Here is a 57,671-nt window from a genome sequence, read left to right on the forward strand (position 1 = left end):
TTAGAAGGTGAAGCAGATTCACGCTACCGCACTTTGCGTAGCCAAAAAAATCGCTTTGGGGCAGTGAATGAACTTGGCGTATTTGCTATGACCGAGCAAGGTCTGCGCGAGGTTAAAAATCCATCCGCTATCTTTTTAAGCCGTGGTGAAGAGCAAACGCCAGGCAGTTCCGTAATGGTGATTTGGGAAGGGACCCGCCCCTTATTAGTGGAAATTCAAGCATTGGTTGATCATTCTATGCTCGCCAATCCTCGGCGTGTTGCAGTGGGGCTTGAACACAATCGCTTGGCGTTATTATTAGCGGTATTACATCGCCATGGCGGTTTGCAAATGTCGGATCAAGATGTCTTTGTTAATGTGGTGGGCGGGGTAAAAGTGACCGAAACAGGGGCTGATTTAGCACTACTTTTAGCACTGATTTCCAGTTTCCGCAATCGTCCCTTGCCACAGGATTTGGTGGTGTTTGGCGAAGTTGGGCTTGCGGGAGAAATTCGCCCCGTAGCAAGCGGGCAAGAGCGAATTAGCGAAGCGGCAAAGCACGGTTTTCGTCGTGCGATAGTCCCTTTTGCGAATAAACCGAAAAGTGCGGTTGCCAATATGCAGGTTTTTACCGTGAAAAAATTAAGTGATGCCATTGACGTGTTGGATAATTTTTAAGGAACAGCATGGCAGATCATTATAAAACTCAGCTTGACCGCACTTTTAGCCCTGATGGCATACTTGCTCAGCATATTCAAGGTTTTCAACCTCGCGTTGAGCAAACCACAATGGCAAGTGCGGTTGGTGAGGCGATCGTGGCGCAATCGCAGTTAGTGATTGAAGCGGGTACTGGCACAGGAAAAACATTTGCCTATTTAGTGCCAGCCATGTTATCGGGTAAAAAAACAATCATTTCCACGGGATCAAAAAACTTACAAGATCAGCTCTATAAACGTGATTTACCGACTATTCAAAAGGCATTGCAATACAGTGGTAAATTAGCCTTATTAAAAGGGCGCAGTAATTATCTTTGTCTTGAACGCTTAGATAAATTAATCGCCGAAGGTGTGCTAGGTGATCGCAGCGTATTGACCGATTTACATCGTGTGCGTAAATGGCAAGCAGAAAGCCATAGTGGTGATTTGAGCGAGTGCAGAGCCCTTGCGGAAGATAGTCCATTATTACCACAATTAACGAGCACTGCAGAAAGTTGCCTTGGCTCAGACTGCCCACAATATAAAGAGTGCTATGTCGTTAAAGCACGCAAAAAAGCACTTGAGGCTGATTTAGTGGTAGTTAATCACCACCTTTTTTGTGCAGACATGGCGGTGAAAGAGGGTGGTTTTGGGGAGTTAATTCCCAATGCAGATATTGTCATTTTCGATGAAGCTCATCAATTACCCGATATTGCCAGTCACTATTTTGGACAGTCGATCAGTTCGCGGCAATTATTTGATTTATGTCGTGATACAACCCTGTGCTATCGCACTGAATTGAAAGATGCAAAGCAGCTTGCTACGGCCTCGGATCATATGCAAAAAATGGTGCAGGATTTTCGCTTATTGTTGGGGGAAGGCAATGTGCGAGGCAATTTGCGTGAATTTTTACACGCAAGCGAGGCGCAAAGTGCGGTTGCGACATTGTCAGATAATCTGGTATTTCTGCGTGATGTTGTTAAAACCCATTTAGGGCGAAGCCCGACAATAGACAGTATTTATGAGCGTATCAATGAGATTATTATTACGCTAGAACGGATATGCCACACTGAACAAACAGGGTATTGCTATTGGTTTGAAACATTTAATCGCCATTTCACATTACATATCACACCGTTAACCGTCGCGGAAAAATTTGGACAGCAACTTCAGGAGCACGCTGCGGCATGGATTTTTACATCGGCCACCTTAGAGGTAGGAGGGCGATTTGACTTTTTCTGTCAACGAATGGGCATTACTCACGCCACTGAAATTGTATTGAGCTCACCTTTTGATTATCAAAAACAGGCAATGCTCTGTGTGCCCCGATTTTTGCCTGCCAGTAATCAACGCAATACGGCTAACAGACTCGGCGAAATGCTACAAGATGTTATTGAAAGCAATCAGGGAAGGTGTTTTTTGCTTTGCACCTCATATCAAATGATGCGTGATTTAGCCGATTTTTTGCGTGAAAATAGCCAATTAAATGTATTATGCCAAGGGCAAATGAGTAAAATTGAGTTATTACGTCAATTTTCATGCCAATCCAACAGCGTATTGGTGGCAACCGCCAGTTTTTGGGAGGGGATTGATGTGCGAGGTGACAGCCTATCGCTGGTCATCATCGACAAATTGCCGTTTACGGCACCCGATGAACCTCTACTCAAAGCACGCATTGAAGATTGCCGTTTGCGTGGAGGTGACCCGTTTTATGATATACAATTACCAAGTGCGGTTATCACCTTAAAGCAAGGCGTTGGGCGGTTAATTCGAGATATGAATGATCGTGGCGTGATTATTATTTGTGATAGCCGCTTGGTGATGCGACCTTACGGGCAAACCTTTATTAAAAGTTTGCCGAATGCAAAGCGCACACGCGATTTGGCGAAAGCAAAACAGTTTTTAATGCAGACAAGAGAATAATATGACAACATTACTGGCACTGGATACGGCAACAGAAGCATGCTCGGTTGCACTGCTATATCGTGGCGACATCATTAGCCTTGATGAGCTGAGTCCCAAAGCACATACTCAGCGCATTTTGCCTATGGTGGATGCGATTTTGGCACAAGCGGGCATCGGGCTAAATTCAGTAGATGGTTTAGTTTATGGACGTGGACCAGGAAGTTTCACTGGGGTACGCATTGGATGTGGTATTGCACAAGGGTTGGCATTAGGTGCGGATCTGCCTGTGATTGGCGTGTCTAATCTTACTGTAATGGCACAAGCAGCGTATCAAAAGTGCGGTGCGAAAACCGCACTTTGTGCCATTGATGCACGCATGGGGGAGGTGTATTTCTCCGTTTTGCAACATCAAGCACTCGAGATTGCGGGTCAGCGATATGCTCATTGGCATCCGATTGTGAATGAATGTGTATTACCGCCAGAGCAAGTGATTGCTCAATGTGAAGCATTGGATTTGGGATCGGCAAACTGTGTGGGTACAGGTTGGGAGGCGTATCCTAGATTATCGCAACTCTGCCAAAGTGCGGTTGAAATCACACTTCCATCTGCACAATATATGTTGCCGTTGGCACAAGCGGCGTGGGCGAAAAAGCACACACACACAGCACTGGATATTGAACCTGTGTATATCCGCAATCAAGTAACATGGAAAAAATTACCAGGTAGGGAGTAGGGAGACATTATGAAATGGAAAATGGCAGTTATTGCATTATCAACGGTTGTACTTAACGCATGCCAACTTGCACCGCAAGGACTGGAGCGTGGCGAGCATACATTAATTAGTTTTGAGACGCTAGCTGACGCAAACAGTCAATGTCAATGTGTCAACGTACGTTTAGGGGGGAAGGTAATTAGTGCAAAAGCCCTTGCAAATGGGCGAAGTGAGCTTGAAGTGTTGAGTTTACCCGTAGATAAATTCAGTGCTAAGCCAATTCCACAAGCCCATAGTAATGGCCGATTTATTGCACAGATACCGCACTTTATCGATCCATTAAGCATTAAAGATCACTATATTACAGTCAAAGGCGTATATAGTGGGCAACGCAAAGGCAAAATTGATGAAGCAGATTATGCGTATCCTGTTATCGTGGCGGATAAGTTTCATCAATGGCAGACCTATGTTGAATATTATAATGATGAAGATCCTTGGTATGGCGTGCGTTCACCGTTTTTCTTATCTGGCGGATTTTTAGATTTACCCGTGATAAAAACGCGGATTGCATTGCAATAATACGATTAACTTGTTATAAAACCTAAAAAAGAATGGATAACAATTATGGAAAAAATTTGGTTTGATAATTACCCACCAGATGCGGAACGTGAGATTAAAACGGATAAATACCGCACTTTGCTTGATATGTTTGATACCGCTGTGCGTGAACGCCCTGATCAAGCCGCTTACATCAACATGGGAAAGGTCTTAACGTGGCGCAAGCTTGAAGAACGCTCTCGTGCGTTTGCAGCGTATTTGCAAAATGAGCTGAAATTACAACAAGGTGACCGCGTGGCATTGATGATGCCCAACTTATTGCAATACCCCATTTCCCTGTTTGGCGTGTTACGAGCAGGTCTCATTGTAGTGAATGTCAATCCGCTTTATACACCGCGTGAATTAGCACATCAATTACAAGATAGCGGAGCGAAAGCGATTGTTGTCGTGTCCACTTTTGCCGCAACACTTGAAAGTGTTGTAAAAGAGACCGAGGTCAAACATGTTATTTTAACGCGCATGGGCGATCAACTGTCGTTTGGTAAACGTAATTTGGTAAACTTTGTTGTTAAATACATCAAAAAATTAGTACCAAAATATAAATTACCTGGTGCGGTTACGTTTCGCGAAGTGTTGCGCATAGGCAAATTTCGTCAATATGTACAACCAGTGGTTCAGCCTGATGATCTGGCATTTTTACAATATACGGGTGGTACAACGGGCGTGGCTAAAGGTGCGATGCTTAGCCATAAAAATATTTTAACAAATATTTTCCAAGCCAAATGGGTTGCAGAGCCATTTTTGCGTAATTCGCCGCACCGAGAAGCCATTATCGCGTTGCCACTTTACCACGTATTTGCCCTTACCGTGAATTGTCTGCTGTTTGTAGAGCTCGGCTTAACAGGCATTTTGATCACCAATCCGCGCGATATTAATGGTTTTGTGCGTGAATTAAAACGCCATCCATTTGTGGCGATAACTGGTGTGAATACGCTTTATAATGCTTTATTAAATAACGAAAACTTCCGAGAATTGGATTTTTCTTCTCTATTATTAACCGTAGCGGGCGGTATGTCGGTCAATCAATCGGTGGCACAACGTTGGCACAAACTGACAGGTACTAATATCATAGAAGGTTATGGTATGACCGAATGCTCTCCGCTAATTGCGGCTTGCCCACCGCACTCGAAAGAGCATAACGGGAATATTGGCGTGCCTGTGCCAAATACAGACATCAAGATCGTTGATGAAAATGGTCATGAAGTGGGTATCGGTGTACGGGGTGAACTGTGGGTCAAAGGTGACCAAGTGATGAAAGGCTATTGGCAACGCCCAGAAGCTACGGCAGAGGTGCTACAAGATGGCTGGATGGCAACGGGCGATATTGTCGTGATGGGAGAAGATCACAATCTCAAAATCGTCGATCGCAAGAAAGATATGATCAATGTATCAGGCTTTAATGTGTTTCCCAATGAAATTGAAGATGTGGTGATGCTCAATTATAAAGTCGCTGAAGTGGTGGCTATTGGTGTGCCTGATGCGCACAGTGGTGAAAAAGTGAAAATTTTCGTGGTTAAACGTGATGACAGTCTAACGCAAGATGAATTGCGCGCACACTGCCGTCAACATTTAACAGGCTATAAAGTGCCACGAGAAATAGAATTCCGTCTCGAATTGCCAAAGAGCAATGTTGGCAAAATTCTTCGCCGTGTTGTGCGTGATGAAGAGCTCGCAAAATTTGCACAGACTGAAGCTCAACATGATTAAACTTGCACCACAGCCTGATGTTATATGGGTGGACAGTAATGAGACGCTGCTAGAAATCTGCCAAAGTGCGGTTAAACACAGCGTGATTGCGCTTGATACAGAGTTTATCCGCACGCGTACGTTTTATCCGCAGTTGGGCTTGATCCAACTCTATGATGGTGAAACGCTCGCACTGATTGATCCGTTGGCGATCAGTGATTTTTCACCATTCACCTCATTGCTGAAAAATCCTCAGGTGCTTAAAGTGTTGCATGCGTGCAGTGAAGATTTAGAGGTGTTTGCACATTATTTCAAGCAACAACCACACCCCATGATTGATACGCAAATTGTGGCGGATTTTATGGGATTTGGTGGCTCAACAGGCTTTGCCAAATTAATTGAACACTATTTTTCCATTACCTTAGATAAAGGGGCATCACGCACGGACTGGCTAGCACGTCCACTTAGTGCTGAACAGCTGCGTTATGCTGGTGCGGATGTCTATTATCTTTTGCCTCTCTTTGTGCAAATGCGGGAAACACTGCCTGCAAAATGGAAAAGTGCGGTATTTGAAGAGAGTTCGTACTTAATAGAGAAATCCATGCAGGCGGTGAATCCAGAGCAGGCCTATCTTAGCATTGGTAATGCGTGGCGTTTAAAGAATGAACAATTACTAGCATTAAAATTGCTAGCACAATGGCGTTTTAACTTGGCAATGCGCAATGATATTGCGCTGAATTTTATCATCAAAGAAACCGCACTTTTTCAGGCTGCACAAGCGATGATTAAACAGCCATCGGCATTGGCGGCGTTTGATGTCCATCCGCAAACCATTCGTCGCTATGGCAAAAAAATTGTGCAGTTGATCGCACAAGCACAAAAAGCATCTGCAGAAAGTTATCCGCCAGCCATCGTACAAATTGCAACGCAAGCAAGTTATAAAAAACGCATGAAATTTATGCAGCAACAACTTGCAGCTATTACACCAGAGAATATTACCAAAGAACGTCTTGGCAGTCGCAAGTTATTGCACCAACTGATTAAGTGGCGTTGGTATAATCCTGATCAAACCTTACCGCAACCACGTTTATTGCAGGGGTGGCGGCAGCCGTTTGGGGAGGCATTGCTTGTGAGCTACGATATTGCTGAGGCAGCAGGGGCTATTTAACGGGCGCACCTTTAAGTAATTTACGTACCCAAGTGCGGTTGGGATTTAGGGCTAACAGCAATGACTGTGCTAATGGCATCGGTTCATTGGCGATTAGCGAGGCTAAACATTCCCCTAATAGTGGTGCACTGGTCAATCCGCGTGAGCCGAGTGCACCTAACAAATATAGATGAGGATAATGCGCAGCAGTTTCAATCGGTTGTTTGCGGCGACGCAGATTAAACAGATTGGCATAGTCGGATACCAGACGTTCGAAGTGCGGTACATTGCCCATAATCGGCAGCCGCTCACGCGTGCCACAGCGCACGCCTACATTACCTTGCATGGTTGATATATCAATTGCGTGCGCCCATGGCTGGGGGATATTGTTGACCAAGCGCGCTTTATTTTCCAACTGCTCTTGTATCGAAAAATAACACTCTGTATTGTCACGCACATGGCTTGCGCCAAGGCAGTGTTGCCCCGCCTGATTGCGGGGAGTTAGATAGCCGTCAAAGCAGAGAACAGCCTTTAAATTATCCAGTGCGGAATGTGTAGAGATGTAGCTGACTTGCCCACGAACAGGGTAAAGAGGAAGTTTTGCTGTCTGGGGAAATTGCGTGATGTTATGTCCACCAGCGAGGATTACGCACTCGTGTGTAAATGTGTGGTCGCCAGCGGATAATTGCCAGCAATTATGTTGTTTACTCTCTATATGGGTAATGTGTGTATTGGTAATGATCTTGACACCGCACTTTTTAAGATAACGCTCACCTTGCTGCATTAATTGACGTGGTGAAAGCCAACCTGCTTCGGGGATAAATCCCCCGTCGTGTGGAATATCAACTCCACAAAGTGCGGTTAACTCCTGTGCGGTTTTGAGTTCAAAAAAGGGAGGATGCCAATGTGCGGCAATATTAGCCAACTTGCGTTTTACCTTACAGTTGTAAGCACAAAGTGCCACGCCATGCCAACCTTGTTCAATTTCACCCAGTTGTTCGGTTAAGTCTGGCAAGATTGCTTTAGCATAGAGAAAACTGTGCGCATAAATCTCACAATTACGGCGATCATCATCGCTTAATTGCGGATAAAGAGCCCCTTGTTCATTGCTTGACGCACTTTGACCCAATGCCTCGTCTTGGCAATATAAGGTTACATTCATCCCGCGCTTTATACAGGCAAGAGCGGTAAATAAACTCGCTACACCACCGCCAATGATGGCAATATCCGTGATGTGGTTTGCAGGTGAATATGCGAACCATGGATATGCAACAGAAGCGGTATTCTCTGTGTGTTTCCAGCCGATCAGCATTTCACGTTTATGAGCGAAGCCTTTACGTTTGCTAACGTTAAACCCCACATTTTCTAACCCTAACCGCACTTTGCTCGCTGCAGTAAAGGTGGAAAATGTCGTGTCTTTGTGGCTAAGGCGTGCCATGTGTTGATAAAGCGACTCGCTCCACATTTCAGGATTTTTACTGGGTGCAAAACCGTCTAAAAACCAGGCATCAATGCGTCCTTGCTGATAATCGCCGAGTTCTGGCAGATGGGTATGAATATCACCAAGCCACAGATCCAGTGTGATTGCATTACCAAAATGACGACGATGACAGCCAGCAATGGGCGTTTTAATCCAGCGTTGTTGTAGCATAGTAGCCAATGCGTTAAGCTCGGGAAAATGTGCTAGCGCGTGTGTGAGCATGGTCTGCGAAAGGGGATATTTCTCAAATGATATAAAAAATAACCGTTGTAGAACTGCACTTGGGTATTGTGTGCGGAACTGTTCGAATAATTGCCAACAAGCAAGAAAATTAAGACCTGTTCCGAAACCTGTTTCAGCAATCACAAAGTGCGGTTTATCCCACGTTTTCCAACGTTCAAATAAATTGTTGCCTTCTAAAAATACATAGCGTGACTCAGCAAGCCCTTGTGAGGGCATAAAATAAATATCGTCAAATTGTTCTGAATACGGGGTATTTTGCGCATCAAGGGTAATGCGTGCAAATTCAATGTTATCTGCCATGGCATGATTTTCCTTTTTCTTTTATTGTAGTCATAGTTAAGGTGAAAATGCGACCGCTAAATGTACTTTTTTGTTTAAAAAATAAGCATAAAAAGAATTCGTTTTTCTGAAAAGCGTGATAATACTTGCAATGTTTTTATTTTATAGTAATTTATTCAGTCAACAGTTGTACTCTGAAATAATTCAACCATACGTTAAAATAGAAAGGGTTAAACATGAAAAGAGCAGTGATTACAGGTTTTGGCATTATTTCGAGCATTGGCAATAATGCACAAGAGGTGCTTGATTCTCTTCAACAGGGCAGATCAGGTATTCGTGCGATGCCAGAATTCGCCGAAATTGGTATGCGTAGCCAAATCGCCGGTACGTTAAAAATTGAGCCAAAAGATCTGATTGACCGTAAAATTATGCGCTTTATGGGAGATGCGGCAGCATATGCTTACCTTTCTATGCAAGAAGCGATTAATAGCGCGGGTCTAAATGAAGCACAAGTATCCAATGAGCGAACTGGACTTGTCGTCGGGGCAGGGGCAGGATCGCCACACAATCAAATTGTTGCCGCCGATGCTATGCGCGGACCACGGGGTGTTAAAGCAATAGGACCTTACGCAGTGACGAAAACCATGGCATCCAGTGTTTCAGCATGCCTTGCAACCCCATTTAAAATTAAAGGTGTGAATTATTCTATTAGCTCAGCGTGTGCGACATCAGCGCACTGTATAGGTCATGCGGTTGAATTGATCCAACTTGGCAAACAAGATGTGGTGTTTGCAGGTGGCGCAGAAGAGTTAGCTTGGGAATGCGCGTGCGAGTTTGATGCAATGGGGGCATTGTCAACAAAATATAACGATACGCCAGAGCTTGCTTCACGAACCTATGATGCCGATCGTGATGGATTTGTTATTTCTGGTGGCGGCGGTATTGTTGTGGTAGAAGAGCTTGAGCATGCACTCGCTCGTGGTGCTACAATTTATGCAGAAATTGTTGGCTATGGCGCATCATCAGATGGTTATGATATGGTTGCGCCAAGCGGTGAGGGGGCTGTACGTTGTATGCGTCAGGCGATGGCAAATTTAGATACGCCTGTGGATTATTTAAATGTACATGGTACATCAACCCCAGTGGGCGATGTGAAAGAGCTCGAAGCCGTGCGTGAGCTTTTTGGGGAAAATACGCCAGCGATTTCTGCGACCAAAGCCATGACGGGGCATGCGCTGGGTGCCGCTGGTGTGCATGAGGCAATTTATTCCTTGCTTATGCTCAATCATGATTTTATTGCACCAAGTATTAATATCAACACCCTAGATGAGAAAGCTCAGGGAATGAACATTATCACTGAGCCTAAAACAGGCGTAAAACTGAATACGGTAATGTCGAATAGTTTTGGATTCGGCGGCACGAATGCAACGTTAGTGTTTAAACGGTTTGAGTAAGTTTTTTTAATAGATTTGCCCGCCAATGTGCGGGCTTTTTGTTTTAAATGGAACAAAAATCAAGTAAACTGATACCGCACTTTTGTGATGGGAAATACTATGTCTAAGAAAAATAATAAAGCGTTAGATGCCACCGACATTAAAATTTTGCAAGAGTTACAGCAAAATGGCAAAATTTCGAATATTGACCTCTCGAAAAAAGTTGGGCTTTCACCAACGCCGTGCCTAGAACGCGTACGTCGCTTAGAGAAGCAAGGCATTATTATGGGGTATCGTGCACTGCTCAATCCCGATTTGCTGGATTCACCGCTATTGGTGATCGTGGAAATTACCCTCGTGCGTGGCAAGCCAGACGTGTTTGAAGAATTTAATCAAGCTGTTCAAAAATTAGATGAGATCCAAGAATGTTTTCTTGTATCGGGTGATTTTGATTATCTCCTAAAAACACGCGTACCCGATATGGCGGCTTATCGTCAACTACTCGGTACAACGCTTCTGCGTCTACCTGGGGTGAATGATACTCGCACCTATGTGGTCATGGAAGAAGTGAAAAAAAGTAATCTGATTCAAATTAAAGCAAAGGCAAAAGCAGAGTAGATTATGATTCAAGGATTCAAACCGTCATACAGTGCAAAGCATTATGTTGTCGAACTCATTTTAGGACTCTGCGTACTGTTTGGTGTTTATTTAATTATTGCGTGGTCAAGTTATAGTGCATTCGATAACGCATGGACTGTCGCGAGCCCGCAGCAAGATACATTGAATAAAGCCGGTCATTTTGGTGCGTTGTGCATTGATATTCTATTTGCCTTATTTGGCACATTGGCGAATTTTCTTCCGTTTGTATTCGTTATTTCAGCTATATTATTGCTACGTAATCGCTGGAAAAATAATTTCAGTAAAAGCCGAATAGCGGTGCGAATGTTGGGGTTTGCACTATTAATGTGTGGCTTAACCGCACTTTCCGCGTTACTGTTCTCGAACAGTGAAATTCACCTTGCCGGTGGCGTATTAGGTGCTGTTTTAGTCAAGACTCTTTACCCAAGTTTAGGCATGTTTGGCACCTTTATGTTGGCATTTTGTGTCGCAGTGGTTGGGTTTATCTTGAGTGCAGGAATGTCATTGGTGATGTTGTTGGTGAGCGGTTATCATTGGCTCACAGCAAAATACGATGATGAAAAAACACCTGAACGTGAGCTTGACCCGCTATTTATGCCATCTGAACCTATCATGATAAATACTCCCGAAGAAAATGTGCAGGATAGAGAGGATCACGATTGCACTACGACACAAAGTGCGGTTGAACTCACACCGTTACCGCCTATTACACAAACGCCTATTGTGCAAAAACCGGATGTGATAGATTTTTCACAAGAGGAGGTTACCGCAGAAGAGATCGTGTTACCGACGGTATCGATGCCACCCTCTATTCGTCCAATGAGCGAAATTGCGCAAAATGTGGTAGAACCTGATGTGAAAAACGATCTATTTGATCTGGATTTACCAGATGAAATAGCACAAAGTGCGGTTGAAGATGAGCTATTTGACCCAACCACCGCCGATCTTGCTAAAGCGTTTGCTGAGCAAGAACAACAAAAAGCGCAAGAGTTGCGTGAACGAGCTAAAGCCATAGGTGCAGAAGCTGAATTGGCGAAAATTCAAGCCCATGAGCAAGCCTTACAGCCGCCACAATATAAAGATTATGCGGCGCACGGCACGCTAATCCATCCGTTATTGCAAAATTCCATGCCAAGCAAAAAAGCCAAACCAAGCACTGCATTGCCAACATTGGATTTGCTTGAGCCGACTAAAGTACAAAATTTATCCGTTGATAAAAGTGATATTCACGCCACCTCCGCACGCATTGAGCAGCAGTTGGCGAATTTCCGCGTGAAAGCGCAAGTGAAAGACGTACTGGTTGGGCCTGTGGTTACGCGCTATGAAATTGAGCTTGAGCCAGGTGTGAAAGCGGCTAAAGTGTCAGGCTTAGACAGTGACTTAGCACGCGCCTTGATGTTCCCTGCAATTCGTATTGCCGAGGTCATTCCAGGCAAGCCATATATCGGAATTGAAACACCAAATAAACACCGTCAAACCGTAGGCTTAAGAGAGGTGTTTGATAGCACACAATTTAGAGAAAGTAACGCTATTTTGCCTATGGCACTGGGCAAAGACATTAGCGGCGAGCCTGTGGTGGTAGATTTGGCGAAAATGCCGCACTTGCTGGTGGCAGGTGCCACGGGGTCGGGTAAATCAGTTGGTGTGAACAGCATGATTTTAAGCCTACTGTATAAACGCAAGCCAGAAGACGTGCGAATGATTATGATTGACCCGAAAGTGGTGGAGCTTTCCATTTATCAAGATATACCGCACTTATTAACCCCGGTTGTAACGGATATGAAAAAAGCGGCGAATGCACTGCGTTGGTGTGTGGACGAAATGGAGCGACGCTATCAACTTCTTTCTGCGCTGTATGTGCGGAATATCGAAGGCTTTAATGACAAAATTAAACAAGCTGAACAGATGCAAATGCCAATTCCAAATCCAATTTGGAAGCCGCGTGATAGCATGGACAGCGCACCACCGCCATTAGAAAAAATGAGTTATATTGTGGTGGTGGTTGATGAGTTTGCTGATTTGATGATGGTGGCGGGCAAACAGGTGGAAGAGCAGATTGCACGCTTGGCACAAAAAGCCCGTGCGGTAGGTATTCACTTAATTTTAGCAACCCAACGCCCATCCGTTGATGTGATTACAGGTCTGATTAAAGCCAACGTCCCAAGTCGGATAGCCTTTACAGTGGCGAGTAAAATCGACTCTCGTACCATCTTAGATTGTGGCGGTGCAGAAGCCTTGTTAGGACGTGGGGATATGCTTTACGCAGGGCCAGGCACATCGGAGCTGGTGCGGATTCACGGCGCATTTATGACCGACAGCGATGTGCAAAATGTGGCAGATGACTGGCGAGCACGCGGAAAACCGCAATATCTTGATGAGATTACGGTTTCACAAGAAGATGAGGAAACACAAAGTGCGGTCGGTGGCAGTGATGAAGAGCTTGATGAACTGTTTGATAGTGTAGTGGAATTTGTGCTGAACACAGGTACCATTTCAATCTCATCCATTCAGCGGAATTTCAAGCTTGGTTTTAACCGTGCTGCGCGGATTGTGGATCAAATGGAAGCGCAGGGGATTGTTTCTGCCCCCTCTAACGGGAAACGTGAAATTTTAGCCCCACGTCATGAAACATAAGAAACTTAAAAGCCAAAGTGCGGTCTAAAGGGTACGCATTTAACGAGAGGACAGTTATGAGATTATTCAACAAAGCCGTGTTAATGTTGGCTATTGGTGCGATTTCAAGCACCGCATTGGCAGATGCCGCAGGGGATTTACAACAACGCCTATCACAAGTGTCATCGTATAAAGCCGATTTCACCCAACGTGTCAGCACGGCACAAGGAAAATTGGTGCAAGAAGGTAGCGGCAAATTTCAAGTCAAACGCCCAAATTTGTTCCGTTTAGACACCAAAACACCACAAGAAACGCAGATCGTGGCAGATGGAAAAACGCTATGGTACTACGATCCTTTTGTGCAACAGGTTACTGCGAAAAAAGCAGCTGATGCCATTGTGAATACGCCTTTTATTTTGCTGACCACTAATGACCCAGCAAAATGGCAGCAGTACCAAGTCAGCCAACAGGGGGATAATTTTACATTGGTACCGAAAGCGAAAAATAGCAATATCAAACAATTCCAAATTCGTATTGATAGTAATGGATTATTAAAAAATTTCAGCACCATTGAGCAAGATGGGCAGACAAATTTGTATCAATTACGAAATATCAATAACTTACCGATTGAGGCGAGTGTATTTAGTTTTAAAGTACCAAAAGGAGTTGAGTTAGACGATCAACGCTAACCTAAGTGCGGTGATGAGTAATTTAACGTTTGATTTTGCTTCTGATTTTCGCCCATTAGCGGCGAGAATGCGCCCTGAAACGCTAGATCATTACTATGGGCAAGAACATTTACTTGCCCAAGGAAAACCCTTACGTCGAGCTATTGAGGCGGGGCATATTCACTCTATGATTTTGTGGGGACCGCCAGGTACAGGTAAAACCACGTTGGCAGAGATTATGGCGCAACGCATTAATGCGGAAGTGGAGCGTATTTCGGCTGTTACATCAGGTGTGAAAGAGATTCGTGCTGCAATTGAAAAAGCACAACAAAACCACACTTATGATAAACGCACGATTTTATTTGTTGATGAGGTTCACCGCTTTAATAAAAGCCAGCAAGACGCTTTTTTACCTTATATTGAAGATGGCACCATCATCTTTATTGGAGCAACAACTGAAAACCCGTCATTTGAGCTTAATAGTGCGATTTTATCCCGTGCACGTGTGTATCGCCTGAAGGGATTAGATCGTCAAGCCATTATTCATATACTTGAACACGCTCTCGCCGATGAAAAGTGCGGTTATGGAAGGCGGAGTATTGCATTAGACGAAAATCTACTTGGGATGCTGGCAGACTACGTTAATGGGGATGCTCGTCTTGCACTTAATTGTTTAGAATTAATGTTGGATATGGCAGATGAGTGTAATGGCGCAACACCGTTGACGGTCCAGTTATTGAGCGATGTACTCGGTGAACGTCAAGCACGCTTTGATAAGCAAGGGGATCGCTATTATGATCTCATTTCTGCATTGCATAAATCTGTGCGAGGTTCTGCGCCCGATGCCGCACTTTATTGGTATGCCCGCATTATCACAGCAGGCGGTGATCCGCTTTATGTTGCACGTCGCCTACTTGCGATCGCATCAGAGGATGTGGGCAATGCGGATCCGCGGGCAATGCAGGTAGCACTTGCTGCGTGGGATTGCTTTACGCGTGTCGGTGCATATGAAGGGGAGCGTGCGATTGCACAAGCAATAGTCTATCTTGCGGTCGCACCGAAGAGTAATGCTGTGCATACCGCATTTAATGCAGCAAAACAGTACGCCATAGATAACCCTGATTTTGATGTGCCTGAACATTTACGCAATGCGCCAACCAAATTGATGAAAGAACTGGGTTTTGGGGCAGAATACCGCTATGCGCATCATGAAGAAAATGCCTATGCCGCAGGCGAAAACTATTTCCCACCCGAGTTGGCAGATACACAATATTACTTTCCAACGGAACGCGGTATGGAAGCTAAAATCAAGCAAAAGCTGGATTGGCTCAAATCCCTCGATCATAACAGCGAAATAAAACGCTACTCAAAATAAAACCGCACGTTAAAGTGCGGTTTTTCCGTTGATAATTACTTCACTTGGCTACCAATGACACCGCCAAGAGCGGCACCGCCGAGCGTTGCACCTGTGCTATTCCCAATGACATTGCCAGCTACGCCACCGATTGCGGCACCTACAGCGGTATTTTTTTGTTGCTGGTTCATGTTAGAACAGGCTGTTAAAAATACAAATGCAGCAACCATAGTTATTGTTTTTAATATGCTTTTTTTCATAGAGCCTCCTTTTTTGTGTTAATCCAATCCTACACAACTCGTAATAAAAAAGCAAATAGGCGAAAAAAACCGCACATGAATGTGCGGTTTTCTCGTGGTTATTTTATTTCACAATGACTTTGGCAAAGCGGCGTTTGCCCACTTGATAAATCGCCGTCGAGGTGCTGATGATAAGTTTGCTATCATCAACTTTTTTACCATCAATTTTCACGCCACCTTGTTTTACCATACGAATTGCCTCGGAAGTGGACTCGACTAGACCAGCATCTTTTAATAAATTTGCTAGTGGTAGTTCACCTTCAAAGGTGAATTCAGGCATTTCATCAGGCATTGCACCTTTTTGGAAGCGGTTGATAAAGTTTTGTTCCGCTTGAGTGGCGGCAGCTTCGTCGTGAAAGCGCGCAACAATCTCTTTGGCGAGTAGCACTTTCACATCGCGTGGATTTTTGCCGTTTTCAACCGCACTTTTGAGTTCCGCGATCTCTTGTAATGGGCGGAAAGAGAGCAAGTCATACCAACGCCACATTAACGTATCGGAAATTGACATCACTTTGCCGAACATCTCATCGGGGGCTTCACTTACGCCAATGTAATTGCCCAGCGATTTAGACATTTTTTTCTCGCCGTCCAATCCTTCTAACAGGGGTAATGTGATCGCCACTTGTGGCTTGTGCCCAGCGGATTTCTGTAGTTCACGCCCCACAAGCAGGTTGAATTTTTGGTCTGTTCCCCCCAGTTCCACATCCGCTTCAAGGGCGACGGAGTCATAGCCTTGCAACAGCGGATAGATAAATTCATGGATTGCGATAGGTTGTTGATTAGAAAAACGTTTTTTGAAGTCATCACGTTCAAGCATACGTGCTACGGTGTAACTTGAAGCAAGACGAATCATCCCTTCGGTGCCAAGTTCCGCCAGCCAGTGTGAGTTGAATACCACTTTGGTTTTTGCAGGGTCAAGAATTTTGAAAATTTGCTCTTTGTAGGTTTCTGCATTGCGTAACACATCTTCCCGTGTGAGCGGAGGGCGAGTGGTGCTTTTGCCAGTAGGATCACCCACCATGCCCGTAAAATCGCCAATTAAAAAATAAATTTCATGCCCAAGTTGTTGAAATTGACGTAATTTATTTAAAACGACCGTATGTCCAAGATGGATGTCTGGGGCGGTTGGATCTGCACCTAATTTGATTTTTAGTGGGCGATTTTCTTTCAGTTTTTCAATCAAATCCGCCTCAGATAAAATTTCTTCAACGCCGCGTTTTAGTTCGGCAAGCACCGTGTTTAACTCCGTCATATTTTTTGCTCTTATTTTATTTCAAATGAAAAATATTATAGGGATAAATCGTCAAAGATAAAGCCTTTCTCATCATTTGGATGGAAAATAGGCAAAAAAAAGCCTCTTTGTGGGGAAGAGGCATAAGTGTTGGAGTGATTATTTTTTATCTTATCGTTATCTAGCGAAATTAATAATAATGATTATCATTTAAATTTAAAACCGAAATTACATTTTTTTACACTTTACCAAATAATTGGCAACGTGTGGGTGAGTGTTATGCTATGTGGAACCGCACTTTGACGTTCAAACTCGGCTTTTAGGCAATAGATCTCAACCCCTGCTTGATGAGCTGCATAGAGCAGTTGTGCGTATTTTGTATCAATGGTTTGCTTGGCGAAAAATTGGGTAATGCCCGAGTGCAGTGCGGCATACACAATCGCAGCACGAGCACCCTGGCGTTGAATTGCCATCAGTTCTCGCAAATGTTTTTGCCCACGGATGGTTTGTGTATCAGGAAATAAGCCCGCTCCCATTAGTGCATTGACCGCACTTTGCGCTGTGCTAAGTAACGTGACCGATTTGACTTCCACATAGCAATCAGGTTGCGTTTTCTGCTGTAACAAAAAATCAATGCGGCTGTTTTCTTGCCCGTATTTCACTTCAGGTTGAATATGCGTGTAGTGTGCAAGCTCAGATAACATCGCACTTTGCAGGGCTTCGTGCACCAGTGTATTAGCCCGTGTTGTATTGACGCAAATCATCTCGCCATTGGGCTTCTCTGTGAGTTCCCAAGTGTGGGGATACTTTCGTTTTGCATTATCGGAGGTGGAAAACCATACACGATCGCCTTCGTCAGCACAGCCTGTCATGGCACCTGTGTTCGGACAATGCAAGGTTAATTGTGTGCCATCGGGCAGTTGCACATCAGCTAAAAAACGCTTATAGCGGCGTAGCAGTGTGGCAGATTGCAAGGGGGGTAAAAGCATCGTATTCCTCAGTAAAAGTGCGGTTGAGTAGTTATTTTAACCTGAAGTGAGATCTATGGCGATTTTTTTGAAAAAATTTAGCCAAATGTCAGTTAAAAAATGATAAAGTTACTAACGAATTTTCTGTGTATTGCAGTGATGTCATAACGCCGAAAAGATAAGCAAGTCGGCGTGATTAGGGTGGATATGTCACATATCCGAAGAGTAATTCCAAGAAAAGGATAAAGACAATGCGAATTGGTGTACCTAAAGAGCGGTTGGATAATGAAAGCCGCGTGGCAGCCACACCGAAAACCGTCGTGCAGATGAAAAAGCTCGGGTTTGAGGTGGCAATTGAACATAATGCAGGCTTTAACGCCAGCTTTGAAGATGAAATGTATGCCGCAGAAGGCGCAGCGATTGTTGATCAAAGTGCGGTTTGGCAAAGTGATATTATTTTTAAAGTGAATGCACCGAGCGATGATGAAATTGCGTTGATCAAAGAAGGTGCAACATTAGTGAGCTTTATTTGGCCTGCGCAAAATGAAGCATTATTAAAAAAATTAGCAGAAAAGAATATTAATGTGCTGGCAATGGACGCTGTGCCGCGGATTTCTCGCGCGCAAGCCCTTGATGCCTTAAGCTCTATGGCGAATATCGCAGGTTATCGTGCTGTGGTAGAAGCCGCCCACGAATTTGGCAGCTTTTTCACTGGCCAAATCACCGCCGCAGGGAAAGTGCCACCAGCAAAAGTCTTGGTTATTGGTGCAGGGGTTGCGGGGCTTGCGGCGATTGGTGCTGCGAATAGCTTGGGTGCCATTGTGCGCGCGTTTGACTCTCGTCCTGAAGTGAAAGAGCAAGTCGAGAGCATGGGAGCGTCTTTCTTGGAGATTGATTACCAAGAAGAAGGCGGCAGTGGTGATGGCTATGCCAAAGTGATGTCAGAAGAGTTCAATCGCCGTGCGTTGGCACTTTATGCCGAGCAGGCTAAAGAAGTGGATATTATCATCACGACCGCACTTATCCCTGGCAAACCTGCACCACGTTTGGTGACCAAAGAGATGGTTGACAGCATGAAACCAGGAAGTGTCATTGTGGATCTTGCCGCAGCGACGGGCGGAAACTGTGAGCTCACGAAAGCTGGCGAAGTGGTTACCACCGACAATCAAGTGAAAATTATCGGTTACACCGATTTACCGAGCCGCTTGCCAACGCAATCTTCACAGCTTTATGGCACTAACTTAGTCAATTTATTGAAATTGCTATGCAAAGAAAAAGACGGCAATATCAACATTGATTTTGATGATGTGATCTTGCGTGGTGTGACAGTAGTGCGTGAAGGCGAAATCACTTGGCCTGCGCCACCAATTAAAGTGTCTGCACAACCGCAAAAACCACAAGCGGCAGTAAAAGTGGAAAAAGAGGCACCGAAAAAAGCCGATCCAAAAATCAAATACGGCATTATGGCGGCTGTGGCAGTATTATTTTTATGGCTGGCATCTGTTGCACCGAGTGCCTTTTTATCGCACTTTACCGTATTTGTGCTTGCTTGTGTAGTGGGCTATTACGTGGTATGGAATGTTAGCCATGCGTTGCATACACCATTAATGGCGGTGACTAATGCAATTTCAGGGATCATTATTGTTGGTGCTTTGCTACAAATTGGGCAAGGTAATGGCGTTGTTACTTTCTTAGCATTTATCGCTGTGTTAGTGGCAAGTATCAATATTTTCGGTGGGTTTAAAGTAACCCAACGAATGTTAGCTATGTTTAGAAAAGGGTAAGGAGTCTGCCATGTCAGTAGGTTTTGTTCAAGCGTCATATATTGTCGCCGCATTACTGTTTATTATGAGTTTGGCAGGATTGTCGAAGCATGAAAGTGCCAAAGCAGGTTGCTGGTTTGGTATTGTCGGGATGACAATTGCGCTTATTGCCACTATTTTTGGTCCGCACACAGAAGGGCATATTTGGATTATTATTGCGATGGCAATCGGTGCAGTGCTCGGTATTCGCCAAGCCTTAAAAGTTGAAATGACTGAAATGCCAGAACTGGTCGCTATTTTGCATAGCTTCGTGGGCTTAGCTGCCGTGTTAGTCGGATTCAATAGTTATTTAGAGCATCCAACGCTTGACCCGATTATGCAAAATATCCACGATGTGGAAGTCTTTTTAGGTATTTTCATCGGAGCGGTAACGTTCACGGGATCCATCGTTGCCTTTGGAAAATTGCGTGGCATCATTAATTCAAAAGCTCTGATGTTACCACATCGCCATAAATTAAATTTAGCTGCGATTGTTGTATCGGTCTTATTAATGATAGGCTTTGTTGGGGATGCAAGTCTCTTCCCATTGATTTTGATGACTATTATTGCACTGGCTTTCGGTTGGCACTTGGTGGCTTCCATCGGTGGGGCAGATATGCCAGTTGTGGTATCCATGCTTAACTCATACTCAGGCTGGGCAGCGGCCGCAGCGGGCTTTATGCTCAACAATGACCTTCTTATCGTCACAGGTGCGTTAGTGGGGTCAAGCGGTGCGATCCTTTCTTACATTATGTGTAAAGCGATGAACCGCTCTTTTATCAGCGTGATTGCCGGTGGCTTTGGTAACGATGTACAAGCCTCAGGAAGTGAAGAGCAAGGCGAACATCGTGAAATCAGTGCGGAAGAGGTGGCGGAAATGCTGCGTAACTCAAGCTCTGTGATCATCACCCCAGGCTATGGTATGGCGGTAGCACAAGCACAATATCCCGTTGCAGAAATTACACAAAAATTGCGTGATGCAGGCGTGAACGTGCGCTTTGGTATCCACCCAGTGGCAGGGCGTTTGCCAGGGCATATGAATGTGCTATTGGCGGAAGCGAAAGTACCGTATGACATTGTGTTAGAAATGGACGAAATCAACGACGATTTCGCTGATACGGATACCGTACTGGTCATCGGTGCTAACGATACCGTGAACCCAGCCGCACTTGACGATCCAAATAGCCCAATTGCAGGTATGCCAGTCTTAGAAGTGTGGAAAGCACAAAATGTTATCGTGTTCAAACGCTCAATGAACACAGGTTATGCAGGTGTACAAAATCCACTGTTCTTCAAAGACAACACCCAAATGTTGTTTGGTGATGCCAAAGAGAGTGTGGATAATATCTTGAAAGCGTTGTAATCATTTAACCACAACAAAAGCCGCTATTGAGCGGCTTTTTTAATCAGATAATGTATGAATACTGAAGTATTAAAACCCTATATAGTCGGTCTTACTGGCGGAATCGGCAGTGGTAAGAGTACGATAGCGGATTTGTTTGCTGATCTTGGTGTACCCGTGATTGATGCGGATATCGTGGCGCGGCAAGTGGTGGAGAGAGGCTCGACCGCACTTTTGCAGATAGCTGAGCACTTTGGGCAAGCGGTGTTGAATGCCGATGGCTCGTTGAATCGTGCAGCACTGCGTGCACGGGTGTTTAATGATAAAACTGAAACTCAATGGCTGAATGCATTATTGCATCCGTTGATTCGTGAAAAAATGTGGGCAGACCTTAATAATGTACACGCGCCTTATGCATTATGGGTGGTACCTTTATTGTTTGAAAATCAGCTGGATCAATTTTGTGACCGCACTTTGGTGGTTGACGTCAGTGTTGAGACGCAAATTGAGCGCGCGATGCGCCGCGATAGCAATAAGCGTACGCAGATTGAGAAGATTATCGCTGCACAAATTGACCGAAATAGCCGTTTGACAAAAGCCGATGATGTGATTAACAATGATAAATCATGGCAGAAAAGCCAAGCGGCGATCACCGAGCAGGTGAAACATTTACACCAATTTTATGTAGCACAAGCGAAGAAAAAATATGAAAAACACCGAATTTGACAGTGTCCCATGCCCCATTTGCAAAAAGCAGGTGGAGTGGAGCGAGAATAGCCCTTATCGTCCATTTTGTTCGAAACGTTGCCAGTTGATTGACTTAGGCGAGTGGGCAAATGAAGAAAAAGCCATTAGCGCAGGCAGTGCGGATTTTGCCGAAGATGTCTCTGTAAGTGAATATGGCAGTGATTGGACGCATTAAGGAAACACGATGGAAATTCTACAAATACACAGCACGCACGGTGGTGCGTTTTTCATCGAGCAAGACGGAGAGCGTATTGCTGAGCTGACGTATCGCAAAATTAATAATGACATTATTGATGCTAATCATACCTTTGTTTCGCCGAGTTTGCGTGGGCAAGGGGTGGCGGATAAACTTTATCAGGCATTGCTGCATTTTGTTGAACAAAAAGGTTATCGGCTTGAGGCGAGTTGTTCTTATGTGGCAACAAAATTAGCCCGCCGAAAATAACAAAGTGCGGTTGACTCACAATTTGTTATCATAGCAACTTACTTGAGTTAAACCAATGGAAAAACGCGTTATAACAGATTATTTTAGTGTTTTGTGATCTACGTCGGTAGAATAGATAAATGCCCTTGAAATTTTCATTAAGGGATACTATGTTAATACTAATCCTAAGGGTTTTTATCACACAAGTCGAGAGGTAGGTACTATGATCGTGAAGATTACAAGTAAACAAATGGACATCACCCCCGCAATTCGTACCCATATTGAAGATCGTGTGGCCAAATTGGAAAAATGGCAAACTCAGTTAATCAATCCGCACTTTATTCTTAACAAAATTCCGAAAGGTTTTAGTGCAGAAGCGACTATTGGCACGCCGTATGGTGATTTGTTTGCCAGTGCTGAAAATGAAGATATGTATAAATGTATTAATCAATTAGAAGAAAAACTTGAGCGACAGCTTAATAAACTGCAACATAAAGACGAAGCACGGCGTAATGCTGAGCGATTAAAAGACTCTTTTGAATAACATCAAAGCCAGCGAAAGCTGGCTTTTTTGACCGCACTTTATCTGTTTTTTGGTTTATTGCTCATGATCTCAATTACCTGTTTATCGGTGTGCAGCATACTGCGTGAGGCAATGGCACAAAGATTATTGATCGAGGCATCAATATCAAATTCGACAATCCCTTCATTGCCTGTAACATGCGTGTTATCCATTGCCATGAGTACCGCTTTGTAGCCGCTAGATACGCTGGTGGACACTTTCATCGCACAGCTATTTGCAGCACCATCGCAGATAATGCCACTAATATCGCCAATCATGGAACAAATACTCATGCTGACAGTTTCAAATTTGCCTGTTAATAGCCACGCAATGCCAGCGCAACTGCCCATTGAGGCGGTCGTCACCGCACAAAGTGCGGACAGTTTTGGCAATTTGCTATGGATAAAAATGGCCATTAAATGAGATAAAAAGAGGGCACGGGTGAGTTTTTCGTCGTCTATATCTAAATATTGTGCCACGACGACAACAGGCATTGTCGCCGCAATACCTTGATTACCTGAACCTGAATTACTCATCGCAGGCAAACTAGCACCGCCCATACGTGCATCCGAGGCTGCTGTGGTGCGAATAATAATGCGGCTTAATAAATCGTCAGACATTAAACCACTACCAACGTGTTTTTGTAGCGTTCGCCCAATATGCAAACCGTAATTTTCACGCAAGCCTTCATCTGAAAGTGCGGTATTGAGCTTAGCAGCCTGCAAAATAAAGGTGATTTTTTCCAGTGGTGCAGACAACGCTACGTCATATATGGTTTGTGCTTTGCAGTGGGTGAAAATTTGGTATTGGTTATCAGCAGTACAGTTTTTTGGGGTTGGATCGCAGTAAATGGTCTTGCCATTTTTCTCAATTAAAATCACATGTGTGTGGTGATCTTGAATACAAACACGAACCTGATCATGACCTGCATAGAGCGTTGCTTCAGAGTATAAAATATGCTCTGTTTCAAAAATGCCAACTTCTACGAGTGAAGCCGAAAGCATAGCTTTAGCTTGTGCAATTTGCTCAGTGGTGATGTTGGCGAGCACTTCAAGCCCCGCCTGAGGATTTCCACCAATGGCACCGATAGCGGCAGCAATAGGGAGTCCAACCATACCTGTACCAGGCACGGCAACGCCTAACCCATTTTTCATTAAATTTGGCGATACTTTTGCCATAATGCGCTCTGGATTGCGCCCTAAATGTTGTTTTGCAATGGCACAAGCAAGCGCAAGGGAAATGGGTTCGGTACAGCCTAAAGCGGGTACGACATCATCACGTACTATTTGAATTAGCTTATCTTCTAATGTTTGATTTTGCATATTATCGTTGTTGTCAGCTCAATGTGGGCGTTATTTTAGCGTAAATTTCTGCCATTTTTAATCATAAGCTAGTCGTTAACATCATTAACTAGTGCTAAAATGGCCACTCTTTCATAAGAAATGTGAAATCAATCACGTTCTATGTTCATTCTTTGCTATGAAAAAATTTAAAATTGTGGTTTAATAATGCTAAAATTCAGTTTAACTAAATGGTATTTATCATAAAATAGCCTTAATAAAGGCATAAAGGAGCAACTATGTCAAATATTTTAGAACAATTCTCATTGAAAGGAAAAATTGCGTTAGTCACTGGCGCATCATATGGTATCGGTTTTGCTATTGCGAGTGCGCTAAGTCAAGCGGGTGCAAAAATCGTTTTCAATGATGTCAATGAAGAAAACTTAAAGAAAGGTCTGGCAGCGTATAAAGAGGCTGGCATCGAGGCCCATGGTTATCTTTTTGATGTAACCAATGAAAGTGCGGTTAAAGAAAATATTGAAAAAATTGAAAAAGAAGTAGGCGTGATTGATATTTTGGTAAATAACGCAGGTATTATTCAGCGTATTCCAATGTTGGAAACTACCGCTGCGGATTACCGTAAAATTATTGATATTGACCTAACAGGTCCATTTATCATGTCTAAAGCCGTATTGCCTTCGATGATCAAAAAAGGGCATGGTAAAATCATTAATATTTGTTCAATGATGAGTGAACTTGGGCGTGAAACAGTCGTAGGGTATGCTTCTGCCAAAGGTGGATTAAAAATGTTGACCAAAAACATCTGTTCAGAATTTGGTGAAGCGAATATTCAATGTAATGGTATCGGTCCTGGCTATATTGCGACACCACAAACTGCACCATTGCGTGAAAGACAAGCAGATGGTTCTCGCCACCCATTTGATCAATTCATCATTGCGAAAACACCAGCTGCTCGCTGGGGAACGCCTGAAGATTTAGCGGGTGCGGCTGTGTTCTTATCATCAGATGCGTCAAACTTTATTAATGGTCACATCTTATATGTTGATGGTGGTATCTTAGCGTATATCGGTAAACAACCTTAATACGTTGATATAATTATTAAAAACCCAACAGTGATGTTGGGTTTTTTCGTATATACTCAAATTTTGCGATCCCTCTTCCAAAAAAAGCAAAGTGCGGTCGCTTTTTTATGTGAAAAAGACTAGATTAATTCCCACTGAGTGAGTAGAATTGCGCGTTTATTTAATCCAACGGTTAAGCCGTAATGTGTGACAACGAGGCAACAATGACAACACGCACCAATTTATTGAATTTAAATCGCCAACAATTGCGTCAATTTTTGCAAGAATTGGGCGAAAAACCTTTTCGTGCAGATCAGTTAATGAAATGGATTTACCACTTTGGTGAAGATAATTTTGATAATATGACAAATATTAACAAAGTGTTGCGTGAAAAACTTAAAACTGTTGCCGAAATTGTTGCACCAGAAGTTGCCACAGAGCAGCGTTCTAGTGACGGAACCATTAAATGGGCGATGCAAGTGGGCAGTCAGCAGGTGGAAACGGTATATATTCCTGAAGAAGACCGAGCTACGTTATGTGTATCCTCTCAAGTGGGTTGTGCATTGGAATGTACGTTTTGCTCAACTGCGCAGCAGGGTTTTAATCGAAATCTTACCGTCGCTGAAATTATAGGACAAGTGTGGCGAGCATCACAAATTATTGGAAATCATGGCAAAACAGGTGTACGCCCAATTACTAATGTGGTCATGATGGGGATGGGAGAGCCACTACTCAACGTGGCAAATGTAGTGCCTGCGATGGAAATTATGCTCGATGATTTTGGGTATGGGTTATCTAAAAGACGAGTAACGCTTTCAACCTCGGGAGTAGTGCCGGCACTGGATCGTTTACCTGAAATGATTGATGTTGCACTTGCGATTTCATTACATGCACCGAATGATACGTTGCGTGATGAAATTGTCCCTTTAAATAAAAAATACAATATTGCAATGTTAATGGATTCTGTGCAACGTTATCTTAAGCAATCAAAAGCCAATCATGGCAAAGTAACCATTGAGTATGTCATGTTAAATCAGGTGAATGATAGCACGGAGCATGCCCATCAATTGGCTAAATTATTGGCAACAACACCTTGTAAAATTAATCTCATACCTTGGAATCCGTTCCCGCAAGCACCATACACCAAGAGTTCAAACACGCGTATCGACCGTTTTCAAAAAGTATTGATGGAATATGGTTTAACGGTTATTGTGCGTAAAACGCGCGGTGATGATATTGATGCAGCATGCGGGCAGCTAGCGGGTGATGTGATTGACAGAACGAAGCGTACAATGAACAAAAAGGCGTTTGGTAAAGGAATAGACGTTATTTCACAATGAGAAAAAAGGAGTAAAAGTGCGGTTTTATCGGTTAGGTTTTTTATGTACAAGTCTATTGTTGGTGGGCTGTGCGACTCAATTGGAGCAAGGCAATAACCAAGCTAAAGCGTATGCTCGTGCGCAAGTGGCACTAGGTTATATGCAACAACACCAATATGACGCAGCTAAACAAAATATTGATAAAGCCCATGAGGTTGATCCCGATTATTATCTGCCGTACTTGCTGTCAGCCCACTATTATCAACAAACGGGAAACGTGGAACAAGCTGAACACTTTTATCAGCAAGCGATGGAAAAAGATCCAACGCAAGGGGATATTTATAACAACTACGGTGCATTTTTATGCCAACAGGCATATTTTTCACAGGCATTTGCGATGTTTGATAAAGCACTCGCACAAAAAGAGTATTATAAGGCAGCGCAAACGTTAGAAAATACCGCACTTTGTGCTAATTTAGCCCATGATTTGCCTCGCCAGCAGCAAGCTCTGGAAAAACTGAAAAAACTCAATCCTGAGCGCGCTCGGCAATTATCGACACAATTGTAATGTAAAAAGCACAGAAATCGTGCAATAGTGATGATTAATTGTTGCAAATCGCACCCCAGAAATTTAAACTCTTCGTTTGATATTAATTACTGGATAAGCGTATGGACAACGAGCAACCATTAAATCAACCAAGCCTCACGCTAGGGCAACAATTTCGTCAGCGTCGTGAAGCATTAGGCTTGACTATTGAAGATGTCGTGCAGCAAACGCATCTTAAAACGGCTGTGATTCATCATCTTGAAAATGATGAATTTATTGTGGCGAATTACCCACCAACGTTTATGCGTGGCTATGTACAAAATTATGCCAAATTTCTCAAAATTCCTGAAGCGCAGTGGAAAAATGCCCACATCACTTTTGGCGTTCCTGTTGAAAATGATTTACAAAAAAATTTGCGAAATAACCACAAAGTGAATCATTACTCGTCTTATTCTAGTTGGGTTGGTCGTCTCACTTGGCTTATCGTGTTAATCATGCTCGGTATGACCGGTTATTGGTGGTGGCAAAATTATTACCAACAATCACAGAGTGAGCGTGAAAGTTTGGTGGAAAATTTTTTAAATAAAAATGAATCAACCGAAACCGCACTTTCAACAGTGGATATGTCACAAAATGAAACTGATAAAAATGCGGTAATAACAGCGCAAGCTGAGCCGAATAATGACAGTAATGAGCCAGCCCCACTTGATGAACTGACTATGTCGGCAGACAAAGGCATTGCCGAGCCAACTGTAACAGCAGGTGAGCAGCGTGAAAGTGCGGTTGTACGATCAGATGATCTGAGTGTACAAGGTGTAACCTCTGGTGAAGTGTTGAGTAATGCCATGGAAAAACTCAATAATACAGCCGAAAATGCACAAAATACAACCGAAAATGCAGATAATGCCATAGCAAGTGAAAAAAGTTTGCGTATTGAAGTTACGGGAAGTAGCTGTTGGCTAAGCGTGAAAGATGACAATCGAAAAGTGCTTGCGCAAAAAGAATATAAGCGGGGCGAAGTTCTTAATTTCGATAGCAGTGAAACTTATGCTCTGGTGATTGGCGCACCACAGAATGTAAAAATTACATTCCGAGGTGAAGAAGTTCCACTGAAAATTGATGGGCGTGTTGCACGCTTAAAACTACCAAAAAACTGATTTAGACTATGATGCAAATTCAATCTCCAATAAAACGTAGGGTGTCCAAACAAATTTATGTCGGCAATGTGCCAGTCGGCGGCGACGCGCCAATTTCAGTGCAATCGATGACAAATACGCGAACCACGGATGTGGCAGCAACGGTTGCACAAATTAAACAGCTTGAAAAAGTGGGAGCTGATATTGTGCGGGTATCGGTGCCGACGATGGAGGCCGCAGAGGCGTTTAAATTGATTAAGCAGCAAGCGAGTGTGCCATTGGTTGCGGATATTCATTTTGATTATCGCATCGCCTTAAAGGTGGCGGAGTACGGTGTGGATTGCTTGCGTATTAACCCAGGTAATATTGGGCGTGAAGAGCGCATTCGTGCAGTCGTGGATTGCGCTAAAGATAAGAATATTCCTATTCGCATTGGTGTGAATGCAGGATCGCTAGAAAGGGATTTGCAAGAAAAATACGGAGAGCCAACGCCGCAAGCCCTGTTAGAATCAGCGTTGCGTCATGTGGATATTTTAAATAAATTCGATTTTGATCAGTTCAAAGTGAGTGTGAAGGCTTCCGATGTGTTCTTAGCGGTTGAAGCCTATCGTTTATTGGCAGCACAAATTGACCAGCCTTTACACTTAGGTATTACCGAAGCAGGTGGAGTGCGTGCTGGTGCGGTTAAAAGTGCGGTTGGGCTAGGCATGCTATTGGCTGAAGGCATTGGGGATACCCTACGAGTTTCGCTTGCAGCGGATCCCGTTGAAGAAATTAAAGTGGGCTTTGATATTTTAAAATCGCTACGTATTCGTTCACGAGGAATTAATTTTATTGCGTGTCCAACTTGCTCACGGCAAGAATTTGATGTTATTGGCACCGTGAATGCCCTTGAACAACGGCTTGAAGATATTACCACCGCTATGGATGTTTCTATCATTGGTTGTGTTGTTAATGGACCTGGCGAGGCATTAGTATCAGACTTGGGCGTAACGGGTGGAAATAAAAAGAGCGGTTTTTATTTAGACGGTGTACGCCAAAAAGAGCGGTTTGATAATGACGATTTAATCGATCAGTTGGAGGCACGCATTCGTGCTCAAGTTGCGGTTAAAGATTCTCGCTTACGCATTGATATAGTTGAAAAATAATAAGGAAAAATTGTGGCAAAAGTAATTAAAGCCATTCGTGGAATGAATGATTGTTTGCCTAACCAAACGCCAGTTTGGCAATGGCTGGAAAAAACAGTGCGTGGTGTACTGGCACAGTATGGCTACAGTGAAATTCGGATGCCCATTGTGGAATCTACCCCGTTGTTTAAACGTGCCATCGGTGAAGTGACCGATGTAGTTGAGAAAGAAATGTTTACCTTTGATGATCGTGACAACGAAAGTCTGACGTTGCGTCCAGAGGGGACAGCAGGTTGTGTTCGAGCAGGCATTGAGCATGGCTTATTATATAATCAAGAGCAACGACTATGGTATATGGGGCCAATGTTTCGCTATGAGCGTCCACAAAAAGGTCGTTATCGCCAGTTTCATCAAATTGGAGTCGAGGTGTTCGGTATTGCGAATGCAGAAATTGATGCGGAATTGATTTTATTAACAGCGCGTTTATGGCGAGAGTTGGGGATTGCAGAGCATGTGAGCTTGCAGCTGAATTCTATTGGTTCTGCACAATCTCGCGCTGTATATCGTCAAGCATTGGTTGCGTATTTACAGCAACATATTGATGTGCTTGATGAGGATTGCAAACGCCGTTTAACGACCAACCCACTGCGTATTTTAGACAGTAAAAATGCCCAAGTTCAGGCGATTTTAAATGATGCGCCAAGTTTGCAGGATTATTTAAGCGAGGAAGATAAGGCACACTTCCAACAGCTCTGCCAGATTTTAGATGAAATGGGAATTGCCTACGAAATCAACCCAAAATTGGTGCGTGGGTTAGATTATTATAATAAAACCGTGTTTGAATGGGTAACGACCGCACTTGGTGCTCAAGGCACGGTGTGTGGTGGTGGGCGTTATGATACGTTAGTAGAACAGCTTGGTGGACATGCGACGTGTGGCATTGGATTTGCGATGGGCGTTGAACGTCTCGTGTTGTTAGTGCAAGAGGTAAATCAGCAGTTAAATATCGAAAGTGCGGTTGATGTGTATGTGATTCATAGTGGTGACGAGGCACGTAAAGTTGCATTTAATCTTAGCGAACAGTTACGCTGTGATGTACCGCATCTGAAAGTGATGCTGCATTGCAGTTCAGGTGCTTTCAAGAAACAATTTAAACGAGCAGATAAAATTAATGCCTGTTATGCCATTGTGATCGGGGACGATGAAGCCAAACAGCAGCAGGTGGCGATCAAACCCTTAAAACAGGATATTGAACAATTCACTTTGCCGATTGCGCAAGTGAGCCGCTATTTTGCAGAGCATGTAAATAAGGAGTAAGGCGTGTCATATATTACAGAAGAGCAACAAGTTGAAGAGTTAAAAAGTTGGTGGAAAGAAAATAGCAAAGTCATTATCACCAGTTTAATTTTAGTTTTTGCGGGTGTTTTAGGTTGGCGTTATTGGCAGAATTATCAGTTGAATAGCCGCTTGCAGGCATCAAATGAGTACGAGCAAGTCTTTAACGCATATCAAGCTGATCCAAAAAATAATGCGGGGTTGCTGACTCAATTTGTGAAAGAACACGAAGGCTCAAGTTATGCTGTATTTGCACTGTTTGAGCAAGCGAAAAGTGCGGTTGATAGCGATCAATTAGCACAAGCTGAGCAATATTTGACACAAGCACAGCAAATGGCAAAAGACAGTCAGCTGAAAGCCAGTGCAACACTTCGCTTGGCAACAGTCTTGTTGCAAGTGAAAAAATATGATCAAGCGATTACCGCACTTAATAGTGTGGGAGATCCGGCGTATAAAGGCATTAAACAGCGTCTGTTAGGCGAGGCTTATCTTGGTCTAGATGATAAAGAAAAAGCAAAAACAGCCTTTACGGAAGCCTTAAAAACGCCAAATTTGGATCAACTTGATAAAGATTTGATTCAATTACGTTTAAATACTCTTTGATACATAACATAAACAATAAAAGGAATTAGCATGTCTGATTTACAACATATTATTGAAACGGCATTTGAGCGTCGTGCAGAGATTTCACCTAAAACAGCGGATGCGCAATTAAAAGAGGCGGTGTCACAGGTTATCGCTGATTTAGATTCGGGTAAACGTCGTGTAGCGGAAAAAGTGAATGGGCAATGGATTGTTAACCAGTGGCTGAAAAAAGCGGTATTGCTTTCGTTCCGTATTAACGATAATACACTTGTCGCTGGCGGCGAAACGAACTATTTTGATAAAGTTCCTATGAAATTTGCAGACTATGATCAAGCGCGTTTTGAGCGTGAAGGTTTCCGTGTTGTGCCTCCAGCGGCTGTTCGCCAAGGTGCTTTTATTGCTCGTAATACGGTATTGATGCCATCATATGTCAATATTGGTGCATATGTTGATGAAGGTACAATGGTTGATACATGGGCAACGGTTGGTTCTTGCGCACAAATTGGTAAAAACGTGCATTTATCAGGTGGCGTTGGTATTGGAGGCGTACTTGAGCCATTACAAGCAAATCCTACGATTATCGAAGATAATTGTTTCATTGGGGCACGTTCTGAAATTGTTGAAGGTGTCATCGTTGAAGAGGGTTCTGTCATTTCTATGGGTGTATTTATTGGACAAAGCACTAAAATCTATGATCGCGAAACAGGGGAAATTCATTATGGAAGAGTACCAGCAGGCTCGGTTGTTGTTTCGGGTAGCTTGCCTTCAAAGTGCGGTAAATACAGTTTATATGCTGCTGTTATCGTTAAAAAAGTCGATGCAAAAACGCGCGGTAAAGTTGGCATTAATGAATTGCTTAGAACCATAGATTAGTTTTTGTGCAAAGTTAGACGGTTAAAGTAAAAATTTACATTCTTTTGATTGCATTTTAAACAAAAACAACAAATAATGGTTGAAGTAACAGAGGAAAGTATTAGAATTCCTCTGTTAGTGTAAATAAATATGTTTTTATTACACAAGACTTACAATAAACAAACTAGGAGTTTCGAATGAAAAAGTTACTATTAACAACGGTATTACTTGGTGCAACCGTACTTGCTGTAACAGGCTGTGATGATAAACAAGTACAGGATGTGAAAGATAGCGTTGCTCAAGCTAAAGATACTGTTGTTGAAAAAGCAACTGAGGCGAAAGATGCTGTAGCAGAAAAAGCGACTGAAGCAAAAGATGCAGTTGCAGAAAAAGCAACAGAAGTTAAAGAGGCTGTTGCTGCAAAAACAGATGAAGTGAAAGACGCTGTAAATAATAAAATTGAAGAAACTAAAGATGCAGTAGCGCATAAAGTAGAAGAAGTTAAGCAAGCGGCACTTGACGCAAAAGATGCGGCAGCAGATAAAGCAGTTGAAGCAAAAGAAGCAGCGGCACAGGCTAAAGACAGTGCAGTTGCTAAAGTTGAAGAAGCGAAATCTGCAGTTGCTGATAAAGTTGCTGATGCCAAAGAAGCGGTTGCTGATAAAGCAGTTGATGCCAAAGAAGCAGCGTCTGAAGCAAAACAAGAAGCATTGGATAAAGTGAATGAAGTGAAAGATGCTTCAGCTGAAAAAGTTGCGGATGCTAAAGAATCTGTAGCGAATAAAGTGGCTGAGGCAAAAGAAGCCGCAGCTGATGTGAAAGCAGAAGCAGCAAGCAAGGCTGCAGAAGTGCAACAAGAAGCTGCTGGAAAAGGCGCTGAAGTAAAAGCACAGGCAGATGCAGCAGCACAAGAAATTAAAGATAGTGCAAAAGATGTTGCTGATGCTGTTTCACAAAAAGCGGATGAAGCGAAAAAAATGCTTGATGGCGTAGCTGAAACTAACAAATAATTGTTTCTTTTTCATTGTATAAAACCTTTATCTTATGAGATAAAGGTTTTTTTATTTTAAAATCAATAAGCTAAATTTAGATGTTATTATTTTTTACAAAATGGCATATCAGTTGTGGTATAATTGCACTCTGTAACTAAGTTCCTTTCTTTTTAATAGTTTAAAACATTGAATAAGCACTGAGGTGCGGAGAATAAGTAAGAATGATAGCAGCAAATAAACGTTCAATTATTACCCTTTTTTATGGAGACTCAAACTTAGGTTCTCATCAAGTTAAAATGGTACTCGCTGAAAAAGAAGTGCCTCACGAGAAAGAATTAATCACGCCAGACAGTTTGAATGAAGATTTTCTTGAATTAGGGACTAATGGGGACTTACCCACATTAGTTGATCGCGATTTGGTGTTGTATAAACCACGTATTATTTTAGAATACCTCGATGAGCGTTTTCCACACCCACCATTGATGCCAGTTTATCCCGTTGATCGGGCGAAATCACGTTTAATGATGCATCGCATTGAGCAAGATTGGTTTAGTATTATTGAGCAGGCAGAAAAGTGTCAAGATGAAGCGGAAAAGAAAGCTATATTAACGCAATTGCGTGACGAAATTCTCTCTTTTGGTCCTATTTTTTCTCAAAAGCCATTCTTTTTAAGTGATGTATTCAGCCTTGTCGATTGTTATATTGCCCCGATTTTGTATCGCTTACAAGAAGAAGGTATTAAATTTACTGGTGCAGGCAGCAAAGCCATTAAAGGCTATATGGAGCGCGTATTTTCTCGCCCAAGTTTTGCCGCCTCAATCAAAGCGGGTCCTGTCAAAATTGTTGAGAAATAATCATGAGTAGCGCAAAACGTCCTTATTTACTCAGAGCTTACTATGATTGGTTTTTAGATAACGATCTTACGCCCTATTTAGTGGTCAATGCGTTGTATCCCAACACCAAAGTGCCACAAGATTTTGTGCGTGATGGGCAGATTGTACTCAATATTGCGCCAGCTGCATGTGGTAATTTGCAATTAGGTAATGAAACAATTCAATTTACCGCACGTTTTCGTGGTGTCCCTCAGAATATTGTTGTGCCACTCGGTGCGGCAATAGCTATTTATGCGAGAGAAAATGGCGATGGCGTATTGTTTGAAGATGAAGAAGCTTACCAAACGGATGTAAGCCATTTAACGGAGCAGCCAAAGGATTTTACTGAAGCTGTCGATCCGCCAAAGACCAAGCGAAAAGCCGATGCCAGTCATTTGAAAATTATTAAATAAGTGAAACCGCACAGTAAAGTGCGGTTTTATTTTGAAAATGAATCAATAATTGGGCAGTGACTTTGCTCATCATCTGGGCAAATATCTGCCAATTTTTGTAATTGTGATTTGATCGCATTCAGGTGCGATATTTGTTCATCAATAAATGCGATTTTTTCCAGTGTTTTTGCTTTCACTTCACAGCTTTTTCGCTGTGGGTCTTGCCATAGTAGCAATAATTCTTTTGATTCTTGTAGGCTAAAGCCTGCTTCGCGTGTCCGCTTAAGAAAACATAGCTGGGAGACATGTTGCGCGTTGTATTGTCGATAACCGTTTACGTTGCGTGCAGGCGGTGAGATGATATTTTTTTCTTCATAAAAACGAATGGTTTTTGGGCTTAAACCTGTCAGTTGTGCAATGTGATTAATCTGCATAAATGCTTGACCTTCCAGTAAGGGGAACGTTTATTCTATTACACATCAAAAAAGACAAGCAAGGAGTAAGTAATGATTTATGCACTTTCAGGGTTATCTTGCCAGCATTGCGTTGCGAATGTTCGTCAGGCCCTTGTCACGTTGGATAGTGACTGTAAGGTTAACCGCACTTTTGCTCAAGTGAGTGATGATGTAGCAGCGCATGATGTGATTAATGCGATTAGCGCGGCGGGCTACAACGCGACGTTAGCCCAACACAGTGCTTATGATTTGAGTCTTTCAGGGCTAAATTGCGGGCATTGTATTGCCAGTGTCGAAAAAGCATTGCAGGCATACGATGCGAATTTGATTTATACCATTAATAAAACCGCACTTGCTGTTTTTGCACCCAATGCGCCCGATGAGGTGATTGCTGTTATTGAGCAGGCAGGCTTTCATGCGAATAAATCTGATAGCGTGCAATGCCCAAAGACTGATGGGCTATCAGAAACGGCTGATAGCCCTGTAATGGAGGCAGCACCCGAGCAAACGTCTTATCCTATTCAATTGGCATTAACGGGTTTAAGCTGTGCTGCGTGTGTGGCAAAAGTAGAAAAAGCCCTAAGTGCGGTTGAGGGGGTCAGTGCCGTACAAGTCAATCTAGCCGATAGTACGGCATTAGTTGCAGGGAACGTTGATGATAACGCATTAATCAATGCGATTACGCATGCGGGCTACCGTGCGGAGGTGGTGCGTGATGTGAAGATACAGCGCGAAAAAAGCCAACAGCATTATAGTATAGAAATCAACCAGTTAAAACGACGAGCAATCGTTGCTCTATTCTTAGGGGGCGCATTAATGCTATGGGGCTGGGTTTTTGGTATGAATATGGCGGATTCCACACAAATGGGGTGGTTAATAGTTGGCTTGCTTTGTTTTGCTGTGATGATGTATAGCGGTAAGCACTTTTTCAGTAATGCGATAAGTAATCTACGACATGCTACTACAACGATGGATACGCTTGTTGCCCTTGGCACAGGAACAGCATGGCTTTTTTCAATGTCAGTGGTACTTGCACCTGCGTTTTATCCTGAGCAGGCGCGTCATCTCTATTTTGAAGCGAGTTTGATGATTATTGGCTTGATTAATCTTGGCAAAATGTTAGAAATGAAAGCCAAACACCATTCCTCACAAGCATTGAATAAATTATTGGATTTAACGCCTCAAAAAGTGCGGTTGCTGACAGCGCAAGGTGAAAAAATCGTTTCTCTTGACAGCGTGAAAAAGGGAATGCAACTTCGTTTAAAAACAGGTGATAAAGTACCTGTTGATGGTGTTGTGGAAAGTGGGCAGGCGTGGCTGAATGAGGCAATGTTAACGGGCGAGCCATTGCAGGTGCGTAAAGTGCAAGGCGATATGGTGCGAGCGGGTACCATCGTGGATAATGGAATATTACAGATTAAGGTCACAGGCGTAGGCGAAAATACGATGCTTGCCAATATTATTCGCTTAGTTAAACAAGCGCAAAGTAGCAAGCCGAAAATTGCACAATTGGCAGATAATGTCGCAGCGATATTTGTACCAGCCGTCTGTGCATTGGCGGTGTTGGCGTTTATTTTATGGCTTGTGTTGCCACAGTCACCCAATTTTGCACAGGCGTTAGTGGTCTTTACTAGTGTGCTGATCATTGCCTGCCCATGTGCATTGGGTTTAGCAACACCGATGTCGATTATCGCGGCTGTTGCACGAGCTGCTCAGTTGGGGATTTTGGTGCGAGATGCACAAGCGTTACAAAATGCAGCTTGCATTGATACTGTCGTATTTGACAAAACAGGGACATTGACTCAGGGTAAGCCCACATTGACGCATATCCACGCCATTTCTGGAGATCCAACCGCACTTTTAATGTTTGCGACTGCGCTTGAAAAAGAGGCGAACCATCCGTTAGCCAGTGCCTTTGTCAATGATCAGCGACTAGCTCAGCATCAACTACCACCAGTACATAATTTTCATACACATAACGGAATGGGCATTTCAGGTGAGATTGATGGAGAGACTTTTTTCTTGGGAAACCTATCATTGATGCAAGCGAAAGCGGTTGTGATGCCAGAAAATGTGCATAATGAAGCCTGTATAGCCCGTGAACACGGAGGCACAGTAATTTTTCTGGCGCGCCAGCGTGTATTGCTTAGCTTTTTTGTCGTGCAAGATCCAGTGCGAGAAGACAGCGCATATGCAATCAAGCAATTGCACGCCATGGGGATAAAATCCGTAATGTTAACAGGCGACAATCAAGCAACGGCAAACGCTATTGCCCATAAATTGGGTATTAATGAAGTAATCGCCGATGTTTTGCCAAGCGATAAAGCCGATGTGATTGCACGCTTGCAGCAACGGGGGAGCAATGTGGCAATGGTCGGTGATGGTATTAATGATGCCCCCGCACTTGCGAGAGCGAATGTCAGTATTGCTATTGCCAATGGAAGCGATATTGCAATAGAAACAGCAGGATTAACCTTGATGAATTCAAATATCAGTGCGGTGCGAGATGTATTAATGCTTTCCCAAGCCACAATGCGTAATATCAAGCAAAATCTCTTTGGCGCATTTATTTATAACAGCTTAGGTATTCCTATTGCGATGGGCATTTTGTATCCCATTTGGGGGGTGATGTTAAACCCAGTATTTGCAGCAGCCGCTATGGCATTATCATCTGTGACCGTCGTGACTAACGCAAATCGCTTATTACGCTTTAAACCATAAAGTGCGGTTAAAAAAAGCAGCAGAGCTGCTTTTTAAAATACACGTTTAAAGGGTTTGACAATGACATCCCCATATACACCTGCGGTGACATAGGGATCATCTTGCGCCCATTGTTGTGCTGCGGCAAGACTGTCAAACTGTGCAATAACTGTTGAGCCAGTAAATCCCGCTTCTTGTGGATTTTCATCATCAATGGCAGGGTTGGGGCCTGCTACAAGTAGACGGTTTTCCGCTTGTAGGGATTTTAAGCGAGCAAGATGTTGTTCACGAACGGCTAGGCGTTGGGCAAGGGTGTTGGGTTTGTCTTGTGCAAAAATAACATAATACATCATCTTTAACCTTCCATTTCAAGTTCCTGCATCGCTTTATCAAGCTCGGGGTTATTTTCTTTGTTAATTGGGCGAGGGCGACCATGCTTATCAATGGCAACAAAGGTAAACACGGCATCAGTCACACAATAACGCTCATTAAATGGTTCGGTGGATACTTTTTTTACCCACACTTCGACTTCGACTTTAAGTGAACTGTTACCGACTTTTACGCAGCGACCATAGCAACAAATAACATCACCGACACTAACGGGACGAATAAAATTGATTCTATCTACCGACACAGTTACCACAGGCCCTTGGGCGATTTCCTTGGCCATAATTGCGCCGCCTAAGTCCATTTGCGACATAATCCATCCCCCGAAAATATCGCCATTGGCGTTGGTATCTGATGGCATTGCCAGAGTACGCAGAAGTAAACGACCTCTTGATACTCGCCCTGGGTTTGCACCTGATTGCGTTTCTACAAATTCGTTTGCCATAATCGTTAATCCTTGTGTGTGTTATTACTGTCTTGTGGCAAGTATTTATATAAATAGACCCCTGTCACTAAGGTAGCAACGAGAGTCATGCCAAGAATGCCAAACACTTTGAAATTATACCAAGCATCATCTGACATATATTGGCTAATGATGATATTTAATCCCATACACAGCAAAAAGAAGATAGCCCAACCAAGATTGATTCTTGCCCAGATAAGGTCTGGAAGTTGGAGTTCTTTGGCAAGTAGCAGTTTGATAAGCGGTTTATGGAATACATATTGGCTGATTAAAAGTGCGGTCGCAAAAATGGCATACACCACGGTAACTTTCCATTTTAAAAAGGTCAAATCATTGAAATACACTGTTAAAAGACCAAAAAAGACGACTGCAATTGCCATGATTTTTTGTGATTTTTCAATTTTTCCAAAGTAGATTTTGAGTACGATTAATTGAATGAGTGTAGCGATAATAAGCACCACAGCACTGATTTGCACCCCGTAAATTTTGTACGCAATGAAAAACAGAATGAGAGGAATAAATTCAATCAGTTGCTTCATTACGCGCTCCGTTGCATAAAGTGTTGATAGAAACGATAGGTAAAAATTAACGTGAAAACGGCAACCGTTGAGCTGATGATCGTTGTAATGCCAACACTGATTGCATTATCGCCTAAGCGAGCCAGTTGCAGGTTGACCGCACTTGGTAAAATATAGGCAATGATGGTGAATAAAAATAGTGCTGACATACGCCCACTTCCTTGCTGCCAAACACGTTTCATTGCAGTATTGAGCGAAGTGCGGTCAATCACATAAGCATAAGGTGCGAGGGAGAGCCGTACAAACATAAAACCACCAAGTAAAATTGCAATGAGCCCTAAAATGCCGCCAGCCCCTGTAATTAAACTTAATATCGCGAGTGTAAATGGCAATACAACAAAAAAGTTAAGCAACAAAAATGGTAATAATTGTTTGATACTGTTGACGAATGCACTGGCATAATTCATGTGATGTGTGCGGCTGATTTGCATAATGGCATTAAGTAACCATAATGTCACGAGTAGTACAGCAATTTGCCCACCTACGGCGATGAGTGCTTGTGTGGGGTTGAGATGATTGCCTTCGTTCATCAATGGTTCAAGTGGTAATGCGCGTAAAGTAAACGCGATAATCGCTTGTAACATAATAAAAAACAGGGTCATCTGTTTTTGATTACGCATAAAATTAAAGCAGTCTTGAATAATGGCGGTAAAATTAAGTTGCATCAGACTTTCCTGTTAACTAAAACGCAACAAAGTATAGCAATTTGCATTGCTATTTTCATCATTTTTTGTCGTAAGTGCGGTCCAATAACCGCACTTTTATCTGATTATTTATAGGCTTGGAATTCCGCTTGGCTATTGAGTAATTGTGCACGTGTTATTGAAAATACGCCATCGCCCCCGTTTTTAAACTGAATCCAATTAAATGGCACATTCGGGAATTGTGCTTGTAAATGTACCATGCTGTTACCCACTTCACACACTAACACGCCATGTTCGGTTAAATAATCCGCAGCGTTGGCAAGAATACGCTTAACCAGCACTAAGCCATCGTCGCCTGCCTCTAATGCCATTTTGGGCTCATGCTCATATTCCGCTGGCATATCGTCAAGATCTTCTGCGTCCACATACGGCGGATTGCAGACGATCAAATTATAATTACCTTGTGGTAGTGCCTCGAATAGATCTGATTTCAATGGAAACACATTTTGCAGCGCATCGTGCTTTTCAATATTTATTTCAGTAACAGCTAACGCATCATCAGAGAGGTCAACAGCATCAATTTCGGCATGCGGGAAACGTTCAGCACAAGCAATTGCAATGCAACCGCTACCCGTGCAAAGATCCAAAATGCGTTTCGGCTCTTCTTGTAATAAGCCTGTAAAACCATCTTGAATGAGTTCACCGATAGGGGAGCGGGGAACTATGACACGTTCATCAACATAGAATGGCAAGCCGCAAAACCAGGCTTGATTAGTGATATAGGCCAATGGTTTGCGTTCACTAATTCGGCTAATCAACGCATGAAAAATGCGATCTTTTTCATGAAACGTTAAGTTGGAAGAATACAACGCTTGTGGCACATCTTGAGGCAGATGTAAACAAGATAGCACTAATTGAACCGCTTCATCCCACGCGTTATCTTGTCCGTGACCATAATAAATATCGGCAGCGTTAAAACAACTGTATGCCCAGCGCAAATAGTCTTGAATATTACGCAGATCTTCATAAACGGGGGCATCTGACATTTCTTCGATGAGTTCTTGGTTATAAATCATTTCTTCTACTTCAGCCATTGTGTACCTCTAGTTTTTCATTTTTTGGACAATAGTTATATCACATTTTAGCCATTAAGGCATAGAGCGTGTTAAAATAGATTCTTTTATCTCTCAATGGACAGATTATGAGCTTAAGTGAAGATGAGATTGCATTGTTTCGCGAGCAAGTACGGGGCGTAAAAGCCTTGCGACAAGACACGCACAGCCTGCATGTGCGCAAAATTGCCCAGCAACGTGATAAAAAAGCAGACGCTCAAAAGCAAGATAATCTATTTTATTTTTCAGATCAGTATGAACCGCACTTAGAAGAAGGTGCTACAATTCGCTATCGGCGAGAAAATGAATCACCGCACTTGTTAAAACAATTGCGTCGAGGTGATTTTGAACCAGAACTTTTTTTGGATCTGCATGGGCTAACCCGTGAACAAGCAAAACAGGAATTAGCCGCACTTTTATTGGCTTGTGAGCAAGAAAATATCGCGTGTGCTAGCATTATGACAGGCTATGGAACATATGCCTTAAAACAGCAAATTCCTCGCTGGTTAGTGCAACACCCGAAAGTGCGGGCGATGCACCAAGCCCCGAAAGAATGGGGTGGTGATGCCGCATTTTTATTTTTATTTGATATAGACATATAACAGAGCTAATGCCACGCAAGGAGAACGCATTATGCCATCGGTAAACCAATCTGCTATGGTTAATTTCAGTGCACAGCAGATGTATCAGTTAGTGAATGATTATGAGCAATATCCCCAGTTTTTGCCAGGGTGTGTGGCGGCTCGCACATTAAATCGGTATGAAAATGAATTGACCGCCGAGCTGGTTATTAGCAAAGCGGGCATTCGTCAGCAATTTACCACCCATAATATTATGCAGCCGAGTCGTGAAATTGTCATTGAATTGGTCGAAGGCCCTTTTCGTTTTTTAAAGGGTATGTGGCGTTTTGAGCCATTAGATGACCAGTCGTGTATTATTCGTTTACAACTTGAATTTGAGTTTTCGCATTTTTTGATAAGTCAGCTTTTTGGAAAAATTTTTGAACAATTAACGCAAAAAATGGTATCTGCATTTAAGCAACGTGCAAGTGAGGTTTATAGTGGCTGAAAAAATTCATATTCAAATTGCTTATGCTTTGCCTGATACGTATTTTTTACACAGTTATCAGGTGGAACAAGGCACGACGATCCAAAGTGCGGTATTACATTCTGGGATTTTGGCGCAATTCCATGAGATTGATCTACGCAAAAATCAAGTGGGCATTTTTGCGCGTCCAGCCAAATTAACCGATGTGTTACAAGATGGCGATCGGATTGAAATTTATCGTCCATTGCTTGCTGATCCAAAAGAGATTCGTCGTAAGCGTGCGGAGCAGCAGCGTCTTGAGCAAGAGGCGGAAAAAGCACGTGAACGCGAGCTTAAGCGTGAACAAAAGCGTGCAGAAAAAGAGAGCAAACACGATGAACCTTAATGGCATATATCAAAGTGCGGTTAAACTTAGCCTACTATTTCTCTTACTCATGTTTGGCACAATGGCGTTGTGTGTTGCCCTGGATTACCCATTACCAACGCCGTTAGCCTTTGTTGTTGTCAGCGCATTGTATGCCATGCTTACTCCCAGCCTACTACTGCACCTGCCATTGGCAAATGGCGAATTAATACCGTTACCTGCAAGTTCATGGGGCTGGATCTTCGGTAGCATACTACTATTATTTATAGTCTTTACCCTACATCTTGCCATTGTGTTGGCATGGCGATTTTTGAGAGCAAAACGATGATTGAATTAGATTACCTTTGCCTACCTAAAGGCATTACCCCTGAGATTTTTCTGCGTGATTATTGGCAGAAAAAACCGCTTTTCATCAAACAAGGCTTGCCACAAATTAAAGGCTTACTTGAACCGCAAGACATTATTGAGCTTGCTCAGCAAGAGGATGTAACCGCCCGTTTGGTGCAAACGACCGTTGAGCAAGGCAAAGAGCGCTGGACACTGAAAACGAGCCCGCTGGTGGCGAGCGATTTTGAGAATTTACCTGAAAAATGGTCAGTTTTGGTGCAAAATTTAGAGCAGTGGTCGCCAGAGTTGGGGGCATTGTGGCACGCCTTTCGTTTTATCCCACAATGGCAACGGGATGATATTATGGTGTCTTATGCACCACAAGGTGGCTCAGTGGGTAAACACTATGATGAATATGACGTATTTTTAGTGCAAGCCTATGGGCATCGCCGTTGGCAGCTTGGCAAATGGTGCGATCCAAGTACAGAATTTAAAGCAAATCAACCGATCCGTATTTTTGATGATATGGGGCAACTTGTATTTGATGACGTTATGGCACCTGGTGATGTTCTTTATGTGCCATCACGGCTGTCGCATTTTGGAGTGGCGCAAGATGATTGCTTAACCGTGTCATTTGGGTTGCGTTATCCTAATTTAGGCGATCTGTTAGCGGGCGTGAATCATTCATTAAACCATACCTCACCGCACTTTAATGCGAGCGAATTGACAATTCCGCTTCGTCTGAATCCCGCAGAACAACCATTAGCCAAACTGGATGATGCTATGGTGCAAGCAATGAAACACGCCTTGCTTGACACATTAAGCCAGTCGGCTGAGTTTGATAAATTATTCAAACAAGCCGTAGCAAGTGCGGTTAGTATTCGCCGTTATGAACTGTTGGAAAGCGATGATGATTATTACCCCGATGAGCTCGCCGAAGTGTTACAAGCCGGGGCAAAAATTATGCAGGATAATAACTGTAAAATGCTTTACACCGAGCAGCCGTTTGCTTTTTATATCAATGGTGAGTGGCTTGATGAACTCAATGAAACGGAAAGTGCGGTATTAACTTTCCTTGCCAATGGCAATGCATTAGATTGGCATGCGTTTACCGATTTTGTCTCAAGTGATGACGACATGGCACAAACGCTGTTGCTCGACTCGCTATGTAATTGGCTAGAAAATGGCTGGCTTTACTTACAGGCATAATATGGCAGAAACAATTTACAGCGTTTCGCAGCTTAATCACCGTGCTAAGCAGTTGCTTGAAAGCCAGCTGGGCAGCGTTTGGTTGACGGGTGAAATTTCAAATTTTGTGCAGCCTATTTCTGGGCATTGGTATTTAAGCTTGAAAGATGAAAATGCCCAAGTGCGGTGTGCCATGTTTCGCAGCCAAAATATGCGGGTTGCGTTTCGTCCTGAAAATGGTATGCAAGTGCTGGTGCGGGCGCAAGTGAGTATGTATGAGCCGAGAGGTGATTATCAATTGCTGATTGACGCTATGCAAATGGCTGGCGATGGCATATTACAGCAGCAATTTGAGCAATTAAAACACAAATTGTCAGCGCAAGGACTTTTTGCTCAGCACCATAAGAAACCGTTACCGCACTTTTGCCATAAAGTCGGGATTATCACGTCTAAAAGTGGCGCAGCATTGCATGATATACTCAATATCCTTGCACGTCGAAGTCCAATGACAGACGTGGTGGTGTATCCAAGTGCGGTACAAGGGCAACATGCAGCGCAAGAGATTGCACAGAACATCATGTTGGCTAATCAACGCAATGAGGTTGAGGTGTTAATCGTGGGGCGTGGCGGGGGCTCACTAGAGGATTTGTGGTGTTTTAATGAAGAAATCGTTGCGCAAGCGATTTTTAACTCGCATCTTCCGATTATTAGTGCGGTTGGACATGAAACAGATGTGACTATTGCTGATTTTGTAGCAGATGTGCGAGCACCGACGCCATCGGCTGCGGCAGAAATTGTCAGTCAAGATCGCCACGCATTGCTCACACGTTTGGCAGTACAGCTGCAAAATTTATTTATAGCATTTGATCGTCAGACGGAGCGATGGCACCAACGGCTGAATACAGTAACGTTACGACTTCATCATCAGCATCCCAATCGCATGCTAGCGCAGCAACATATACAGCTAAGCCACCTTTATCAACGACTACAAAGTGCGGTCAACGTCAGATTAAAAGACATGCAGCAGCCATTATCGTTATTGTGCCAGCGACTGCATGCACAGCACCCTAAACAGCAATTACACGCACGACAACGCCAGTTTTTGCAGCTACAAACACAACTGAAAAGTGCGGTGATGCGTCAGTTTAGGCAAGCGACGCTACGCCATGATTACCTTTGCGAGCGTTTGGCGAAATCGCCTTTGCCATACCACCTCAGGCAGGCTGAACATCGTGTGCAACATCGGAAAGCGGCATTAATGAAGGCAATGGAAAGAATATTGCAATCGAAGCAGCACGATTTTGTCCAAAAAACCTTATTATTGGATAATCTTAGCCCGCTAAAAGTGCTGACTCGAGGGTATTCCATCACCTTAAATCAAGCGGGGAATAGCATTAAAAGTGCGGTTGAGGTACAGCCAGGCGAGCAGATAACGACCTATTTAGGACAAGGAAAAATCGTAAGTCAAGTTGTTGATATAAAAAAGAAAAGCGAGTATTAACTCGCTTTTCTTTATTTTTTCTTCGATTTCTTAATGAATTTCATTAAGCGTTTACGTTTGCGTAACTGGGTTGGTGTTAGTGTATTACGCTTGCCAGCATACGGATTGGCACCTTCTTGGAATTGAATGCGAATCGGTGTGCCGATAATCTTCAAACTGCGGCGATAATAATTGGTCAGATAGCGTTTGTACGAATCGGGCAATTTTTCCACTTGATTGCCATGAATGACGATAATTGGTGGGTTATGTCCACCTGGGTGTGCGTATTTCAGTTTCACCCGTCGCCCTGAAACAAGCGGTGGCTGGTGTTCATCGGTTGCCATTTGCAAAATGCGCGTGAGCATTGATGTGGAGTAGCGTTTGATCGCACAAGCATAAGCCTCTTGTACGGATTTAAACAAGTTGCCAACACCACTGCCATGTAAAGCCGAGATAAAATGAACACGGGCAAAATTAATAAAATCTAAACGGCGATCGAGCTCTGATTTAATGCGATCTTTGGCATCCATATCCAAACCGTCCCATTTATTGACCACAATGACCAATGAACGCCCTGCATTGAGAATAAAGCCAAGAAGTGAGAGATCTTGATCGGAGATACCTTCACGTGCGTCAATAACCAGTAACACCACATTGGCATCTTCGATCGCTTGCAGCGTTTTAATCACCGAAAATTTTTCAACGGCGAGTGTTACTTTGCCACGTTTACGTACGCCTGCGGTATCAATCAAGGTATATTCTTGTCCGTCACGCTCCATTGGGATATAGACGCTATCGCGTGTCGTGCCAGGTAGATCATAAACGACCACGCGATCTTCACCTAAAATACGATTGGTTAAGGTGGATTTTCCGACATTTGGACGACCGACAATGGCAATTTTAATATTGCGCTGGGTAATGTCTTCAGGATCGGCTTCCTCATCATCTTGTGCTAAAAGTGCGGTCAGCTCATCATCACTTAGGCTAAACCCATCGTTCCACTCATCAGTATTATCATCTTCAAGTACATTTTCCTCAACCGCACTTTCAGCTAATGGAGCCAGCACTTGCTCAATCAGTGCATTCACACCACGCCCTTGTGAAGCCGCAATTTGGACGATTTCGCCTAAGCCCAGTTGATAAAATTCGGCACAGTGGGAATCAGCATCAATACCGTCGGTTTTATTTGCTACCACCACAGTGGTTTTATCACGTTGGCGCAAGTAATTTGCCAGCCCAATGTCAGCAGGCATTAGCCCTGCTCGAGCATCTACCATAAACAGCACGACATCCGCTTCATCAATTGCCAGAAGCGATTGTGCCGCCATTTTTTCTTCAACGCCTTCTTCGCTACCGTCAATTCCTCCTGTGTCAATCACAATAAAATCATGTCCAGCAAGATGGGCTTGCCCATATTTCCGATCACGGGTTAATCCTGGAAAATCGGCCACCAAGGCATCGCGGGTGCGTGTTAAACGATTAAAGAGAGTCGATTTACCCACATTGGGGCGACCTACAAGGGCAATTACCGGCGTCATTCTTTATATCCTTATCTTAAACATCAATTAATCTACCATCATACTGAATTTTGCCAATTGGAGATAGTAAAATTTATCAAAGTGCGGTCGGCATAAAATAAATGCTCGCTTAAGCGAGCATTTTATGGTGTGCTTATCATTGACTAGGTTGAGCCTCTTCGACTGGTGCACCACCACCTTGTAGCTGTAATGCGTCCCACACACTTGGTTTACGTTCAGGTTGAGTAACAGGTTGACTACTAGGGGCAACCACTGGCGCACGCTGTGTGCAAAAACTCTGGTTTCGGTTTGCCCATACGGGAATTGTCCTGCTACTGCTGCAATCCCAACTACCAAAACTATTAATGCCAACCCACTTGATATTCGGTGATTTTGGCAGATGCAATGGTGTTGGTGATACAAGTGAAAGATAGTGTTGATAAAGCTTCAATGCCCCCGTCGAGCCTGTTAGCCCTGTTTTACCATTATTGTCACGACCAAGCCAGACGGTAATTACTTCTTTCCCGTCAATACCAACAAACCAAGTATCACGTGCATCGTTGGTTGTCCCTGTTTTGCCTGCGAGATGAAATTCGGCAAAATCAGTTTGTAAGCTGCGACCTGTTCCGCGTTCGACCGCTTGTTGCATCGCGTATAATGTTTGAATTGCCGCCTCTCGTGGCACAACTTGGTCGCTAGCACTGTTGCGTTGGTACAGCAGTTGACCGTTACGACGTGTAACACTGTCAATAGAGGATAACGGTATTTTTTCACCAGCATTGGCGATCACTTGAAAGAGTTTTGTGACATCAAAGGGCGCAATGGCGTAAGAGCCGAGTAGCATAGCAGGCACGCGTGGGATTTTAATTTTATCCCAGCCCATTGCTTTTTGGTTGGCAATAACCGTATCAAGCCCGACTTTCATACCAATATTCACGGTCGGAATATTCAGTGAGCGTACCAATGCGTCCATTAGCATCACCGAACCACTATAACGACGGTTATAGTTGCGAGGTTGCCAATCAGGTGCTCCTTTGATTTTAATCGTGATTGGGCGATTTTGAATTGGTGTGTTGAGTCTAAATTGCTCTGGATTAGCCAATGCACTGAGGTAAATTGAGGGTTTGACCAATGAGCCGATTTGACGTTGTGAGCGTAAGGCACGATTAAAGCCCGCATATTGTGTTTGCACGCCACCGACCATTGCAAGCACCCCACCTGTGCGGTAATCTGCAACCACCATAGCAGCTTCAAGATCAGGGCGTTTTTGTTGCAGTTGCAATTTTTGAGTAGCCTCAACTAATGCCTTTTCTGCCATGCGTTGTTTGTTAATATCAAGCGTGGTAAAAATACGTGCACCTGAAAGCGCGGTCGCCTTATTATCACCCAGTACGCTACTCAAATCTTGCTTTACTAATTGCATAAATGCTGGTTGTGCTCGTGTAACGCTGCCTTTGGGTTTTACATCCAGTGGACGGCGGCTGAGCAGTTGATAGAGGCTTTCATTGATAATGCCGTTTTCTTGCATAATTTTTAGTACGACATTGCGTCGTGCCATCGCATTATCAGGATAACGCCATGGATTATAAATTGATGGACCTTTCACCATTCCCACCAATAACGCGATTTGATCTAGACGAATTTCTTGAATTGGGCGACCAAAAAAGAGCTGGCTTGCGAGTGCAAAGCCATGAATTTCAGTGTCTCCTGATTGTGCAAGATAAACCTCATTGAGATAGGTTTCTAAAATTGTATTTTTATCGTAACGGGCATCAAGCAAAATTGCCATAAATGCTTCGTTAATTTTTCGAGTGAAGCTGCGACGATTGCTTAAAAAGAGATTTTTGACTAATTGTTGGGTTAGCGTGCTGCCTCCTTGCACGGTTTGCCCCGCCTGAATGTTGGTGATCATTGCCCGTGTAATGCCAAGTAAACTGACGCCATTATGTTCATAAAATCGGCGATCTTCAGTTAATAGAAGGGTATCAATCAAATAACGGGGATATTGATGCAATGGGATTGCAAGGCGATCTTCTTTATTAGATTGCAACATTGCAATTAATTTGGGGGCTAGGCGAAATTGTGTAATGGCTTGGCGATTGACTAAATCTTCGATTACATTTAATCGCCCATCACGGAAACGCAGGCGTAAAACACGTTGAGGCTCTGGTGCATCTGGAAATTCAAAGGCGCGGCGAATTAAAACGATGGTATCCTCTTCAATTTTGAAATCCCCAGGTGTACCCAGCATATTGACTTGCCTATAACCATTATCAATTAATTTTTCACGCACTTCGGTTAGAGTGGGGTGCTTGGGTTGTTCAATACTTTCAATTTGCGCATAAACTTCTGCGGGCAGTTGCCAAATGCTGCCATCAAGGGTATTGCGAATTCTTGCATCAAGATATGCAAGGTAAAACAAGACACAGCAAAGTGCGGTGAACCCGACTTTTAGGCTAAAAATCAAAAAACGCATACGCCATGTACGTTTGCGTTTTGGCGGAGTTTGTTGTTTGATTTCAGTTTGTTCGTTATTCGGATCTGAAGGCGATGTCATGCAATAAAACCTATGCCGTTTCTATTTTTGTGTAAATTATAACAAGGCTTGTGAAAAAAGCCTAACATTCAGCGAGCAATGCGTCCAATGCTGGCGTTAATTTAGGGTACTGAAACTGAAATCCTGCCTGACAAAGTTGTTTGGGGATAATGGATTGATTATCAAGCAATAATTGTGCACGCTCGCCAAGAACGAATTTTAAAACAAATGCAGGAACAAATGCAAAGTGCGGTCGGCGCAGTGTATGAGCTAACGTGCGGTTAAACGCAGCATTGGTTACAGCATGAGGTGAACAACAGTTAAAAGGACCTTGGCATTGTGAATGGTTTAAAAGAAAAAGAATGATATTAACCATATCCTCAAGGTGGATCCACGCCCAGTGTTGTGTGCCTGAGCCGATTCGACCGCCGAGTCCCAGTTTATACAATGGCAGCATTTTCGCCAATGCGCCTCCCGTGGTGGCAAGTACCATCGAGGTACGCAGGAGGCATACTCGGCATGTGGCGTTAAGGGCGGCATTTTCCCAGCGTTGACATAATTCAGCTGCAAAACCTGTGCCAGCATCTGCATGCTCATCAACCTCACGTTGAGTTACATTACCGTAAAAACCAATAGCAGAGCCTGAAATTAGAACTTCGGGAGGATTGTCGCTGGCATTGATTTTTTCGACTAGGGTTTGTGTTAGTTGTACACGGCTGGCAACCAGCTCTCGTTTTTGGCGTACTGTCCAGCGTTTATCAAAAATTGGTTCACCAGCAAGATTGATGATCGCATCAAATTCATTAAAATGATGAAGTGCGGTTAAATCGGAACAATAATTGAGAATTAGCCCTTTAAAATGGGTTTTGGCATGATGTTCATTACGGGTAAGTGCGGTAATGCGATGCCCTTGAGCCAGTAGCGTTTGGCAAAGTGCGGTGCCGATTAGCCCCGTCGCGCCCGTAATAAAAATGCGCATAGTACTCCTTAAAGTGAATTTTCAAATAATTGCTGGATATTTTTTACTAACTGTGTCGTTTTGGTCTTTAGTGTTGGTGTGATAAACACCGTATCATCACCGGCAATTGTTCCTAAAATGCCGTCATTTTTGCCAATTGAATCTAATAATCGCGCAATCAGTTGTGCACCGCCAGGGCTGGTACGAATGACGACCAGTGCATTGTTATAATCAATATCTAGCACCAAATTTTTCAAAGGGCTAGAGGTATTTGGCATGCTTAATTCAGGCGGCAGACAGTACACTGTTTGCATTTTTGAATTGCGAATACGCACGGCCCCGAATTTGGCTAGCATTCGTGAGATTTTAGATTGGTTGACTTGAAATCCCTTTGATTGGAGCGCATCAACAATCTCCCCTTGGGAAGCGTATTTTTCTTCTAAAAGCAAAGCCCGAAAGGCACTGTTCAGTGATTCAGATTTAGTGAGTGTGTTCATTATGCTTACTCTATGCAGAAATTTGCATAGATAGTGCATATTTTTTCAAAAAAAGGCAAATAAAATTTTCCTATTTAGGCAAAGTGCGGTTAGTGCAAGGAAAAAATTTGCCCTAGCTCTCACTTTTGCATTGTCATATTTGAATTTGCCTGCAATTGGATCTAGACTTAACTCACTTTAGTTAATTAAATGTAAATATAAGGAGTTTTAAATGAAAGTTGCGGTCTTAGGTGCAGCAGGCGGTATTGGGCAAGCGTTAGCATTGTTATTAAAATTAAATTGCCCAGCAGGGACTGAATTAGCATTATATGATATTGCACCAGTCACACCAGGTGTGGCGAAAGATATTAGCCATATTCCAACCCCAGTGCAGGCAAAAGGGTATGCAGGAGAAGATCCAAGCGAAGCCTTGCAAGGTGCAGATTTAGTGTTGATTTCAGCGGGTGTTGCACGTAAACCCGGTATGGATCGTTCGGATTTATTCAACATTAATGCCAGTATTATTAAAAATTTAGTCGAAAAAGCGGCTGTTGCTTGCCCGAAAGCCTGTATTGGTATTATCACCAATCCAGTGAATACCACCGTTGCGATTGCTGCGGAAGTGTTGAAAAAAGCAGGTGTGTATGATAAACGTCGCTTATTTGGGGTAACCACCCTTGATGTGATTCGTTCAGAAACGTTTGTATCAGAACTGAAAGATGTTGCACTGGATAAAGTAAGAGTGCCTGTGATTGGAGGGCATTCAGGCGTGACGATTTTACCATTGCTTTCGCAAGTCGAGGGTGCAAGTTTCACAGCTGAAGAAGTTGAAGCATTAACGAAGCGCATCCAAAATGCGGGAACAGAAGTGGTAGAGGCGAAGGCCGGTGGCGGAAGTGCGACGCTCTCTATGGCACAAGCTGCCGCACGTTTTGGTTTGTCTGTGTTGAAGGGCTTAAGTGGTCAAGAGGCTGTCGAATATACTTACGTTGAAGGCGATGGCAAATATGCTCGTTTCTTTGCAGTGCCTGTGCGTTTAGGTAAAAATGGTGTAGAAGAAATTCTCCCAATTGGTCCGCTAAGTGAATTTGAGCAAAGTGCGGTTGAGGCGATGTTACCGACCTTGCAAAAAGACATTGCGCTAGGTGAAAAATTTGTGAATGGTGAATAATACATCATTACAGCCCGACATGATTCTTGTCGGGCTTTTTTTATTATGCGTTATATAAATTTTTTTATAAAGAAAAAGTGAGACGTTAGCACGATGTGAAGGCGTTACTCAAGCATGAGAGAACATTATTATGATTAAAAAAGCGAACTACGATCAGCTTGATTTTGCTCGGCTTTATCGTGAGCAGAAAAAAGTTAGTACATTTAAAACAAAAACTTACATTGATTGGGATAAAAAAGCCCTTATTTCAGGGCAGAATATGCTTAAAGGGAATTATCCGACGGATTTTCTGTCCCGAGTGGATTTTTCTGGCTGTCAAAGTGCGCTGGATTTTGGTTGTGGACCAGGCACATTGTCGTTATTAGCCGCACCGTACTTGCACGAAGTGGTTGCCTGCGATTATGCACCGAATATGCTCACTTTTCTAAATGACAATGCACATCGGCAAGGGATTAATAATATCCGCACACTACAATTAGCCTATGAAGATGACTGGGATGCTGTGCCTGAATGTGATTTAGTATTTGCCTCACGCTGTTTAGAGTTAGACGATATACAAATGGGACTCAAAAAACTGATAAGTAAGGCTAAACAGCGTGTTTATCTCACGTATAAAGTCGGTCGTAGCTTTTTGAGTGATGATATTGATGATCTCATTGAACGCCCAATAGTGCCAAAACCAGATTATATTTATGTCATTAATATATTGTATCAACTGGGCATCCACCCTAAAGTGGATTATATTGAGTGTGAAGATAAGCGTTTTATGGCAGAAAGTGCTGATGAGTTACTTGAGCGTGTACGTTGGAGTTTGGGCGAGCTTTCTTGTGTTGATGAGCAAAAAATTCGTACTTATTTCCAAACAGATTTTCAGCATACCCAACGTATTATTAAATGGGCATTTATCAGTTTTGATGTAAATTGACCGCACTTTTAGCTACCAGATAGGCTGGTGAAGAAAACGAGCAAGAGAGGGACGGCAAGATTGATAATAAAGCCATAGCTGATAGCGAGCGGAACAACTTGCACACCACCACTGCGTTGAATGATTGGTAACGTACAATCAAGTGCGGTTGCACCAGTAAAACCAACCGCACTTGTGGCAAAGCGACGCATTAATGCAGGCACAAAAATTAAGCTCAAGATTTCACGCATAAGATCATTAAAAAATGCAATACTCCCTAGTACTGGTCCAAACGCATCATTGATGACCACACTAGACAATGAATACCATCCAATGCCAGAGGCAACAGCAAGCCCTTGAATAAGAGGAAAATCTAGCCAAGATGCGGCGAGAATGCCGGCAATCAGGCTTGTGATGATGACACCACAAGCAGCGACAATACCGCGACGGTTAAACAGCACTTGGCGTAAGCTGATGCCATTATTGCGTAACTGAACACCAACGAGAAAGATTAATACGACCAATACATAGGTGCTAGCATTATGGGGTAAGGAAAAATGCCCTTTACTGACAAGTTCAACAATGACACCCATGAAGACCATGCCGAGCATAAAAAGCGAATCTAGCATTAAACGCCAGCGTGGTGGTAGGCTAGCGGCGGTTTTTTTTACTTGATAAGGATAGTATTTATCTAATATGAGTAGATAAGCGACATTTAGCCCAATAGTACACAGGATAAACGTAAGTGCAGCGTGCATAATAATGGGTAATTTTTCAGCTAAATTGTCAATTTGCCCTAAAGAGAATCCCATCATAAATAAAATGACGTAAAGTAAGCCCACCACACCGACATTAAGACGACGTAAAATGGCGGGATTATGTGTTTTAATTAAGTACCCGAAAATCATAGGGCATAATACAATTAACAATCCATCCATTTCACACTCCTTTATTGGCTGGCTGATTATAGCGAAAATGTGCTGCTGGGTATATCCCAAGTGCGGTTTTTTTAGTAAGCTAGATAAAAAAGAGGTTGTGATGTATTTAAAGCAAATTGATATAGCAGGTTTTCGTGGTTTAAATCGATTATCAATTAGCCTGCGTTCCAATATGGTGTTAGTGGGCGAAAATGCGTGGGGGAAATCAAGTTTGCTTGATGCCTTAAGTTTAATTTTAAATCCGAGCGCACCACTGTATCAATTTGAGATAAGTGATTTTCATTTAACTGAACAGGAACACCACGCATTTGTTAAGCATAAAATAGCGCCGACAACAACCAAAAATTGCACGTTATTGTTTATATTTAGTGTCAGCGATATTGATGAACCGCACTTTAAAGAAAGGCAGTGCTACAAACCTCTGTTCTGCCCCCATGATGATCGTTATGCGCGTATTTATTTGCGAGTTTCTGCCGAGTTAACAGCGGGAAAAGTGAGCACAAATTACAGTTTCTTAAATCAAAATGGTGATGTGTTGGATGTGGCTGATAAAGCGACATTAATTAAGACATTGATTGCACAGCATCCAGTGTTACGCTTTCGGGATGCACGCTTGGCGCATAAATCAAATTTTCAGTTAAAAAACTTACCGGATAAAATTCCTGCAAAAGAAATGCAGGCGATTTTTAATATTATTCACTATTATTTTTTACAATCGCCCCATGCGCTGTTGATGACCGATTCTATGCAATGGTGGGCGACAGTCAAACAACTTAATCAAGCCTTAGCACAGGATAAAAATGGAACATTGCGTAAACAGCTCTTGTTAGCGTTAATGAGAATGTTTAAGCAGGGGCAGCAATTGAATTTTGAGCGTTATACTCGTCCGATTATTTTGCTAGAAGATTTAGAAGCACGGCTTCATCCTCGAATGGTGGCGATTGCATGGGAATTTGCTCGTCATTTGCCAATCCAACGCATCACGACAACGAATTCAGTAGAGCTTTTATCATATGTGAAAATAGAGCATATTTGTCGTTTGGTGCGTAGAGAGAATATCACATATGCTTATCAATTAGCGCGTCATGATTTAAGCTCAAATGATCATAGAAAATTGGGTTTTCATATTCACTATAATCGTAGCTTAGCACTTTTTGCTCGTGCGTGGTTGTTGGTTGAAGGGGAAACAGAAGTTTGGCTCATGTCAGAACTGGCTGAGATTTTAAATATTAATTTAGAAATGGAAGGCATCCGTATTATTGATTTTGCACAGTGTGGTGTGCGCCCCTTAATTAAATATTGTCAGAAAATGGGGATTGAATGGTTTGTCTTGACCGATGGGGATAGTGCGGGTCGTAAATATTATGATACAGTTAAAAGCAAATTGGCAGAACAAGATAGTCTTGTTGGGCGAGTGATTACGCTACCTGAACGTGACATAGAGCATTACTTTTTTCATAATGGATTTGCACAGGTATTTTATCGCTTAGCTAAGGAGAATAGCTTAAATAAAAAAATGAACGCGACTAAACTTATCCAAAAAGCCATTAGCCATAGTTCAAAGCCCGATCTTGCTTTGGCATTAGCAAATGAAATAAAAAAGCAAGGTGCGGACAGTGTGCCAAGCCTGTTTAAACAAATGTTTTTTAAATTGCGACAATTAATCGTGATGTAAACCGCACTTTTTATTAAAAAATGAAAAAAACTTTAGACTGTAAATTTTTTTTGTATAAAATAATTTACTTATTAACCTAAGACGAGACCTACATATGAAAAATAAAACGTTAGGAAGCACCTTGATTGTTGCTGGTACAACCATTGGCGCAGGAATGCTCGCCATGCCTATTACCTCAGCAAGTATGGGATTTGGAATGACAGTCGTGTTGTTATTGGTACTATGGCTGTTGCTATCATTTAGCGCGCTTTTATTTATTGAAGTGTATCAAACGGCAAGCAAAGATGCTGGTATTGCCACCCTTGCTGAACAATATTTTGGTAAAATAGGGCGTGTTTTAGCTACGTTGTCGTTATTAATTTTTATGTATGCTATTTTAGCCGCTTATGTGAGTGGCGGCGGTTCGTTAATCAGTTCACTGTTGCCTATTATTGATGGATTGAGTGCCAATGGCTTTGGCGTCATTTTATTTACGGTGGTTTTAGGCATTTTCATTATTATTGGAACGGGCAGTGTTGATGCGGTCAATCGCCTTTTCTTTTTTAGTAAAATTGCCATTTTTATCTTCATTTTAGTGATGATGTTACCGCTTGTTAAAAGTGACAATTTAATGGCACTCCCGTTAGATAAAGCGGTAATGCTATCAGCAGCACCTGTCTTTTTTACCTCATTTGGTTTTCACGTGGTGATTCCATCAATTGTGCGTTATCTCGATGGTGATATAAAACAATTACGCATTGCGATTGTCGTTGGCACAGGCATACCACTAGTGGCTTATTTCTTATGGCAATTAGCCACCCATGGTGTATTAAGTCAAAGCCAGTTCTTAGCCATTTTGAAAACTGACCCGACGTTAAATGGACTGGTCGAAGCAACACGTACGATTACGGGTAGCCACTTCTTAAGTGAAGCGGTACGCGTGTTTTCATCTTTAGCATTGATCACGTCATTCTTAGGGGTGTCTTTAGCATTATTTGATTGTTTACGCGATCTCTTGATTCGTGTGAAAATCAAAACAAATCGCCTATTTTTAGGGATTTTAACATTTGCACCACCACTATTATTTTCGCTCTTTTACCCGAAAGCCTTTATTGCTGCGCTTGCTTATGCGGGCATAATGTTTGCATTTTACGGACTGGTTTTGCCAATTGGATTAGCGTGGCGAGCACGCAAATTCAACCCAACACTGCCTTACAAAGTGAAAGGTGGCAATATCGGTTTGTTTATTGCACTAGTGCTTGGTATCCTGATTATTAGTATTCCATTTTTAATTAATGCGGGGTATTTGCCTGAAGTTGTTGGCTAATTGTAAAGTGCGGTTAATAGAAAAAAACCAAGCAAATAGCTTGGTTTTTTATTGAGTTTAATTTAGTGATCAAGATATAAGTAATTTTTCCAGCTATTCATTCGCAACAGAATTTTGCGCATCATAGCTAAATGATGCATATGATGAGTATAAACGGCAATTTCTACATTGGTACCATAAGGAAGATGATAGTTATCAAAATTTTTATCTGTAATTTCAAATAATACCAATGGTTTTCCATCATGTTCTAAGAAATTTCCTGTATATAATGTACCGTTTGCTTGAACTTCATTTTCTGAAATAGCAGGGAGAATGGTGAGTACTTTTCCCGTAAACGTTTTCCCAGGAATAGCAGGAAAAACAAATTCAGCTTCATCATTAGGTTGAAGACGCAATAAGGAGTTTTGTCTAAATGCGCCGACAAACTGTTTAGGTTGTACATGAATAAATGTCATTACAGGTCTAAGAGGTAGCGTATTTGCCATCATGCCAGGTCTTAAAAGTAGTTGAGATACAAAGCCATCACTCGGAGCTGTGATCACAGTATTCGCAAGATTATACTCCGCCTTAGCCAGTGCGGCTTTTTTAGCTACAATTTTGATATTTTCGCCATTGATTTGTGCGTTAATTAAACTTTCATTTTTTTCTAATGTTGCTTTTGCAGCGAGGTAATTGGCTTCAGCAATAGAAAATTCATTTTCTGTTTTTTCATATTGTACTTGGCTGATTGAATTATTTTTGATTAATGTTTTAACACGCTCTATATTCTTTTTAGCTTGTAGATAGGTCTTTTGGCTTTCTGCTACACGTACCTTTGCGGTGATATAATCTCCTTCTATGCCTTTTACAGTAGAATAGCTTTCAGCGAGTTCTGCACGTTTTTGATCTACTTCAGCTTGATAAGGTACGGGATCGATCTTAAATAATATATCTCCCTTTTTAATAGGCTCATTTGGTTTGATATTCACTTCAATTACTCGCCCATTGACACTTGGAATAATCGGGGTTGAGATATAATACTGTCCTCCAAGATGAGTGTAAGGGTGATTGTAGTTCATAAAAAGAACCATTGATAATACAAGTGCCACACCTCCTAAAAT

The 57,671-nt window shown here is 42.9% G+C and carries 55 protein-coding genes and 2 pseudogenes (2 of these 57 cut by a window edge); 40 read left to right on the forward strand and 17 right to left on the reverse strand.

The features are described 5' to 3' along the window. The 6 genes in view from radA to rnd are tightly spaced (at most 45 nt apart) and all read left to right on the forward strand, a layout consistent with a single transcriptional unit that may run on beyond the window. Positions 1-657, forward strand: partial view of a DNA repair protein RadA gene (radA, locus tag HPC40_RS02880; RefSeq protein ID WP_208117984.1) — the 3' end only. The gene continues 717 nt to the left of window position 1, outside the view; the window shows 657 of its 1,374 coding nt (coding positions 718-1,374); the start codon falls outside the window, past its left edge; it ends in the stop codon at positions 655-657. Between the two features lie 8 nt (positions 658-665). Further along, positions 666-2,597, forward strand: coding sequence for an ATP-dependent DNA helicase (locus HPC40_RS02885; RefSeq protein ID WP_208117985.1), 1,932 nt, complete (start codon positions 666-668; stop codon positions 2,595-2,597). 1 nt (position 2,598) lies between these two features. Beyond that, positions 2,599-3,312, forward strand: a complete 714-nt coding sequence (tsaB, locus tag HPC40_RS02890) for a tRNA (adenosine(37)-N6)-threonylcarbamoyltransferase complex dimerization subunit type 1 TsaB (protein WP_208117986.1) — start codon at positions 2,599-2,601, stop codon at positions 3,310-3,312. 9 nt (positions 3,313-3,321) lie between these two features. After that, positions 3,322-3,870 (forward strand): Slp family lipoprotein, encoded by a 549-nt coding sequence (locus HPC40_RS02895; RefSeq protein ID WP_208117987.1) that lies wholly within the window; start codon positions 3,322-3,324, stop codon positions 3,868-3,870. A gap of 45 nt (positions 3,871-3,915) precedes the next feature. Further along, positions 3,916-5,616, forward strand: a complete 1,701-nt coding sequence (gene fadD, locus HPC40_RS02900) for a long-chain-fatty-acid--CoA ligase FadD (protein ID WP_208117988.1) — start codon at positions 3,916-3,918, stop codon at positions 5,614-5,616. Continuing rightward, on the forward strand, positions 5,609-6,763 hold the full coding sequence (gene rnd / locus HPC40_RS02905; protein WP_208117989.1) for a ribonuclease D: 1,155 nt from the start codon (positions 5,609-5,611) through the stop codon (positions 6,761-6,763). The genes fadD and rnd overlap by 8 nt, the downstream gene beginning before the upstream one ends. Here the strand turns inward: rnd and mnmC are convergent. Then, positions 6,756-8,765: a bifunctional tRNA (5-methylaminomethyl-2-thiouridine)(34)-methyltransferase MnmD/FAD-dependent 5-carboxymethylaminomethyl-2-thiouridine(34) oxidoreductase MnmC gene (mnmC, locus tag HPC40_RS02910; RefSeq protein WP_208117990.1), complete on the reverse strand. Its 2,010-nt coding sequence runs from the start codon at positions 8,763-8,765 to the stop codon at positions 6,756-6,758. The genes rnd and mnmC overlap by 8 nt on opposite strands. Positions 8,766-8,980: 215 nt before the next feature. On the opposite strand from mnmC, the gene fabB reads away from it, so the two are divergent. The 6 genes and pseudogenes from fabB to HPC40_RS09485 form a co-directional block, all read left to right on the forward strand. After that, positions 8,981-10,198: a beta-ketoacyl-ACP synthase I gene (gene fabB, locus HPC40_RS02915; RefSeq protein WP_208117991.1), complete on the forward strand. Its 1,218-nt coding sequence runs from the start codon at positions 8,981-8,983 to the stop codon at positions 10,196-10,198. A gap of 99 nt (positions 10,199-10,297) precedes the next feature. Beyond that, on the forward strand, positions 10,298-10,795 hold the full coding sequence (gene lrp / locus HPC40_RS02920) for a leucine-responsive transcriptional regulator Lrp (RefSeq protein WP_208117992.1): 498 nt from the start codon (positions 10,298-10,300) through the stop codon (positions 10,793-10,795). Between the two features lie 3 nt (positions 10,796-10,798). Next, positions 10,799-13,450 (forward strand): DNA translocase FtsK, encoded by a 2,652-nt coding sequence (locus HPC40_RS02925; RefSeq protein WP_208117993.1) that lies wholly within the window; start codon positions 10,799-10,801, stop codon positions 13,448-13,450. A gap of 56 nt (positions 13,451-13,506) precedes the next feature. Continuing rightward, positions 13,507-14,118: an outer membrane lipoprotein chaperone LolA gene (gene lolA / locus HPC40_RS02930; RefSeq protein ID WP_208117994.1), complete on the forward strand. Its 612-nt coding sequence runs from the start codon at positions 13,507-13,509 to the stop codon at positions 14,116-14,118. Between the two features lie 13 nt (positions 14,119-14,131). After that, a pseudogene (locus tag HPC40_RS09480) lies at positions 14,132-14,624 on the forward strand (AAA family ATPase); the annotation flags it as partial. Between the two features lie 77 nt (positions 14,625-14,701). Next, positions 14,702-15,472, forward strand: a pseudogene (locus HPC40_RS09485) (AAA family ATPase); the annotation flags it as partial. 35 nt (positions 15,473-15,507) lie between these two features. Here the strand turns inward: HPC40_RS09485 and HPC40_RS02940 are convergent. The 3 genes from HPC40_RS02940 to sfsA form a co-directional block, all read right to left on the reverse strand. After that, on the reverse strand, positions 15,508-15,681 hold the full coding sequence (locus HPC40_RS02940; RefSeq protein ID WP_328805301.1) for a glycine zipper 2TM domain-containing protein: 174 nt from the start codon (positions 15,679-15,681) through the stop codon (positions 15,508-15,510). A 133-nt stretch (positions 15,682-15,814) separates the two neighbouring features. Continuing rightward, positions 15,815-17,002 (reverse strand): tyrosine--tRNA ligase, encoded by a 1,188-nt coding sequence (tyrS, locus tag HPC40_RS02945; RefSeq protein ID WP_208117997.1) that lies wholly within the window; start codon positions 17,000-17,002, stop codon positions 15,815-15,817. A gap of 224 nt (positions 17,003-17,226) precedes the next feature. Further along, positions 17,227-17,970 carry a DNA/RNA nuclease SfsA gene (gene sfsA, locus HPC40_RS02950; protein WP_208117998.1) on the reverse strand — a complete coding sequence of 248 codons (744 nt, stop codon included), beginning with the start codon at positions 17,968-17,970 and terminating at the stop codon, positions 17,227-17,229. Between the two features lie 230 nt (positions 17,971-18,200). Between sfsA and pntA the strand changes: the two genes are divergently transcribed. From pntA to raiA, 6 genes are all read left to right on the forward strand, one after another. Further along, positions 18,201-19,733 carry a Re/Si-specific NAD(P)(+) transhydrogenase subunit alpha gene (gene pntA, locus HPC40_RS02955; RefSeq protein ID WP_208117999.1) on the forward strand — a complete coding sequence of 511 codons (1,533 nt, stop codon included), beginning with the start codon at positions 18,201-18,203 and terminating at the stop codon, positions 19,731-19,733. 10 nt (positions 19,734-19,743) lie between these two features. Beyond that, positions 19,744-21,114: a Re/Si-specific NAD(P)(+) transhydrogenase subunit beta gene (gene pntB, locus HPC40_RS02960; protein ID WP_208118000.1), complete on the forward strand. Its 1,371-nt coding sequence runs from the start codon at positions 19,744-19,746 to the stop codon at positions 21,112-21,114. Between the two features lie 54 nt (positions 21,115-21,168). Continuing rightward, positions 21,169-21,819, forward strand: coding sequence for a dephospho-CoA kinase (coaE, locus tag HPC40_RS02965; protein ID WP_208118001.1), 651 nt, complete (start codon positions 21,169-21,171; stop codon positions 21,817-21,819). Continuing rightward, on the forward strand, positions 21,800-22,015 hold the full coding sequence (gene yacG, locus HPC40_RS02970) for a DNA gyrase inhibitor YacG (protein WP_208118002.1): 216 nt from the start codon (positions 21,800-21,802) through the stop codon (positions 22,013-22,015). Before coaE ends, yacG begins: the two co-directional genes overlap by 20 nt. A 9-nt stretch (positions 22,016-22,024) precedes the next feature. Beyond that, positions 22,025-22,285 (forward strand): GNAT family N-acetyltransferase, encoded by a 261-nt coding sequence (locus HPC40_RS02975; RefSeq protein WP_208118003.1) that lies wholly within the window; start codon positions 22,025-22,027, stop codon positions 22,283-22,285. 202 nt (positions 22,286-22,487) lie between these two features. Continuing rightward, positions 22,488-22,808 (forward strand): ribosome-associated translation inhibitor RaiA, encoded by a 321-nt coding sequence (gene raiA, locus HPC40_RS02980; RefSeq protein WP_208118004.1) that lies wholly within the window; start codon positions 22,488-22,490, stop codon positions 22,806-22,808. Positions 22,809-22,846: 38 nt separating this feature from the next. On the opposite strand, the gene HPC40_RS02985 is transcribed toward raiA, so the two are convergent. Beyond that, the gene (locus tag HPC40_RS02985; protein ID WP_208118005.1) at positions 22,847-24,148 is read right to left on the reverse strand and encodes an L-cysteine desulfidase family protein; all 1,302 of its coding nucleotides are present in this window, start codon (positions 24,146-24,148) and stop codon (positions 22,847-22,849) included. Positions 24,149-24,405: 257 nt separating this feature from the next. Here HPC40_RS02985 and HPC40_RS02990 point away from each other — a divergent pair, with 257 nt between their 5' ends. From HPC40_RS02990 to HPC40_RS03040, 11 genes are all read left to right on the forward strand, one after another. Continuing rightward, entirely contained in the window at positions 24,406-25,209 is an 804-nt protein-coding gene (locus HPC40_RS02990; protein WP_208118006.1) for a gluconate 5-dehydrogenase, read from the forward strand. Between the two features lie 182 nt (positions 25,210-25,391). Next, the gene (locus HPC40_RS02995) at positions 25,392-26,528 is read left to right on the forward strand and encodes a bifunctional tRNA (adenosine(37)-C2)-methyltransferase TrmG/ribosomal RNA large subunit methyltransferase RlmN (RefSeq protein WP_408021818.1); all 1,137 of its coding nucleotides are present in this window, start codon (positions 25,392-25,394) and stop codon (positions 26,526-26,528) included. 16 nt (positions 26,529-26,544) lie between these two features. Continuing rightward, the gene (locus tag HPC40_RS03000) at positions 26,545-27,075 is read left to right on the forward strand and encodes a tetratricopeptide repeat protein (protein WP_208118008.1); all 531 of its coding nucleotides are present in this window, start codon (positions 26,545-26,547) and stop codon (positions 27,073-27,075) included. 101 nt (positions 27,076-27,176) lie between these two features. Beyond that, on the forward strand, positions 27,177-28,211 hold the full coding sequence (locus HPC40_RS03005) for a RodZ domain-containing protein (protein ID WP_208118009.1): 1,035 nt from the start codon (positions 27,177-27,179) through the stop codon (positions 28,209-28,211). A gap of 11 nt (positions 28,212-28,222) precedes the next feature. Next, on the forward strand, positions 28,223-29,338 hold the full coding sequence (gene ispG, locus HPC40_RS03010; protein WP_208118297.1) for a flavodoxin-dependent (E)-4-hydroxy-3-methylbut-2-enyl-diphosphate synthase: 1,116 nt from the start codon (positions 28,223-28,225) through the stop codon (positions 29,336-29,338). Positions 29,339-29,350: 12 nt separating this feature from the next. Further along, entirely contained in the window at positions 29,351-30,634 is a 1,284-nt protein-coding gene (gene hisS / locus HPC40_RS03015; RefSeq protein WP_208118010.1) for a histidine--tRNA ligase, read from the forward strand. A gap of 3 nt (positions 30,635-30,637) precedes the next feature. Then, complete coding sequence (locus HPC40_RS03020) at positions 30,638-31,255, forward strand: YfgM family protein (RefSeq protein ID WP_208118011.1); 618 nt, start codon at positions 30,638-30,640, stop codon at positions 31,253-31,255. A gap of 30 nt (positions 31,256-31,285) precedes the next feature. Next, positions 31,286-32,110 carry a 2,3,4,5-tetrahydropyridine-2,6-dicarboxylate N-succinyltransferase gene (dapD, locus tag HPC40_RS03025; RefSeq protein WP_208118012.1) on the forward strand — a complete coding sequence of 275 codons (825 nt, stop codon included), beginning with the start codon at positions 31,286-31,288 and terminating at the stop codon, positions 32,108-32,110. Between the two features lie 176 nt (positions 32,111-32,286). Then, positions 32,287-33,099 (forward strand): hypothetical protein, encoded by an 813-nt coding sequence (locus HPC40_RS03030; protein ID WP_208118013.1) that lies wholly within the window; start codon positions 32,287-32,289, stop codon positions 33,097-33,099. Between the two features lie 203 nt (positions 33,100-33,302). Continuing rightward, positions 33,303-33,935, forward strand: a complete 633-nt coding sequence (locus HPC40_RS03035) for a glutathione binding-like protein (protein ID WP_208118014.1) — start codon at positions 33,303-33,305, stop codon at positions 33,933-33,935. Positions 33,936-33,937: 2 nt separating this feature from the next. After that, positions 33,938-34,366: a ClpXP protease specificity-enhancing factor gene (locus HPC40_RS03040; protein ID WP_208118015.1), complete on the forward strand. Its 429-nt coding sequence runs from the start codon at positions 33,938-33,940 to the stop codon at positions 34,364-34,366. A gap of 26 nt (positions 34,367-34,392) precedes the next feature. On the opposite strand, the gene cueR is transcribed toward HPC40_RS03040, so the two are convergent. Continuing rightward, complete coding sequence (gene cueR / locus HPC40_RS03045; protein WP_208118016.1) at positions 34,393-34,779, reverse strand: Cu(I)-responsive transcriptional regulator; 387 nt, start codon at positions 34,777-34,779, stop codon at positions 34,393-34,395. Between the two features lie 72 nt (positions 34,780-34,851). On the opposite strand from cueR, the gene HPC40_RS03050 reads away from it, so the two are divergent. After that, complete coding sequence (locus HPC40_RS03050; protein WP_208118017.1) at positions 34,852-37,521, forward strand: cation transporter; 2,670 nt, start codon at positions 34,852-34,854, stop codon at positions 37,519-37,521. Between the two features lie 32 nt (positions 37,522-37,553). Here the strand turns inward: HPC40_RS03050 and HPC40_RS03055 are convergent, their stop codons facing one another. From HPC40_RS03055 to prmB, 5 genes are all read right to left on the reverse strand, one after another. Continuing rightward, entirely contained in the window at positions 37,554-37,850 is a 297-nt protein-coding gene (locus HPC40_RS03055; RefSeq protein ID WP_208118298.1) for a YciI family protein, read from the reverse strand. 5 nt (positions 37,851-37,855) lie between these two features. Continuing rightward, entirely contained in the window at positions 37,856-38,332 is a 477-nt protein-coding gene (yciA, locus tag HPC40_RS03060) for an acyl-CoA thioester hydrolase YciA (RefSeq protein WP_208118018.1), read from the reverse strand. A 5-nt stretch (positions 38,333-38,337) separates the two neighbouring features. Then, positions 38,338-38,889: a septation protein A gene (locus HPC40_RS03065; protein ID WP_208118019.1), complete on the reverse strand. Its 552-nt coding sequence runs from the start codon at positions 38,887-38,889 to the stop codon at positions 38,338-38,340. Continuing rightward, positions 38,889-39,593: a hypothetical protein gene (locus HPC40_RS03070; RefSeq protein ID WP_208118020.1), complete on the reverse strand. Its 705-nt coding sequence runs from the start codon at positions 39,591-39,593 to the stop codon at positions 38,889-38,891. Before HPC40_RS03070 ends, HPC40_RS03065 begins: the two co-directional genes overlap by 1 nt. A 104-nt stretch (positions 39,594-39,697) precedes the next feature. After that, positions 39,698-40,666: a 50S ribosomal protein L3 N(5)-glutamine methyltransferase gene (prmB, locus tag HPC40_RS03075; protein WP_235972290.1), complete on the reverse strand. Its 969-nt coding sequence runs from the start codon at positions 40,664-40,666 to the stop codon at positions 39,698-39,700. A gap of 107 nt (positions 40,667-40,773) precedes the next feature. Here prmB and smrB point away from each other — a divergent pair, with 107 nt between their 5' ends. The 6 genes from smrB to xseA are packed head-to-tail and all read left to right on the forward strand — an operon-like array spanning position 40,774 to position 45,111. Further along, entirely contained in the window at positions 40,774-41,286 is a 513-nt protein-coding gene (smrB, locus tag HPC40_RS03080; RefSeq protein WP_208118021.1) for an endonuclease SmrB, read from the forward strand. Positions 41,287-41,317: 31 nt separating this feature from the next. Beyond that, positions 41,318-41,752, forward strand: a complete 435-nt coding sequence (locus HPC40_RS03085; protein WP_208118022.1) for a type II toxin-antitoxin system RatA family toxin — start codon at positions 41,318-41,320, stop codon at positions 41,750-41,752. Beyond that, positions 41,745-42,116 (forward strand): RnfH family protein, encoded by a 372-nt coding sequence (locus HPC40_RS03090; protein WP_208118023.1) that lies wholly within the window; start codon positions 41,745-41,747, stop codon positions 42,114-42,116. The genes HPC40_RS03085 and HPC40_RS03090 overlap by 8 nt, the downstream gene beginning before the upstream one ends. Then, the gene (locus HPC40_RS03095; RefSeq protein ID WP_208118024.1) at positions 42,106-42,423 is read left to right on the forward strand and encodes a hypothetical protein; all 318 of its coding nucleotides are present in this window, start codon (positions 42,106-42,108) and stop codon (positions 42,421-42,423) included. The genes HPC40_RS03090 and HPC40_RS03095 overlap by 11 nt, the downstream gene beginning before the upstream one ends. Next, on the forward strand, positions 42,396-43,631 hold the full coding sequence (locus HPC40_RS03100) for a ribosomal protein uL16 3-hydroxylase (protein WP_235972291.1): 1,236 nt from the start codon (positions 42,396-42,398) through the stop codon (positions 43,629-43,631). The genes HPC40_RS03095 and HPC40_RS03100 overlap by 28 nt, the downstream gene beginning before the upstream one ends. A 1-nt stretch (position 43,632) precedes the next feature. Further along, positions 43,633-45,111 carry an exodeoxyribonuclease VII large subunit gene (xseA, locus tag HPC40_RS03105; RefSeq protein WP_208118025.1) on the forward strand — a complete coding sequence of 493 codons (1,479 nt, stop codon included), beginning with the start codon at positions 43,633-43,635 and terminating at the stop codon, positions 45,109-45,111. An 11-nt stretch (positions 45,112-45,122) separates the two neighbouring features. On the opposite strand, the gene der is transcribed toward xseA, so the two are convergent. From der to argR, 4 genes are all read right to left on the reverse strand, one after another. Further along, positions 45,123-46,628 (reverse strand): ribosome biogenesis GTPase Der, encoded by a 1,506-nt coding sequence (der, locus tag HPC40_RS03110; RefSeq protein WP_208118026.1) that lies wholly within the window; start codon positions 46,626-46,628, stop codon positions 45,123-45,125. A gap of 136 nt (positions 46,629-46,764) precedes the next feature. Next, the gene (gene mrcB, locus HPC40_RS03115) at positions 46,765-49,164 is read right to left on the reverse strand and encodes a penicillin-binding protein 1B (protein ID WP_208118027.1); all 2,400 of its coding nucleotides are present in this window, start codon (positions 49,162-49,164) and stop codon (positions 46,765-46,767) included. Between the two features lie 61 nt (positions 49,165-49,225). Beyond that, the gene (locus HPC40_RS03120; protein WP_208118028.1) at positions 49,226-50,122 is read right to left on the reverse strand and encodes a TIGR01777 family oxidoreductase; all 897 of its coding nucleotides are present in this window, start codon (positions 50,120-50,122) and stop codon (positions 49,226-49,228) included. Positions 50,123-50,130: 8 nt separating this feature from the next. Then, positions 50,131-50,598 carry a transcriptional regulator ArgR gene (gene argR / locus HPC40_RS03125; protein ID WP_208118029.1) on the reverse strand — a complete coding sequence of 156 codons (468 nt, stop codon included), beginning with the start codon at positions 50,596-50,598 and terminating at the stop codon, positions 50,131-50,133. Positions 50,599-50,809: 211 nt separating this feature from the next. On the opposite strand from argR, the gene mdh reads away from it, so the two are divergent. After that, positions 50,810-51,748, forward strand: coding sequence for a malate dehydrogenase (mdh, locus tag HPC40_RS03130; RefSeq protein WP_208118030.1), 939 nt, complete (start codon positions 50,810-50,812; stop codon positions 51,746-51,748). A gap of 130 nt (positions 51,749-51,878) precedes the next feature. Further along, on the forward strand, positions 51,879-52,673 hold the full coding sequence (locus HPC40_RS03135) for a class I SAM-dependent methyltransferase (RefSeq protein WP_208118031.1): 795 nt from the start codon (positions 51,879-51,881) through the stop codon (positions 52,671-52,673). An 8-nt stretch (positions 52,674-52,681) separates the two neighbouring features. Here HPC40_RS03135 and HPC40_RS03140 read toward each other — a convergent pair whose 3' ends face one another. Continuing rightward, on the reverse strand, positions 52,682-53,590 hold the full coding sequence (locus tag HPC40_RS03140) for a lysine exporter LysO family protein (protein WP_208118032.1): 909 nt from the start codon (positions 53,588-53,590) through the stop codon (positions 52,682-52,684). Between the two features lie 100 nt (positions 53,591-53,690). Here HPC40_RS03140 and HPC40_RS03145 point away from each other — a divergent pair, with 100 nt between their 5' ends. Further along, positions 53,691-55,265 carry a DUF2813 domain-containing protein gene (locus HPC40_RS03145; protein WP_208118033.1) on the forward strand — a complete coding sequence of 525 codons (1,575 nt, stop codon included), beginning with the start codon at positions 53,691-53,693 and terminating at the stop codon, positions 55,263-55,265. A gap of 94 nt (positions 55,266-55,359) precedes the next feature. Next, positions 55,360-56,571, forward strand: a complete 1,212-nt coding sequence (locus HPC40_RS03150) for an aromatic amino acid transport family protein (RefSeq protein WP_208118034.1) — start codon at positions 55,360-55,362, stop codon at positions 56,569-56,571. 62 nt (positions 56,572-56,633) lie between these two features. On the opposite strand, the gene HPC40_RS03155 is transcribed toward HPC40_RS03150, so the two are convergent. Then, positions 56,634-57,671, reverse strand: partial view of an HlyD family secretion protein gene (locus HPC40_RS03155; RefSeq protein WP_208118035.1) — the 3' portion only. The gene runs 96 nt beyond the window's last position; only the last 1,038 of its 1,134 coding nucleotides appear in the window; its start codon lies beyond the right edge, outside the window; its stop codon occupies positions 56,634-56,636.

This window comes from Spirabiliibacterium falconis (assembly GCF_014885015.1).
Taxonomy (GTDB): Bacteria; Pseudomonadota; Gammaproteobacteria; order Enterobacterales; family Pasteurellaceae; genus Spirabiliibacterium; species Spirabiliibacterium falconis.

Excerpts from the sequence above, each read along its gene's own strand:
- HPC40_RS02885 (WP_208117985.1), top strand. The coding sequence starts at position 666 with ATGGCAGATCATTATAAAACTCAGCTTGACCGCACTTTTAGCCCTGAT.
- tsaB (WP_208117986.1), top strand. The coding sequence starts at position 2,599 with ATGACAACATTACTGGCACTGGATACGGCAACAGAAGCATGCTCGGTT.
- HPC40_RS02895 (WP_208117987.1), top strand. The coding sequence starts at position 3,322 with ATGAAATGGAAAATGGCAGTTATTGCATTATCAACGGTTGTACTTAAC.
- fadD (WP_208117988.1), top strand. The coding sequence starts at position 3,916 with ATGGAAAAAATTTGGTTTGATAATTACCCACCAGATGCGGAACGTGAG.
- rnd (WP_208117989.1), top strand. The coding sequence starts at position 5,609 with ATGATTAAACTTGCACCACAGCCTGATGTTATATGGGTGGACAGTAAT.
- mnmC (WP_208117990.1), bottom strand. The coding sequence starts at position 8,765 with ATGGCAGATAACATTGAATTTGCACGCATTACCCTTGATGCGCAAAAT.
- fabB (WP_208117991.1), top strand. The coding sequence starts at position 8,981 with ATGAAAAGAGCAGTGATTACAGGTTTTGGCATTATTTCGAGCATTGGC.
- lrp (WP_208117992.1), top strand. The coding sequence starts at position 10,298 with ATGTCTAAGAAAAATAATAAAGCGTTAGATGCCACCGACATTAAAATT.
- HPC40_RS02925 (WP_208117993.1), top strand. The coding sequence starts at position 10,799 with ATGATTCAAGGATTCAAACCGTCATACAGTGCAAAGCATTATGTTGTC.
- lolA (WP_208117994.1), top strand. The coding sequence starts at position 13,507 with ATGAGATTATTCAACAAAGCCGTGTTAATGTTGGCTATTGGTGCGATT.
- HPC40_RS02940 (WP_328805301.1), bottom strand. The coding sequence starts at position 15,681 with ATGGTTGCTGCATTTGTATTTTTAACAGCCTGTTCTAACATGAACCAG.
- tyrS (WP_208117997.1), bottom strand. The coding sequence starts at position 17,002 with ATGACGGAGTTAAACACGGTGCTTGCCGAACTAAAACGCGGCGTTGAA.
- sfsA (WP_208117998.1), bottom strand. The coding sequence starts at position 17,970 with ATGCTTTTACCCCCCTTGCAATCTGCCACACTGCTACGCCGCTATAAG.
- pntA (WP_208117999.1), top strand. The coding sequence starts at position 18,201 with ATGCGAATTGGTGTACCTAAAGAGCGGTTGGATAATGAAAGCCGCGTG.
- pntB (WP_208118000.1), top strand. The coding sequence starts at position 19,744 with ATGTCAGTAGGTTTTGTTCAAGCGTCATATATTGTCGCCGCATTACTG.
- coaE (WP_208118001.1), top strand. The coding sequence starts at position 21,169 with ATGAATACTGAAGTATTAAAACCCTATATAGTCGGTCTTACTGGCGGA.
- yacG (WP_208118002.1), top strand. The coding sequence starts at position 21,800 with ATGAAAAACACCGAATTTGACAGTGTCCCATGCCCCATTTGCAAAAAG.
- HPC40_RS02975 (WP_208118003.1), top strand. The coding sequence starts at position 22,025 with ATGGAAATTCTACAAATACACAGCACGCACGGTGGTGCGTTTTTCATC.
- raiA (WP_208118004.1), top strand. The coding sequence starts at position 22,488 with ATGATCGTGAAGATTACAAGTAAACAAATGGACATCACCCCCGCAATT.
- HPC40_RS02985 (WP_208118005.1), bottom strand. The coding sequence starts at position 24,148 with ATGCAAAATCAAACATTAGAAGATAAGCTAATTCAAATAGTACGTGAT.
- HPC40_RS02990 (WP_208118006.1), top strand. The coding sequence starts at position 24,406 with ATGTCAAATATTTTAGAACAATTCTCATTGAAAGGAAAAATTGCGTTA.
- HPC40_RS02995 (WP_408021818.1), top strand. The coding sequence starts at position 25,392 with ATGTGTGACAACGAGGCAACAATGACAACACGCACCAATTTATTGAAT.
- HPC40_RS03005 (WP_208118009.1), top strand. The coding sequence starts at position 27,177 with ATGGACAACGAGCAACCATTAAATCAACCAAGCCTCACGCTAGGGCAA.
- ispG (WP_208118297.1), top strand. The coding sequence starts at position 28,223 with ATGCAAATTCAATCTCCAATAAAACGTAGGGTGTCCAAACAAATTTAT.
- dapD (WP_208118012.1), top strand. The coding sequence starts at position 31,286 with ATGTCTGATTTACAACATATTATTGAAACGGCATTTGAGCGTCGTGCA.
- HPC40_RS03030 (WP_208118013.1), top strand. The coding sequence starts at position 32,287 with ATGAAAAAGTTACTATTAACAACGGTATTACTTGGTGCAACCGTACTT.
- HPC40_RS03035 (WP_208118014.1), top strand. The coding sequence starts at position 33,303 with ATGATAGCAGCAAATAAACGTTCAATTATTACCCTTTTTTATGGAGAC.
- HPC40_RS03040 (WP_208118015.1), top strand. The coding sequence starts at position 33,938 with ATGAGTAGCGCAAAACGTCCTTATTTACTCAGAGCTTACTATGATTGG.
- cueR (WP_208118016.1), bottom strand. The coding sequence starts at position 34,779 with ATGCAGATTAATCACATTGCACAACTGACAGGTTTAAGCCCAAAAACC.
- HPC40_RS03050 (WP_208118017.1), top strand. The coding sequence starts at position 34,852 with ATGATTTATGCACTTTCAGGGTTATCTTGCCAGCATTGCGTTGCGAAT.
- HPC40_RS03055 (WP_208118298.1), bottom strand. The coding sequence starts at position 37,850 with ATGTATTATGTTATTTTTGCACAAGACAAACCCAACACCCTTGCCCAA.
- yciA (WP_208118018.1), bottom strand. The coding sequence starts at position 38,332 with ATGGCAAACGAATTTGTAGAAACGCAATCAGGTGCAAACCCAGGGCGA.
- HPC40_RS03065 (WP_208118019.1), bottom strand. The coding sequence starts at position 38,889 with ATGAAGCAACTGATTGAATTTATTCCTCTCATTCTGTTTTTCATTGCG.
- HPC40_RS03070 (WP_208118020.1), bottom strand. The coding sequence starts at position 39,593 with ATGCAACTTAATTTTACCGCCATTATTCAAGACTGCTTTAATTTTATG.
- prmB (WP_235972290.1), bottom strand. The coding sequence starts at position 40,666 with ATGGCTGAAGTAGAAGAAATGATTTATAACCAAGAACTCATCGAAGAA.
- smrB (WP_208118021.1), top strand. The coding sequence starts at position 40,774 with ATGAGCTTAAGTGAAGATGAGATTGCATTGTTTCGCGAGCAAGTACGG.
- HPC40_RS03085 (WP_208118022.1), top strand. The coding sequence starts at position 41,318 with ATGCCATCGGTAAACCAATCTGCTATGGTTAATTTCAGTGCACAGCAG.
- HPC40_RS03095 (WP_208118024.1), top strand. The coding sequence starts at position 42,106 with ATGAACCTTAATGGCATATATCAAAGTGCGGTTAAACTTAGCCTACTA.
- HPC40_RS03100 (WP_235972291.1), top strand. The coding sequence starts at position 42,396 with ATGGCGATTTTTGAGAGCAAAACGATGATTGAATTAGATTACCTTTGC.
- xseA (WP_208118025.1), top strand. The coding sequence starts at position 43,633 with ATGGCAGAAACAATTTACAGCGTTTCGCAGCTTAATCACCGTGCTAAG.
- der (WP_208118026.1), bottom strand. The coding sequence starts at position 46,628 with ATGACGCCGGTAATTGCCCTTGTAGGTCGCCCCAATGTGGGTAAATCG.
- mrcB (WP_208118027.1), bottom strand. The coding sequence starts at position 49,164 with ATGACATCGCCTTCAGATCCGAATAACGAACAAACTGAAATCAAACAA.
- HPC40_RS03120 (WP_208118028.1), bottom strand. The coding sequence starts at position 50,122 with ATGCGCATTTTTATTACGGGCGCGACGGGGCTAATCGGCACCGCACTT.
- argR (WP_208118029.1), bottom strand. The coding sequence starts at position 50,598 with ATGAACACACTCACTAAATCTGAATCACTGAACAGTGCCTTTCGGGCT.
- mdh (WP_208118030.1), top strand. The coding sequence starts at position 50,810 with ATGAAAGTTGCGGTCTTAGGTGCAGCAGGCGGTATTGGGCAAGCGTTA.
- HPC40_RS03135 (WP_208118031.1), top strand. The coding sequence starts at position 51,879 with ATGATTAAAAAAGCGAACTACGATCAGCTTGATTTTGCTCGGCTTTAT.
- HPC40_RS03140 (WP_208118032.1), bottom strand. The coding sequence starts at position 53,590 with ATGGATGGATTGTTAATTGTATTATGCCCTATGATTTTCGGGTACTTA.
- HPC40_RS03145 (WP_208118033.1), top strand. The coding sequence starts at position 53,691 with ATGTATTTAAAGCAAATTGATATAGCAGGTTTTCGTGGTTTAAATCGA.
- HPC40_RS03150 (WP_208118034.1), top strand. The coding sequence starts at position 55,360 with ATGAAAAATAAAACGTTAGGAAGCACCTTGATTGTTGCTGGTACAACC.